45 protein-coding genes and 1 tRNA gene are annotated in these 46,904 nt (G+C 69.2%); 20 read left to right on the top strand and 26 right to left on the bottom strand.

Translation table 11 applies throughout. The features are described from left to right. Positions 1 to 372 precede the first annotated feature (372 nt). The gene (locus NM1_RS35395; RefSeq protein WP_068030507.1) at positions 373 to 1,605 is read left to right on the top strand and encodes a PucR family transcriptional regulator; all 1,233 of its coding nucleotides are present in this window, start codon (positions 373 to 375) and stop codon (positions 1,603 to 1,605) included. A 124-nt stretch (positions 1,606 to 1,729) separates the two neighbouring features. Further along, on the top strand, positions 1,730 to 2,932 hold the full coding sequence (locus NM1_RS35390) for a PucR family transcriptional regulator (RefSeq protein ID WP_068030505.1): 1,203 nt from the start codon (positions 1,730 to 1,732) through the stop codon (positions 2,930 to 2,932). Here NM1_RS35390 and NM1_RS35385 read toward each other — a convergent pair whose 3' ends face one another. Beyond that, positions 2,933 to 3,586, bottom strand: coding sequence for a TetR/AcrR family transcriptional regulator (locus tag NM1_RS35385; protein ID WP_068030527.1), 654 nt, complete (start codon positions 3,584 to 3,586; stop codon positions 2,933 to 2,935). 256 nt (positions 3,587 to 3,842) lie between these two features. On the opposite strand from NM1_RS35385, the gene NM1_RS35380 reads away from it, so the two are divergent. Further along, the gene (locus NM1_RS35380; protein WP_147288913.1) at positions 3,843 to 4,424 is read left to right on the top strand and encodes a hypothetical protein; all 582 of its coding nucleotides are present in this window, start codon (positions 3,843 to 3,845) and stop codon (positions 4,422 to 4,424) included. A 66-nt stretch (positions 4,425 to 4,490) separates the two neighbouring features. On the opposite strand, the gene NM1_RS35375 is transcribed toward NM1_RS35380, so the two are convergent. The 3 genes from NM1_RS35375 to NM1_RS35365 all read right to left on the bottom strand — a co-directional run bounded on the left by NM1_RS35375 (position 4,491) and on the right by NM1_RS35365 (position 8,796). Then, entirely contained in the window at positions 4,491 to 5,990 is a 1,500-nt protein-coding gene (locus NM1_RS35375) for an amino acid permease (RefSeq protein ID WP_068030525.1), read from the bottom strand. Between the two features lie 194 nt (positions 5,991 to 6,184). Beyond that, the gene (locus NM1_RS35370; RefSeq protein ID WP_084520348.1) at positions 6,185 to 7,456 is read right to left on the bottom strand and encodes a phosphotransferase enzyme family protein; all 1,272 of its coding nucleotides are present in this window, start codon (positions 7,454 to 7,456) and stop codon (positions 6,185 to 6,187) included. Then, the gene (locus NM1_RS35365; RefSeq protein WP_068030501.1) at positions 7,453 to 8,796 is read right to left on the bottom strand and encodes a purine-cytosine permease family protein; all 1,344 of its coding nucleotides are present in this window, start codon (positions 8,794 to 8,796) and stop codon (positions 7,453 to 7,455) included. The genes NM1_RS35370 and NM1_RS35365 overlap by 4 nt, the downstream gene beginning before the upstream one ends. A gap of 132 nt (positions 8,797 to 8,928) precedes the next feature. On the opposite strand from NM1_RS35365, the gene NM1_RS35360 reads away from it, so the two are divergent. Then, positions 8,929 to 10,221 carry a glycosyltransferase 87 family protein gene (locus NM1_RS35360; RefSeq protein ID WP_084520347.1) on the top strand — a complete coding sequence of 431 codons (1,293 nt, stop codon included), beginning with the start codon at positions 8,929 to 8,931 and terminating at the stop codon, positions 10,219 to 10,221. A gap of 27 nt (positions 10,222 to 10,248) precedes the next feature. Here NM1_RS35360 and NM1_RS41675 read toward each other — a convergent pair whose 3' ends face one another. Further along, entirely contained in the window at positions 10,249 to 10,719 is a 471-nt protein-coding gene (locus tag NM1_RS41675) for an HIT family protein (RefSeq protein WP_169814378.1), read from the bottom strand. Positions 10,720 to 10,860: 141 nt separating this feature from the next. After that, complete coding sequence (locus NM1_RS35355) at positions 10,861 to 12,057, bottom strand: MFS transporter (RefSeq protein ID WP_068030498.1); 1,197 nt, start codon at positions 12,055 to 12,057, stop codon at positions 10,861 to 10,863. A 101-nt stretch (positions 12,058 to 12,158) separates the two neighbouring features. Between NM1_RS35355 and NM1_RS35350 the strand changes: the two genes are divergently transcribed. Then, complete coding sequence (locus NM1_RS35350) at positions 12,159 to 12,908, top strand: AraC family transcriptional regulator (protein ID WP_068030496.1); 750 nt, start codon at positions 12,159 to 12,161, stop codon at positions 12,906 to 12,908. Between the two features lie 306 nt (positions 12,909 to 13,214). Here NM1_RS35350 and NM1_RS35345 read toward each other — a convergent pair whose 3' ends face one another. After that, positions 13,215 to 13,565 carry a hypothetical protein gene (locus tag NM1_RS35345; protein ID WP_068030494.1) on the bottom strand — a complete coding sequence of 117 codons (351 nt, stop codon included), beginning with the start codon at positions 13,563 to 13,565 and terminating at the stop codon, positions 13,215 to 13,217. A gap of 88 nt (positions 13,566 to 13,653) precedes the next feature. Between NM1_RS35345 and NM1_RS35340 the strand changes: the two genes are divergently transcribed. Continuing rightward, positions 13,654 to 14,160 (top strand): DUF3237 domain-containing protein, encoded by a 507-nt coding sequence (locus tag NM1_RS35340; RefSeq protein ID WP_246010874.1) that lies wholly within the window; start codon positions 13,654 to 13,656, stop codon positions 14,158 to 14,160. Here NM1_RS35340 and NM1_RS35335 read toward each other — a convergent pair. Continuing rightward, on the bottom strand, positions 14,136 to 14,783 hold the full coding sequence (locus NM1_RS35335; protein ID WP_307719350.1) for a TetR/AcrR family transcriptional regulator: 648 nt from the start codon (positions 14,781 to 14,783) through the stop codon (positions 14,136 to 14,138). The two genes, NM1_RS35340 and NM1_RS35335, sit on opposite strands and share 25 nt — an antisense overlap. Positions 14,784 to 14,895: 112 nt before the next feature. Then, positions 14,896 to 15,315, bottom strand: a complete 420-nt coding sequence (locus NM1_RS35330) for a VOC family protein (RefSeq protein ID WP_068030488.1) — start codon at positions 15,313 to 15,315, stop codon at positions 14,896 to 14,898. A gap of 93 nt (positions 15,316 to 15,408) precedes the next feature. Here NM1_RS35330 and NM1_RS35325 point away from each other — a divergent pair, with 93 nt between their 5' ends. Both NM1_RS35325 and NM1_RS35320 read left to right on the top strand, forming a co-directional pair. Beyond that, the gene (locus NM1_RS35325; RefSeq protein WP_068030485.1) at positions 15,409 to 16,347 is read left to right on the top strand and encodes a helix-turn-helix transcriptional regulator; all 939 of its coding nucleotides are present in this window, start codon (positions 15,409 to 15,411) and stop codon (positions 16,345 to 16,347) included. A gap of 73 nt (positions 16,348 to 16,420) precedes the next feature. Continuing rightward, a complete protein-coding gene (locus NM1_RS35320; RefSeq protein WP_068030482.1) occupies positions 16,421 to 16,768 on the top strand; it encodes an MmcQ/YjbR family DNA-binding protein in 348 nt (115 codons plus the stop codon). 19 nt (positions 16,769 to 16,787) lie between these two features. On the opposite strand, the gene NM1_RS35315 is transcribed toward NM1_RS35320, so the two are convergent. Next, positions 16,788 to 17,681, bottom strand: a complete 894-nt coding sequence (locus NM1_RS35315) for a Sco1979 family transcriptional regulator (protein WP_068030480.1) — start codon at positions 17,679 to 17,681, stop codon at positions 16,788 to 16,790. A 263-nt stretch (positions 17,682 to 17,944) separates the two neighbouring features. Between NM1_RS35315 and NM1_RS35310 the strand changes: the two genes are divergently transcribed. Genes NM1_RS35310 through NM1_RS35290 form a run of 5 tightly spaced genes read left to right on the top strand, consistent with a single transcriptional unit; the run spans position 17,945 to position 22,377 of the window. Then, complete coding sequence (locus NM1_RS35310) at positions 17,945 to 18,742, top strand: SAM-dependent methyltransferase (protein ID WP_068030478.1); 798 nt, start codon at positions 17,945 to 17,947, stop codon at positions 18,740 to 18,742. Positions 18,743 to 18,744: 2 nt separating this feature from the next. Next, positions 18,745 to 19,746 carry a GlxA family transcriptional regulator gene (locus NM1_RS35305; RefSeq protein WP_068030474.1) on the top strand — a complete coding sequence of 334 codons (1,002 nt, stop codon included), beginning with the start codon at positions 18,745 to 18,747 and terminating at the stop codon, positions 19,744 to 19,746. Beyond that, entirely contained in the window at positions 19,743 to 20,513 is a 771-nt protein-coding gene (locus NM1_RS35300; RefSeq protein ID WP_068030471.1) for a DJ-1/PfpI family protein, read from the top strand. The genes NM1_RS35305 and NM1_RS35300 overlap by 4 nt, the downstream gene beginning before the upstream one ends. A gap of 38 nt (positions 20,514 to 20,551) precedes the next feature. Beyond that, a complete protein-coding gene (locus NM1_RS35295; protein ID WP_147288912.1) occupies positions 20,552 to 20,845 on the top strand; it encodes a hypothetical protein in 294 nt (97 codons plus the stop codon). Positions 20,846 to 20,901: 56 nt separating this feature from the next. Then, positions 20,902 to 22,377, top strand: a complete 1,476-nt coding sequence (locus NM1_RS35290) for an MDR family MFS transporter (RefSeq protein WP_068030467.1) — start codon at positions 20,902 to 20,904, stop codon at positions 22,375 to 22,377. Between the two features lie 20 nt (positions 22,378 to 22,397). On the opposite strand, the gene NM1_RS35285 is transcribed toward NM1_RS35290, so the two are convergent. The 3 genes from NM1_RS35285 to NM1_RS35275 form a co-directional block, all read right to left on the bottom strand. Further along, positions 22,398 to 22,943, bottom strand: coding sequence for a DUF2165 domain-containing protein (locus tag NM1_RS35285; RefSeq protein ID WP_068030464.1), 546 nt, complete (start codon positions 22,941 to 22,943; stop codon positions 22,398 to 22,400). Positions 22,944 to 23,051: 108 nt separating this feature from the next. Next, positions 23,052 to 23,930: an alpha/beta hydrolase gene (locus NM1_RS35280; protein WP_147288911.1), complete on the bottom strand. Its 879-nt coding sequence runs from the start codon at positions 23,928 to 23,930 to the stop codon at positions 23,052 to 23,054. A gap of 122 nt (positions 23,931 to 24,052) precedes the next feature. Further along, on the bottom strand, positions 24,053 to 25,621 hold the full coding sequence (locus NM1_RS35275) for a lipase family protein (protein WP_169814377.1): 1,569 nt from the start codon (positions 25,619 to 25,621) through the stop codon (positions 24,053 to 24,055). Between the two features lie 310 nt (positions 25,622 to 25,931). Here NM1_RS35275 and NM1_RS35270 point away from each other — a divergent pair, with 310 nt between their 5' ends. After that, complete coding sequence (locus tag NM1_RS35270) at positions 25,932 to 26,690, top strand: bestrophin-like domain (RefSeq protein ID WP_068030456.1); 759 nt, start codon at positions 25,932 to 25,934, stop codon at positions 26,688 to 26,690. 7 nt (positions 26,691 to 26,697) lie between these two features. Here the strand turns inward: NM1_RS35270 and NM1_RS35265 are convergent, their stop codons facing one another. Continuing rightward, a complete protein-coding gene (locus NM1_RS35265) occupies positions 26,698 to 28,011 on the bottom strand; it encodes a tetratricopeptide repeat protein (protein WP_068030454.1) in 1,314 nt (437 codons plus the stop codon). 92 nt (positions 28,012 to 28,103) lie between these two features. Then, on the bottom strand, positions 28,104 to 29,735 hold the full coding sequence (locus tag NM1_RS35260; RefSeq protein WP_068030448.1) for a DUF4331 domain-containing protein: 1,632 nt from the start codon (positions 29,733 to 29,735) through the stop codon (positions 28,104 to 28,106). A gap of 262 nt (positions 29,736 to 29,997) precedes the next feature. On the opposite strand from NM1_RS35260, the gene NM1_RS44475 reads away from it, so the two are divergent. Next, positions 29,998 to 31,542 (top strand): HD domain-containing phosphohydrolase, encoded by a 1,545-nt coding sequence (locus tag NM1_RS44475; protein ID WP_068030446.1) that lies wholly within the window; start codon positions 29,998 to 30,000, stop codon positions 31,540 to 31,542. 7 nt (positions 31,543 to 31,549) lie between these two features. On the opposite strand, the gene NM1_RS35250 is transcribed toward NM1_RS44475, so the two are convergent. Further along, positions 31,550 to 32,071 (bottom strand): hypothetical protein, encoded by a 522-nt coding sequence (locus NM1_RS35250; protein ID WP_147288910.1) that lies wholly within the window; start codon positions 32,069 to 32,071, stop codon positions 31,550 to 31,552. Positions 32,072 to 32,307: 236 nt separating this feature from the next. Here NM1_RS35250 and NM1_RS35245 point away from each other — a divergent pair, with 236 nt between their 5' ends. Continuing rightward, positions 32,308 to 32,982, top strand: coding sequence for a TetR/AcrR family transcriptional regulator (locus tag NM1_RS35245; RefSeq protein ID WP_068030515.1), 675 nt, complete (start codon positions 32,308 to 32,310; stop codon positions 32,980 to 32,982). Between the two features lie 15 nt (positions 32,983 to 32,997). Here the strand turns inward: NM1_RS35245 and NM1_RS35240 are convergent, their stop codons facing one another. From NM1_RS35240 to NM1_RS35220, 5 genes are all read right to left on the bottom strand, one after another. After that, positions 32,998 to 34,737 carry an ABC transporter ATP-binding protein gene (locus NM1_RS35240; protein WP_068030439.1) on the bottom strand — a complete coding sequence of 580 codons (1,740 nt, stop codon included), beginning with the start codon at positions 34,735 to 34,737 and terminating at the stop codon, positions 32,998 to 33,000. Then, positions 34,734 to 36,569: an ABC transporter ATP-binding protein gene (locus tag NM1_RS35235; RefSeq protein ID WP_068030436.1), complete on the bottom strand. Its 1,836-nt coding sequence runs from the start codon at positions 36,567 to 36,569 to the stop codon at positions 34,734 to 34,736. Before NM1_RS35235 ends, NM1_RS35240 begins: the two co-directional genes overlap by 4 nt. Positions 36,570 to 36,692: 123 nt before the next feature. Then, positions 36,693 to 36,980 (bottom strand): hypothetical protein, encoded by a 288-nt coding sequence (locus tag NM1_RS35230; protein ID WP_068030433.1) that lies wholly within the window; start codon positions 36,978 to 36,980, stop codon positions 36,693 to 36,695. A 125-nt stretch (positions 36,981 to 37,105) separates the two neighbouring features. After that, positions 37,106 to 37,936, bottom strand: coding sequence for a hypothetical protein (locus NM1_RS35225; protein WP_211339355.1), 831 nt, complete (start codon positions 37,934 to 37,936; stop codon positions 37,106 to 37,108). A gap of 63 nt (positions 37,937 to 37,999) precedes the next feature. Then, positions 38,000 to 39,688 (bottom strand): protein kinase domain-containing protein, encoded by a 1,689-nt coding sequence (locus NM1_RS35220; protein WP_169814376.1) that lies wholly within the window; start codon positions 39,686 to 39,688, stop codon positions 38,000 to 38,002. Positions 39,689 to 39,871: 183 nt separating this feature from the next. Between NM1_RS35220 and NM1_RS35215 the strand changes: the two genes are divergently transcribed. From NM1_RS35215 to NM1_RS35200, 4 genes are all read left to right on the top strand, one after another. After that, entirely contained in the window at positions 39,872 to 40,015 is a 144-nt protein-coding gene (locus tag NM1_RS35215) for a lasso RiPP family leader peptide-containing protein (RefSeq protein ID WP_169814375.1), read from the top strand. Positions 40,016 to 40,083: 68 nt separating this feature from the next. Beyond that, entirely contained in the window at positions 40,084 to 41,928 is a 1,845-nt protein-coding gene (locus NM1_RS35210) for an asparagine synthase-related protein (protein ID WP_068030509.1), read from the top strand. A 13-nt stretch (positions 41,929 to 41,941) separates the two neighbouring features. Continuing rightward, positions 41,942 to 42,199, top strand: coding sequence for a lasso peptide biosynthesis PqqD family chaperone (locus tag NM1_RS35205; RefSeq protein WP_068030427.1), 258 nt, complete (start codon positions 41,942 to 41,944; stop codon positions 42,197 to 42,199). Further along, complete coding sequence (locus NM1_RS35200; RefSeq protein WP_068030424.1) at positions 42,196 to 42,615, top strand: lasso peptide biosynthesis B2 protein; 420 nt, start codon at positions 42,196 to 42,198, stop codon at positions 42,613 to 42,615. The genes NM1_RS35205 and NM1_RS35200 overlap by 4 nt, the downstream gene beginning before the upstream one ends. 271 nt (positions 42,616 to 42,886) lie before the next feature. Here the strand turns inward: NM1_RS35200 and NM1_RS35195 are convergent. From NM1_RS35195 to NM1_RS35175, 5 genes are all read right to left on the bottom strand, one after another. Next, positions 42,887 to 42,960: transfer RNA gene (locus NM1_RS35195), tRNA-Leu, on the bottom strand. A 55-nt stretch (positions 42,961 to 43,015) separates the two neighbouring features. Continuing rightward, on the bottom strand, positions 43,016 to 44,482 hold the full coding sequence (locus NM1_RS35190) for a peptide MFS transporter (protein WP_068030421.1): 1,467 nt from the start codon (positions 44,480 to 44,482) through the stop codon (positions 43,016 to 43,018). 422 nt (positions 44,483 to 44,904) lie between these two features. Further along, positions 44,905 to 45,852 carry a Ppx/GppA phosphatase family protein gene (locus NM1_RS35185; RefSeq protein ID WP_068030417.1) on the bottom strand — a complete coding sequence of 316 codons (948 nt, stop codon included), beginning with the start codon at positions 45,850 to 45,852 and terminating at the stop codon, positions 44,905 to 44,907. Further along, complete coding sequence (locus NM1_RS35180) at positions 45,845 to 46,390, bottom strand: DUF501 domain-containing protein (RefSeq protein ID WP_068030414.1); 546 nt, start codon at positions 46,388 to 46,390, stop codon at positions 45,845 to 45,847. The genes NM1_RS35185 and NM1_RS35180 overlap by 8 nt, the downstream gene beginning before the upstream one ends. Further along, positions 46,387 to 46,904: FtsB family cell division protein (locus tag NM1_RS35175; RefSeq protein WP_255286256.1), on the bottom strand; the 518-nt coding region annotated here is incomplete at its 5' end. The genes NM1_RS35175 and NM1_RS35180, both read right to left, overlap by 4 nt.

The following is a 46,904-nucleotide window of genomic DNA, read 5'->3' as shown; positions in this document are numbered from 1 at the left end:
GTCGGCCAGTTCGGCGGCCGGGGACGGCCGGGCGGGGACGGCGCCGGCACCTCCCGCGCCCACGGTGACGGCGACGGCGATCGCTCCGGCAAGTGCGGCGGCACCGAATGTCCTCCGCCGAATTCTCTGCGTCATTGCAAACCTTCCGTGGGCGCGAAACGGCCACACCGCCGAAAGGCTGTGTCCGCGACCATTTCCCGCACCCGATGTGATGTCGAACATATCGACACGGAAAACCTATGTCCGCACGCTCCGAACTGTCACTGCACTCGCATGTACAGATATCCGTCGCGAACTTGTCGCCCGGGACAAAATCTGGTTCGCGGAAACCGAGACCTTGCCGCCCGCACTGTCGCCCGCAACAATCGGGCCATGTCGGTCGCCGTTCACCCCGTTTCCGGGAAACCCGCCCTAGCCGCTCGCATGCTCGACCGGCTGCCGCGATTCGCCGAGCGCATTCTCGCCTCCGGGCTGGGCTCCACGTCGCCCACCGCAGACCTGCCCGAGGATCATTTCGTCGAGGTGCTGGGGACCATCTACGGCTGCGCCCATGCCTTCCTGCACGCGACCGACCAGGGGCGCGAGTTCACCTACGAGGAGGTCGCCGGATTCGTCGGTCCCGTGGTCGAGCACCATGCCGAAGACCGGTTGCCGCTGCGGCTCCTGGTAGAGGCGGTGCACGGCTCGGCCCGGCAGGTGCTGCGCGAGGCGGTGGAGCTGAGCGGCCCGGACGAACTCGACGAACTGGTCGACTTCGGCGATCGGCTGCTCCAGTTGCTCATGCACATCACCACGGTCACCGTCGAGTCCTACGGCACCGTCGAACAGTCGATCCACCACGCCGAGCGCGAGGCCCGGCGGGCGCTGTGCGCCGCGCTGCTGCGCGGGCAGCCCGCGGAGGAACTCGCCGCGCGCGCCGATCTCGCGCTCTCCGAACGCTATACGGTGCTGGCGATCGGGCCGCGGATCGAGGAGCAACCGGCCGCGGTGGCCAACCTGCTCACCCGGCGCCGCATCCGGCTGCTGCAGCACACCCTGGACCGGCTGGCGGGCGCCCCGACCCTGCACACCTTCGACGGATCGCACGCGATCGCCCTGCTGCCCAACGGATCCGAATCCGACATCACCGAAACATCGGGGCTGGCAAGCGAACTGGCCGAACAGTTCGGAGTCGACGTCTTCCTGGCCGAGATCCCGGCGGTGCCGCGCGATTCCATTCCCGATGCCGCACAGCAGGCCACCGAGCTGACCGAGCTCGCCCGGCTGCTGGGGCGGCCCAGCGGCGCCTACCGGCTCGACGACCTGCTGCTGGAATACCAGCTCACCCGCCCGGGATCGGCCCGCGACCGGCTGGCCGAGCGGATCGCCCCGCTGCTGCGCAGCCCGCATCTGCTGGAGACGCTCGACGCGCATCTGCGACACGGTTCGGATCGCAAGGCCGCCGCCGCCGAAATCCACGTGCACCCCAACACGTTCAGCTACCGGCTGCGCCGCATCGCCGAGCTGACCGGGACCGACCCGGGCGATCCGAACGGCTCCCGGCTGCTGGCCGCCGCGCTGACGGTGCACCGGCTGCACCCCGTTCCCGAGACGATCGGCGGGTAGCCGAAAGTGCGCGGGCCACGGGAACTTTCGAGGTCGGCAGTTGCGCCGACGGGGGTGCCGTCGCTAGGGTTGGCCGCCAAAAGGAACGGTGTAGTTCCTTGAATCCCCCAGCGCGGAGCCCTGTATGAGCGGACGCACACCTCACGATCTGCGAAATCTGTCCCGGCAACTCGTCGGCCACTTCGCAACCCACGTGGCGCCGTGCGCCACGCTGCCCGGTGACGCCCTGCACGGCGACATCACCACGGTCACCCGGGTCTGCCTGGAACTGACCATCGACCTGCTCGAAGGCCGCGAACCCGACGACAAGGTCGAGCGGCTGCAGCGGGCCGCCGCCGACTGGGCCCGCGAGGGCATCCCGATCGACACCGTGCACCACGCGGTGCACGAGGGTTTCCGGCTGGCGTTCGACCTGCTGCTGACCCGCGCCGATCCCAGCCAACGACCCGACGATCCCGCCCAACTGCTGCTGCGCATCCTCGACACCATCACCCCGGCCGTCGCCCTCGCCTACGTCCGCGAGCACCAGGCCGCGGTCACCGAACACCACACCGCGGTGCACACGCTGGTCTCGGCGCTGCTGGCGGGCCATCCCACCTCCACCATGGCCCGCGAGAGCGGTATCGAGATCGCGCCCGCCTACGCCGTTGTGGCCCTGCACATTCCGCGTCATCGCGACGAGGCGCATCCGAATGTGGACGCGAAAGTCGTTGCCCGGCGCAAGCTCCGGCGGCTACAGGCCGAGCTGGCCACCCGGTGCACCGGCCGGGCGCTGTCGCTGCTGTCCGTCGACGGGGGCACCGTCCTGATCCCCGAGGACCTGATACCCGAGGACACCGTCACCGACGGCCGGCTCGACGAGCTGGTGCTGGGCCTGTCCGCCGCCGGTCAGGTTCCCGTCACAGCCACGGTGATACCTGCTGCGACGGAACAGGTTCCCGATGCCGCGGACCGGGCGCACGAACTGCTGGACATGGTGTTGCGGCTGGGCAGCATGCCGGGGCTGTACCGGTTCGCCGATCTGGCGATGGAGTATCAGCTCACCCGGCCCGGGCCCGGTCTCGACCGGCTCGGCGCCCTGCTCGACCCGCTCGACACCTATCCCGATCTGCTGGACACACTGCGACGGCACCTGTCGACGGGGCTGTCCCGGCAGCGCACGGCACGGCAGTTGCAGGTGCACACCAATACCGTCGACTACCGGCTCAAGCGCATCGGCCAGCTCACCGGACTGGACCCGGCGCAGCCCAGCGGGCTGTGGTATCTGCGGGCCGCCCTGATCGCGCGCACCTACCGAGATGCCGGGCCCGGCTTGGCCGTTCGCTGATCAGCGGCGCGCACCGCACAGCGCCACCGCGGTCCGCGTGAACAGCGGCGCCAGCTCGGGCAGGGCCGCGGCGCCGCGCTCGTGCAGGCAGTCGCGGATCCGATCGTCGATGCCGCCGAGCAGCATGTCGACCAGCTGCGCATCGGGCTCGGCGACCAATTCCCCACGCCCGACCCCCAATCGGGCCACCTCCAGGATGTACTCGACGAACAGCCGGTGCACCCGCGCACGATGCGATACCAGCGGGCCGCCCGCCACCAGCGTCTCGATGTACAGGGCCCGGGTGGCCTCCGGCTGGGCGGCCAGCACGGCCAGATAGATCTCGAACAGCGTGCGCACCCGCTCGTGAAAGGTCACCGAGCCGGATGTCCCCACCGCGTCGCGCAACCGGCGCAATCCCATGTCGACGCCGAAATCGTAAGCGGCGGCGAAGCATTCGTCCTTACCCGCGAACATCGCGTAGAAGGTGCGCCGCGCCACCTGCGCCCGGGTCACGATATCGGCGACCGTGGTGGCGGTGTACCCGAGTTCGCCCACCGCCACCAGGGCCGCCCCGCACAGCCGTCGGTACTGCGAGGACTGCACCTCGGCCCGAGTCAACCGATGGCGGCCCCGTGGTAACGGGCCGGTCAGGCCCTCGGTCTGCGCACTCATGCACACAGAATATTGAGCCCGCGCCGGGTTCTCTCCGCGGCCGCCGAACCGAACGGACCGTTCGTTGCCGCGATCAGTTGCGCGCATCCGGCTTCCACAGTCCATCTCCAATCGGAAGGACTACCTCCGCTTCACTCGAAAGCCCTATGGGCAAAACGTTTGCCAGAAGGTAGCCTTGCTCACCGGCAGGGCGGTCGTCCGTCTTGTCCACCCCCTGCCTGCGGGGTGTCAGGGACGGCAGGGAAGCGAGCTACCGATGGCCACGATAGGGCAATTGCGGGCGGCGCTGGCGATTCTGCACGCCGAGGTCGACGAGGTCGCCCACCAGGTGTGGGGCCGGGAGATGGCCGGTACCGACACCGCCGGGGTGGAGCACGCCATGCTGGCCGGGCTGCTGTACCGGCTGGCCGGAGCGGACCTGCGAAGATCGCTGACCACCGCACCGGACATCGCCGTCCTGGAGGATCGGGCGCGGGCCGCCGGGCCCAGCGCCGTCACCATGGACAACGAAGATCTCTGCGCGCAAGCGCATTTCGAGGCCTACTGGCTGACCGATCGCATCGCCGAGCTGTACGGCGACATCGAGCGGGTGCCGCCGCCGCTGGCCGCCGCAGCCCACACCGCCGAGGCCACCCGCGCCCTACTGCGCATCCACCGGGACCTGGCGCGAGGCACCCGGCTCGACGCCGGATACGCCGGATGGGAAGCCGTGCTGGACCAGCTCGACCGCGCCCGCGCCCTGGCCAGGGCCGCGCACGCGGCCGCCGAGACGGCCCCGCAGCGCGGGGCCATCCCGCCGGTCGTGGATCCCGGCCAAAAGCATGCCGGGAACGAATGAACATGGCATGCCGGGAACGAATGAACGTGGCACGCCGGGAATGGATGAGCGCGATCGGCGGATCTGCTACTTCACGCCCGTGCGGAGCACCGATTTCCTTGCGCCGTAGGTGAAGTAGAGCACCAGGCCGATGGCCATCCAGATCAGGAATCGGAGCCAGGTCTCCACCGACAGGTTCAGCATCAGCCACAGGCAGGACAGGACACCGAGGATCGGGATCAGCGGCACCAGGGGCACCCGGAAGCCGCGCGGCAGCTCCGGCCGCGTGCGGCGCAGGATGAGCACGCCGATCGCCACCAGCACGAACGCGAACAGCGTGCCGATATTGACCATCTCCTCGAGCGCGCCGATGCCCACGAACCCGGACAGCAGCGCACACACCACGCCGACGATGACGGTGATCCGCACCGGCGTGCCGTGTCGCCCGGTGGTTGCCAGCGAGCGCGGCAGCAGGCCGTCGCGCGACATCGCGAACAGCACCCGGGTCTGGCCGAGGAACATCACCATCACCACGGTGGTCAGCCCGGCCAGGGCCCCGATGGAGATGATGTTCTTCGCCCAGTCCACCCCATGGATGGCGAACGCGGTGGCGAGCGTGGACTCCTCCCCGGCCAGGTCGGTGTAGGGCACCATGCCCGTCAGCACCAGCGACACCGCCACGTACAGCACGGTGACGATGAGCAGCGAGCCGAAGATGCCGCGCGGCACATTGCGCTGCGGATTCTTGGTCTCCTCGGCGGTGGTCGCGACCACGTCGAACCCGATGAACGCGAAGAACACCAGGCTGGCCGCGGCCAGCAGCCCGTACCAGCCGAAGGTGCTGTTGCCCGCGCCGGTCAGGAACGAGAACAGCGACTGGTGCACACCGCTACCGGCGTCGCTCGGCTCCGACGGCGGAACGAACGGCTTCAGATTGGAGGCCTTGAAATAGGTCAGGCCGACGATCACCACCAGCGCGATCACCGCCAGCTTGATTGCGACCGCGACCGCCGATACCCGCGACGACACCTTGGTGCCGATCACCAGCAGCACGGTCAGCACCGCGATGAGCAGCACCGCACCCCAGTCGAACTTGACCGGGCCGACGTGCACGATCGGCGTGATCCCGCCCGGTATCTGGCCGAGGTACTGCGACCAGCCCTTGGCGACCACGGACGCGGCCAGCGCGAATTCCAGGACGAGATCCCAGCCGATGATCCAGGCGGCGAATTCCCCGAAGGTGGCGTACGAAAAGGTGTACGCGCTGCCCGCCACGGGCACAGTCGATGCGAATTCCGCATAACACAGGGCGGTGAGCCCGCAGGCGATCGCGGCGAAGACGAACGCCAGCGACACCGACGGCCCGGCGACGTTTCCGGCCGTTCTCGCCGTCAGGGTGAAGATGCCGGCGCCGACCACCACGGCGACGCCAAAAATTGTCAGATCCCAAGCCGTGAGATCCCGGCGCAGTCGGGCGCCCGGTTCATCCGTATCGCGGATGGACTGCTCGACACTTTTGGTGCGAAACAACCCACTCCACCGGCTCGCCGACGCAGAGTTTGTTACCTGCTGTTCTGGCTCCGGTATAGCCAAGTCCTTCTCCTCTGTCCGCGGCTCCGCACGGGACACCGCGCTTTCAGACGTGCTGGCAAAATCTAACAGCACCGATGTGTGATCTGCGTCTCGGATCGGTCAGATGATGCCAACATGATGCGTTCATGATCGTCCGAGTGGGCAGGATGCACGGTCGTAGAGACAGTCGTACCCCGGTCGGCGCCGACTCACTCGAGCCGTTCGCTCGGCGCGGCGAGCCGGGACAGAAGGTCCAGGAATTCCCGGCCCGAGGCAGAGTATGCCCACCGGATGTGGCCGAGAAGGTAGTCGCGGTAGGCGATTTCGGCGTTCTCGTGGTTCGGTCGCGGGAGGACGGTCAGGAAGTAGTCGATCTCGGACAGCTCGTAGTCGACGTGCACGAGCGGGAACAGCGCGGGCAGGGCGCGGCGCTCGGCCGCCGTGAGCGGCCGCACCGCACAGTAGGCGCGCAGGAACGCGGCCAGCTGGTCGGCGTGGATGTGCGCGGGTCCGCCGTCACGCAGCGAGAGCCAGTCGACGGCGAACCGCTCGATCGCGGTGGCCAGGTCGAAGACGGCGACGGTGCGGTTGGCCAGCCCGAAGTCGATGACCGCGGTGATCTCGTCACCGGTCCAGAGCAGATTGGTGCCGTGCCAGTCGTTGTGCGTCCACAGCGGCGGCAGATCGGAGAGGTCGACGCGGAGCTGGGCGGTCCCAGCACGCGTCGCGCCATCCCCGCTACGCACCGAGTCTTCCTCGCCGCACGGGGACCCAATCCGGTCACGCGGGGATCCGACCCGGCCGCGCACTGATTCGACTGCGCCGCACAAAGTCTCGATGTCTGCGCGCCAACCCTGCGTCGCAAGGAATTCCCCTACCGCGGGCCACTCGACGGCACGTCGCTCGATCGTCGCCGCAAGATCGGTGCACAACCCGGCCTGCAGCGGCCGGGGTGGGCGCGGCGGCGCGTCGTACCCTTCGGCTGCGCGATGCAGGCGCGCCAGCATGCGGCCCGCGGCGGCCGCCTGCGTCACAGAGAGGTACGGCGACCAGGAGAAGGCGTTCCGATACAGGTCGGCACCGGCACCGAGCGCATGGATCTCATAGCTGAATCCATCGCGGGTGCAGGACCAAACGGCGGGAATCGGGACACCTCGGGATCTCAGGTGCTCCATGAACGCATGCTCCTCGGCCAGCGCCGCCGCATCGCGCAGCGCGATCGGCATCCGCTTCACCACCACGCGCTCGCCGTCGGCCAGCCGCACGCCGACAGTCGACGACAACGGCCGCGGGCTGCGCCATTCCAGGACCGCCCAACTCGCCCCCGGCAGTGCGTCAGCGTGCAACGGTCCGGGCCCATCGCCGGCCCCTGCGGCGACGGCATGCGCGACCACCTCGTCGACCTCGGCGAGGGTCAGCGGCGGCCAGTCGGGCTCGGCCGTCGGGTCCGACCCCATGCCGAACACGCGGCCGTCGGTCACGCGGCCCGCCCGGCCCGTCGTTCGAAGAACACCAGCACACCCGTGGCGGCGCCCGCGGCCAGGAACGAGAACAGCGAGGCCGACGACCACCAGCCGGGATGGAACCCGATCGCGTCCTGCACATCGGTCCACAGCCGCGCCCACCACGACACCGAGCCCGGATTGCACAGCTGGTAGACCGCGAAGCCCAGCAGCCACGGCAGCAGCAGCAGCGGCCGCGCGGGAATGCGCCGCGTCAGGTCGCCGCCGTATTGTCCACGCCCCCAGCAGAAGTCGACCACCAGCACCGCGCACAGCGGCACGAATACCGAACCGATCAGCAGCAGGAAGTTGGAGAAGCCGGTGAAGTCGTGCACCCCCAGCGCCAGCACCGTGGCCAGCGCGCCGACCCCGGCGGCCAGGATTCGGCGGTCCACGCGCGGCATCAGGTTCTGGATCGACATCGCCGTGGAGTACACGTTGGCGAAGGACTGATCGGATTCGCGCAGCACCAGCACCGCGAAGAACAGCCAGCCCGCCGCGACGCCGAGGAAGGTGTCGAAGATCCGGTCCGGGTCGCCGCCGACCTGGATGAGCGCCACCACGCCCAGCAGATAGCACCAGATCTGCGCGGCCGAGTAGCCGAGCATCGTGGCACCGGCCGCGGCCCGGACCGACCGCGCGTGCCGGGTGTAGTCGGCGGCCAGCGGAACGAAGGAGACCGCGACCGCCAGCGCGGTGTCCACACCGGGGAAGAACCCGCTCCACGACGTATCGGGCGCCGACGGCATCGGGTGGCGCAGCAGTTGGACCGTGAAGTACACCATCGAGATCGCCACCGCGACCGTCACGTATTTGCGCAGGATGTGCAGCACGTTCAGCGGCCAGATCGCCATCGCCGTGCACAGGATTCCGGCGGCGACGATCACCACGGCGTGGCTCACGCGATCGTGGGTCAGCACCCGGACACCGCCGGAGATCACCGTCAGCTCGTACACCGCCCAGCCGATGCACTGCACGATATTGGCCACCGTGGGCAGATACGACAGCCTGGTCCCGAACAGCCCGCGGAAGTTGGCCATCGCGGGCGCGCCGGTCCGCGCGCCGACCGCCCCGGCCGCCGCGACCATCGCCGTGCCGACGAGCGTGCCGAGGACCGTGGCCAGCAACGCGCCCGCGACCGGCAGCTGCGGATGCCCCGCGGGTTGCAGCACGTAGACCGCACCGGTGAAACCGATGAGGCTGACCCCGAGATTGGCCCAGAATGCGGACTGATCCCAGAAGGACAGGCTGCGGGGCGAGTCGGCGGTGAGGACGAGGGGCGCCTCGGCGGACCGCCGGGACTCACGAAGGGACGTCATAGCGGACCTCATGCTACGGACCGCACCGCAAACCTCCGGCAGAGCTTCGGGGACGGCGCTCCGAGCGGCCCGATCGGCGAAGTCGGACCCATCGGCGATGCGGAAGCGGGCGGGCCGGTAACCTGGGGCCGGATGGTTAGTGTCTCCACCCCCCTTCCACCGCAGCCCACGAGCCGCCGCCCTGTCGGCCGCGCCGCGTGGCTGATTCCGGCGCTGCTGATCGCGGCCGCCACCGCGTGGCTGCTGAAGACCACCTGGCCGCTGAAGCCGATCGGCGGGGAGTTCATCGACCTACAGGTGTACCGGTTAGGTGTGCAGGCGTGGTGGCACGGATCCGATATGTACGGGACGCTGCCCAAGACGACGCTCGGCGTCGGGTTGCCGTTCATCTACCCGCCGTTCGCGGCGCTGGCGCTGAGCCCGTTCGCGATGCTGCCCATGCACGCCTCGGCGATCACGTTCTTCCTCGTCTCCACCGCGGCCCTGGCGGTGACGATCTATCTGGTGGCGCGGCGGATCTGGGGTGGCAGCACCGAGCTGGTGCTGTGGGCTACCGCCTGTGCGGCGCCGGTGGGCATGCTGCTGGAGCCGGTGCATCAGACGCTGGGCTTCGGGCAGGTGAACCTGATCCTGATGGTGCTGGTGGCGGCCGACTGCCTGACCGCGCGGCCGAAGTGGAAGCGCGGCATGCTGATCGGCCTGGCCGCGGCCATCAAGCTGACACCGGCGGCGTTCGTCCTCTACTTCCTGGTGCGCAAGGACTACAAGGCCGCCGCCACCGCGGCGGTCACGGGGGCGGTGGCGTCCGCCGTCGCGTTCGCGGTCATGCCGGGTGAGTCGACGCGGTACTGGTTCGGGGGCATGGGCAACGTGTCCGGGCTGAGCGGGTCGGCGTTCCACACCAACCAGTCGATCCAGGGGGTGCTCTCGCGCCTGCAGGTGCACAAGCCGGAGTTCACCGTGCTGTGGCTGCTGCTCTCGCTGGCGTTGCTGGCGCTCGTCGTCACGGCGATGCGGCAGGCCGCCGACAGCCCGGGGCTGGCGCTGGCGTTCAATGCCGTGTTCACGCTGCTGGTCTCGCCGATCTCCTGGTCGCACCACTGGGTGTGGATCGCACCGGCGCTGCTGGCCGCGGTCGGCACCGCGACCGCACTCCCCCGACGCCAGGCGCGGATCTGGTACGCGGTCATCGCCGTTACCGCGATCGTCTTCGTCATCGGGCCGCAGAACTGGATGCCCGGCGAAGACAACCGCGAATTCACCTGGACCCCTTGGCAACACATCATCGGCAATACATATGTGTGGCTGAGCGTGCTGCTCGTGGCGGTCTATGTAGCGACGGCGAAGCACCGCCGCAGAGCTCCGGCGCCGACCGAAGACCAGGCGCCGAATCCGTCACCGGCAGTTCCCGATCCCATCCCGTAACCGGCGCAGCACGGCTCCTTTCCTCGCTCACATCGCTGCCCGCAGTGCGCGGGCTTGATCCCACAGCTCATCTTCTGGGATCGGAGCCTCGGAGTCATCCTGTGGCCGGAGCGGAAACGGGCGACCCGGCGCGGGATCTACGACGTATCTCGGAATGAGATGCGTGTGGAGGTGGGGCACGGAGTTACCGAGCGTCTCGTAGTTCATTTTGAGAGGCTTGTAGTAGTTCATGAGCGTTTCAGCTACGCGCATGACTGCACCCCAATACTCCGACGACTCCGAATAGTCGAGTTCAAATGGTTCGGTGATGTGACGGCCACGCCAGATAACCACGGTGTATCCACGTTGGATGTTCGCGCGCTGGAGAACCGCATCAACGTTCGACGAGCGAAATATTCGCACGCCATAAGTATCGACATCGGGACGATCTGAACCGCACATCTCGCATCCGATTCCCTGAGTGAGATCGGACCAGCGAATCGGCCAGCTGGAACTCATTAGCTCGCATCTCTTCCACGTCGTAGTCGACATCACACATGTGGATGACAGGGGCTGGAGACGTCTGCGAATTACAACCTCCCCACCCTGTGCCATTTGCAGCTCAGCGTAGCCGGGAGGACTGCCCACGCGAGCAGTCCGTTACGAATTCGGTTGGGGACCAGGGCTGTTCGTCGGGGCGGGGAGTAGAAAGCCGAGGACGGTGCCGACGATCGGGACGAAGCACAGGACGGTCAGGACGACCTGGGGGCCGTGGGCGTCGGCGAGGGTGCCGAACAGCGGCATGAACAGTCCGCCCGCGCTGACGGCGAGGCCGAGGGTGACCCCGGCGGCGGTTCCGGGGCGGCTGGGCAGGTAGTCCTGGCCGAGCTTCACCAGGACGGCGAATGGGATATTGACCGAGATACCGGCCAGCACCGCCAGGGCCAGACCGAGTTGCGGGCTGGGCACCAGCCGCAGCAGCACGAGCGCGGGAACGGCGGTGAGACCGCCGATCTGGATGGTGCGCAGCATCCCGGCGCGGTCGGCGATGCGGCCGCCGAGCAGGGTCCCCGCGACGCCGCCGACCAGGAAGGCCGCCAGCGCGACACCGCCCAGGGTCTGGGAGGCGCCCAGATGGTTGATCCAGTACAGCGCGATGAAGGTGTTCATCCCGAAGTAGACGACCGAGCGCACGATCTCGACGGCCGTGAGCGCCGCGAACGGGAGCCATCGATCGCGGCCGTCCGCGTGCACCGTTCCCAGCGGGGTGGCGGTGTGCCGCTGCTGGTAGCGCCACAGCACGTACCCCATCAGCACGGCCGGTGCGATGAACACCGCGGTTCCGCCGACGCCCAGGGCGACCAGCGCCGGTGTCGCCAGCGCGGGTGCGAGGAAGAACCCGATGCTGCCGCCCGCGGCGAACAGGCTCATCGCGGTGGCGCTGTTTCCGGCGTCGCGGCGGGCGTCGCGCCCGGCGGCGGGATGGAACGCGGCGACCCCGAGACCCGACAGCAGCAACAGGATCCACACCAGTGGATACGCGGGCGCCAGCCCGGCCAGCCCGGCGCCGATCCCGGCCAGGGCCAGCCCCGCCGGTGCCAGCCACAGCAACTTCCACCGGTCGGCGACGACGCCCAGAATCGGCTGCGGGAGCGAACTTCCCAGCGTGGCGGCGAGCGCGAGCCCCGACGCCGCCACATAGCTGTACCCGCGTTCCAGCACGAAGAACGGGATGCTCGCGGGCACCAGGCCCTGATAGAAATCGTCGACCGCGTGCGCGACGACCCAGTGCCGCATCCGCTTCCACGCGGGGACCGAGCCGGTCGCGGCGGATTCCGCGGTCCGGATGCTCACCATCGTTGCCTCCCTTGTCGCTGCTACGAGGAGTCAGCGTAGGAAGACCGGCCGCAGGCGGGCTTCCGATAAAATGCCAATTTGTGTCTGCAAACCGCCAGGAGATGGCCGCTCCTACCGCGGCCCGCCACCACCCCGGCGGGTCGCGGATCGAGCGGCACCGGCACCCGGAGCATCAACTGGTGTTCACGAGTTCCGGTGCGGTCGAGGTGCGCACCGACGCCGGGAGCTGGATCGCCCCGGGCGACCGGGCCATCTGGATACCCGCGGGATGCTGGCACGAGCACCATTTCTACGGCCCCACCCGCTTCCACTGCGTCGCCTTCGCGACCGGTCTCGACGAGCGCGCCAGGCCCTCGGTGCTCACCGTCTCACCGCTGGTGCGGGAGCTGATCATCGCCTGTTCCGCCGAGCCCGATGCGCCTGCCGCCGAGGCGGAACGGCTGCACCGGGTGCTGCTGGACCGGCTGCGGCGCAGTCCCGAGCAGCCGTTGCGGCTGCCTGCCGCGCGCGATCCGCGGCTGCGCCGGGCGTGCGCGCTGGTGGAACGCGATCTCACGGCGGGATGGACACTCGGCGCGCTGGGTCGCGAGGTCGGCGCGGCCGAGCGCACACTCACCCGGCTGTTCCGCGCCGAGTTCGCGATGACGTTTCCGCAGTGGCGCACCCAGCTGCGGCTGCATCGCGCCACACAGCTGCTCGCGGAAGAGGTTGCGGTGACAGCGGTTGCGCATCGCTGCGGCTGGTCCAGCCCGAGCGCCTTCATCGATGTGTATCGGCGCACCCTGGGCCATACGCCCGGTACCTATCGCTCGGCGCCGAATGCGGTGGTCAGCGCGGCGGATCGGCAATAATTCCGGCGCGGTCCCGATTTCGACACTGTCCGATTCGGTGATTCGGCGTGCACGAAGGCGGATCGATCTGAGACGGTAGAGCCATCGGAACCGACTAGACACGTAGGAGCTTTTTCGATGTCGATGGTTGTCTTCCTCGCGCTGCTGCCGTTCATGGGGCCGGACAGCGCGCAGTCGCTCGCGATCCAGCATTCCGGAGTTCTCGGCGGCTGGTGAATCTCCGGCGCGCTCGCGCCGGAAGCCGTTTCCCTACCGAAAGTGTTCGAGCACCGGCGGTCCTTCCGAGCCGCCGGTGCTCGACGCGCATCAGGACGGGTTGGGGGCGCCCACGCCGGTGGCGGCCTTGACCACGACCTTGTCCTGGGTGACCTCCTGCACGGTGAGGTTGATCCCGTCGGCGGGCTGGGTCTCGCCGACCGGCACGTCCACCTGTTGACCGGCCACCTTCAGGGTGACCGTGTTGCCGTTCACCGCAACGAGTTCCGCGTCCACCCCGAGAAAGCTGGCCTTGGCGTTCACGCCCCGATCGAAGGTGATCGTGCAGCCGCTGACGTTGCAGTCGGACTTGGCGCCCTGCCCCTCCGCGCTGCAGGCGGCCACCCCGAACGAGGTGACCAGGGCGAACAGGGTCAAGGCAAGTAGCCGTCGAACACGCACGCGGCCCAGTGTAGGCGGAAATGCAGTGTTCCGGGCGCGGTCGTTCCCACCCTTGACAAAACATACGGCCGACCGCATTCTTTTCGGTGTGGATACCGAACGCATGCAAGACCCGCGCGTAAAGGATGTCGGGAAGCTCGAGACCGAGCTGCTGCTCGATGTCGTGATAGATCTGAACGCCCCGCTGCACATCGGGGAGGGACCGTTCGGGCGGCGGGTGGTGTTCGGTGCGGCCGGGGGGACATTCGAAGGGCCGCAACTGCACGGCGAAGTCGTTGCGGGCGGCGGTGATTGGGCACTGTTCCGGCCCGACGGCACCATGTCGCTGGACGTCCGGCTGACCTTGCGCACCCACGACGACGCCCTGCTGCACCTGACCTACGGCGGGCGCTGGGTCACTCCGCCCGAGCTGCGCGCGGAGATCGCCGATCCCGGTAGGCGATACGAGATCGACCCTGCCCGTTACTATTTCCGGACCACCGTGCTGTTCGAGACCGGCGCGGCGCGCTACGCCTGGCTGAACGACATCGTGTGCGTGGGGTCGGGATATCTGATCGACGGCGGGATCGCCTACCGGCTCTTCCGGGTCCTCTGACCGCCGGACGGCCGGGCGTCGTCGCCGAGCAGGCCGTCGGCCACCCGGCGTGCCTTGTCGATACCGCTCGGATCGCCCAGTCGCAGTGCGATATTCGCGGCCTCGAGAACGGCGACGATCTGGAAGGCGACGAGATCGGGATCCAGATCGGCGACCTCCCCGGCCTCGACCGCGGCGCCGATCTCGCGCGCGATGAGGGCGGTCCAGTCCCGGTGCTGCCGCGCCAGGGCGTCGCGGACCGGTCCCGGCCGGCTGTCGAACTCGGGCAGGTTGGCGCCCCAGAAGCAGCCGCCCGGGAATACCGGCTCTGTCGCGTAGTCGAGCCATCGGCGGATCAGTTCCCGCAGCCGGGCCGCCCCCTCCGCGACGTCGCCCGACGGGCGGACGACCGCCTCGACGAATACCTCGCCCGCCGCCGCCACCGTGGCCAGCTGCAATTGTTCCTTCGTCCGGAACAGGGTCTGGATCCCGGCCTTACTCAGCCCGAGATCCTCGGCCAGCCGCCCGAAACTGAGCCCGTCCAGCCCCTCCGCCGAGGCGATATCCGCCGCCCGCCGCGTCACCAGCCGCCGCGACCGCGCCCCGCGCAACAGCCGCCGATCGGAGACCTCGGATTCGCTCACCACGCCACCTCCAGAACAATCAGTACGACCGATCGTATGCCAATGGCGAGTGTCCCGGCGGCCCTCCTATACTCCCGGCACGCCTCCTCCTATTTTCCCGGCGCGCCTCCTCCTACTTTCCCGGCACGCTCTCGGCCGGGTGGAGCTTGGCGTACATGTCCAGGTAGTGCTGGTTGTACATGATGCCGAGGACGTTTCCGAAGGGGTCGATCACCGACGCGCTGACGAAACCGGGGCCGTGCTCGCGAGGGGCCTCGTATTCCTTGGCGCCCAGGGACAGTAGGCGGTCGAATTCGGACTGCAGGTCGTCGACGTGCCAGTGCAGGACCTCGCCGCCGGGGGTCGAGGGGTTGCCCGGAGGCTGGTACTTCCGGTCGATGATGCCGAATTCGTGCTGGTAGTCGCCCACGCGGAATTCGGTGTACCCGGGGACGTGGTAGTAGGCCTGGATGCCGAACACCTCGGCGTACCAGCGCTCGGCCGCCTCGAGATCGTCGGCGTAGAACGCAACGTGGGCCATTCCTCGCAACATCGGGGTTCCTTCCGTTCGTTGTTCCCGTGTTGATATCCATCATCGGAGCAAAAGTGCTCATCGAGTGAGCACTTTTTCCGGCAGAATTCAACTGTGCGCGCAGACCGACTCGTGGCGACCCTGTTGCTGATGCAGAACCGTGGCCGGGTGACCGCCGCCGAGCTGGCCGCGGAGCTCGAGGTGTCGGTCGCGACGGCGCGGCGCGACCTGGAGGCGCTGTCCACGGCGGGCATCCCGGTGTACTCGCTGCCGGGCCGGGGCGGGGGCTGGGAGCTGGTCGGCGGCGCCCGCACCAACCTCAGCGGCCTGACCGCGCCCGAGGCGCAGGCGCTGTTCCTGCTGCTCGGTCCCGCCGCCACGGCCGCGCCCGGCGTACGGTCGGCATTGCGAAAGTTGTTGCGCGCATTGCCGGAAACGTTTCGCACCGAGGCGGAGGCGGCGGCCGACGCGGTGGTGATCGACCCGGTCGGCTGGGGCGGTCAGGGGACGGCGGCCCCGCCGCTGGTCGAGCGGTTGCAGCGGGCGGTGGTGCGCCGGGAACGGGTCGAGCTGGTGTACGAGCGAGCGGGCGAGCGTTCGCGACGGCGCGTCGATCCGTGGGGCCTGGTCGACAAGGACGCCCTCTGGTACCTGATCGCCGGGACCGATCGCGGGCAGCGCACCTTCCGGGTCGACCGCATCGTCGAGGCCACCGGCATCGGCGAAACCTTCGAGCGCCCAGCGGATTTCGAGCTGTCCGCGGCATGGGAACAGGTGGTGGACGAGGTCGAACAGCATCGGGCGACCACCTCGGCGACCGTCCTGATCTCGGAGCGGCTGGCCCCGATCCTGCAGCACCAGCAGGGACGGCACTGCGTGGTGGACGGACCGATCGGCGACGGCCGCGTCCAGGTGCGCATCACCGCACCGACACCGCTGATGGTCGCTCAGCAGCTGGCTGGCTGGGGCAGCGCCGTCGATGTGGTCGAACCGCCCTCGGTGCGTGACGAGTTGGGGCGCCTGGGTTCCGAGCTGGTCGAGCGCTATCGGTGAGCCGTCCCCCGTCATGGGCCGACACTTCCCATTCGTCCAAGCCGGGCGGCGCACCGGAGAGCACACTGTCCCCATGACCCTGACATGGCAAGAGGTGGTGACGATCGCGACCGAGCTACCGGCCGTGACGGAGTCGACCTGGTGGCGCAGTCCCGCGCTGAAGGTCGGGGGCAAGGGCTTCGCGCGCCTGCGGTCGGAGGCCGAGGGCGGGCTGGTGCTGCGTTGCGAGATGGAGGAGAAGCAGGCCCTGCTGGCCTCCGGCGATCCGGCCTTCTACACCACGCCGCACTATGACGGCTACCCGTACATCCTCATAGACCTGGACCGGGTGGCGCCGGAGCAGCTGCGCGAACTGATCGACGCCGCGTGGTGGCTGTCGGCCCCGGCGAAGCTGCGCAAACAACGCGAGGCCACCGCGTAGCAGCGGATCTCCTACGCCGTCACAGCGATTCGGCCGCGGCCACCAGCATCTTGCGGGAGCGGTCCGGCGGCTCCGCCTGCACGCTGAGGCGGTCCATCACCCGGCGGTAGAGCTCCAGATCCTGCAGGCGGTCCAGATAGAGCGCGCTGGTCAGCTGCTCGATGTAGACGATATCGGGCAGTTCGGGCTCGGCGAAGCGCAGCATCGTGAACGAACTTCCGGCCGCCGCATGCCCGCCCGCCGCGTAGGGCAGCACCTGGATCGTCACGTTCAGCCGGTCGGACATCTCGACCAGGTGCTCGAGTTGCCCACGCAGCACGTCGTTTCCGCCGATCGGGCGGTGCAGCACGGTCTCGTCCAGCACGGCCCACAGGGTCGGGCCGCCCTCGCGGTTCAGGATCTCCTGCCGACGCCGGCGTAGCTCCACCCGGCGGGCGGCCTCGGCCTCCTCGTGGCCCAGCGACACGATGGCCCGGGTGTAGTCCTCGGTCTGCAGCAGCCCCGGAACCAGTTGCGCCTCAAAGGTTCTGATCGAATGCGAGGCGTGTTCCAGACCGATGAAGGTCTCGAACCACTGCGGCAGCAGATCGCTGTAGCGGTGCCACCAGCCGGGCTGGTTGGCCTTGCGCACGAGCTCCAGGAACGCCTCGCGCTCCTCGGGATCGGTGACCTTGTACAGCGTCAGCAGATCCCGGATGTCGCGTTCCTTGAATCCGGTCCGGCCCAGTTCCAGACGGCTGATCTTCGCGTGCGAACCGCGAATGTGTTCACCGGCGGCCTCGCGGGTGATCTCGCACTGCTCGCGCAACTTGCGCAGCTGGCCGCCGACGGCGATGCGCAGCGCCGTCGGACCACGTTCCGCGACAAGCGAATCCACGCTGCCGATCCGGAACGGGACGGAATCTGCGATCATGAGTTCTGCTCCGATGCTCGACGATCACCTGCGGGGTGTTCCGCAAACCCACGGACTACACCGCGTCGAAGGACTATCATACTCGCGCGTTCGCTGCTGACCAGTATGTTCTCGGGTGCAGGAAATCTCGGGCTACAGGCGCGATCCGGCTGTCGGCTACTCCCCAATCTTGTACTGTCACTGGGCAGATCAGACAATCACCCGTTCGTGCCTCCGCAGGCCGGAGGCACCACCTCGGGACCTCGACGAGGAGCCGACCCACAATGCCGACAGGGCACAACACGGAGATCCGCACCGACATCCCTCACTCCGCCCGGATTTGGAACTACTGGATGGGCGGCAAGGACAACTACGATATCGACCGCGAGGTCGGCGACGCCAGTATGCAGATCGATCCCGATATCGGGACGATGGCCACCGAGAGCCGCCGATTCCTGATCCGCGCGGTCAGTCACCTGGCCGGCGAGGCCGGAATTCGACAGTTCCTCGATATCGGCACCGGCCTGCCGACCATGCAGAACACCCATCAGGTGGCGCAGGGTCTGGTCCCCGACGCTCGAATCGTCTACGTCGACAACGATCCGCTGGTGCTGACCCATGCGCGGGCCCTGCTGACCAGCACCACCCACGAGGGCGTCACCACCTACATCGAGGCCGATTTCCACGAGCCCGAGCAGATCATCGCCGACGCCGCCAACATCCTGAACTTCACCCAGCCGATCGGCGTGATGTTCATGGGGGTGCTCGGGCACGCCCGCACCTACGAGGATCTGCTCCGGATCGTCCGCACCGTCATGGACGCGGTCCCGTCCGGCAGCTACCTGGTGTACTGGGACGGCACCGTGGACAGCCCCACCTACACGAAGATGTGCGAGGAATACGCCAAATCCGGCGGCGTGCCGTACTACACCCGCACACAGGATCAGCTGCGCGCGGTCTTCGAGGGCTTCGAGATGCTCGAACCGGGCTTCGGGAAGATCACCCACTGGCGCCGGTCGGAGCTGGAGGTGGCCGGGCTGCGCGATATCGCCGCATACGGCGGGGTGGCACGCAAGCCCTGAGCATGGAGTCGGCCCGGCGTGTGCTCATCGTCGCCTACAACGACGCGCAGATCCTCGATATCGCCTGCCCCAGCGGAGCATTCGATATGGCGAACCGCATCGGAGCGCGACCGCCCTACCGGGTCGAGGTCGTCTCGGTCGGCGGGCACGCGGTCCGCACCTCGGCCGGGATCACCCTGGACAGCGGGCACCTCGAGGAGGTGCGCGGACCGATCGACACCGTCATGGTCGTCGGCGGCGCCGGAACCGAACAGGCGGCGGCGAATCCACACCTGCTCGACCAGATTCGCCGCCTCGCCCGGTCCAGTCGGCGCATCGCCTCGATCTGTACCGGCACCTATCTGCTGGCGGCCGCCGGGCTGCTGGAGCACCGCCGGGTCACCACGCACTGGGGCTACGGGGACCAACTCGCGGCCCGCTTCCCGACCGTCGCGGTCGACACCGCGCCGCTGTACATCCGTGACGGCAACATCTACACCTCCGCGGGTGTCACCAGCGCCCTGGACCTGACCCTGTCGCTGATAGCGGACGACCACGGATCGTCGCCCGCGCGGACGGTGGCTCGCATCCTGGTCACCTACCTGCACCGTCCCGCGGATCAGGCGCAGATCAGCATGTTTCTTTCCGCACCGGCACCGGAAGACCGACTCGTCCACGACCTGATGCGCTATGCCGCAAGCCATCTCGCGGAGGATCTGACGCCGGGTGCACTGGCTCGGCGCGCCGGGGTCAGCACCCGTCATCTGAGTCGTCTGTTCACCACCCACACCGGCCACACCCCGGCCCGCGCCGTCCGCCGGCTGCGGGCCGAGTCGGCGGCGCAGCTGATCCGGTCCACCGAATTGCCCATGGCGGCGATCGCGCGGCGCTGCGGCTTCGGTTCGGCGCAGACGTTGCGGGCCGCGCTGCTCGACCGATACGGCATGAACGGCGACACGATGCGCAAGATCACGGACATGGCACCCGATCGGCCGGGCGCGGGCGGCGACACTTCGGCAGCGTGACCATCTCCTCCTCCCCCACCACCACGCGTCGAAATGTCCTGGGCGGCACGGCCGCACTCGTTGCCTCCGGACTCGCCGGTGCCTCGGCGGCTCCCGCTCGGGCCCGCCCGGACGGCGCCGGGCCCCGCATCGGCATCGTGCTGTACGACGGATTCAGCCTGCTCGATCCGACCGGCCCGGCCGAGGTGCTGTCCCGGGTGCCCGGCGCGCGGGTGACGATGCTCGCCGAGCAGCCGGGGCCGGTGCGTACCGACACCGGCGATGTCGCGGTCGTCGCCGAGCAGGCTCTGGCCGAGGTCGACAGCCTCGACGTCCTGCTGATTCCCGGCGCGGGCAACCGCGGAACAGTGGCCTCGACCCAGAACCCCGCCCTGCTGCAATGGATCCGGGACATCGATCGGACGACCGCCTGGACCACCTCGGTCTGCACGGGCGCGGTGATCCTGGCCGCCGCGGGGCTGCTGAGCGGGCGGCAAGCCACCACCTACTGGGCGGCCGGGCCCTATCTCCAGTCCACCTACGGCGTGACCTACCTGCCGCAGCGCTATGTGCGGTCGGGGAAGTACGTCACCGCCGCCGGGGTGTCCGCCGGGATCGACATGGCCCTGTACCTGGCTGCCCTGCTCACCGACGACGACACCGCCCGCGCGATCCAGCTCGGGATCGAATACGACCCGCAGCCGCCGTTCGATGCGGGAAATGCGGGACGGGCGAGCGAAGAGCTGCGCGGGCGGGCCGAGACGTTGCTGCAGCAGTCCCAGCAGTGACCCCGGCACCTCTTGACCTGAACCATAGTTGATGTCCGATGCTGGTCGACAGCAGACGGAAACGCGACTACGGGAGCCCTGCGATGACCTTCGCCAGCGAGACCGGCCACCGGCCGGGCGGCCGATCCATCGGCCGTGACCAGCGTCACGCCGCGGCCTTCCGGCATTCGGTACCCGCCGCCGATCAGGTCGTTTCGATGATCATCGAGACGGGCGGGTGCGAAAAATCGAGTGACCCGGCCCGGCGTCACCGGGAATACTGGCGCGCAACCGATGAGTTGAGCGAATCGGCTCCGTCTGATCACGTGTGGCCCGGTCATCACCGTCGATGATCCGTCCCAGGCCCACACGTCGTCCCTTGCTCGAAGAATTACCCCGGAGGTACCCCATGCCCGCCGAAATATCCGATCGCTCGACCGGGCGGCGGACACCGACAGTCATCCGGCTGCTGGTCCTCGCAACCTTCGTGGTGATTCTCAACGAGACCATCATGATCAACGCGATCCCGCGCCTCATGTCCGACCTCGATGTCACCGAGCGGGCGGCGCAGTGGGTGTCCACCGCGTTCATGCTCACCATGGCGGCCGTCATCCCGGTCACGGGGTGGTTCCTGCAGCGGGTCACGACCCGCCGGGCCTACGCCATCGCGATGGGCGTCTTCCTCGCCGGTACCGCGCTGTCGGCGGTGGCCCCGTCGTTCGCGGTGCTGCTGATCGGCCGGGTCATCCAGGCCGGTGGCACCGCGGTGATGATGCCGCTGTTGATGACGACCCTGATGACCGTGGTCCCCGAGCACGATCGCGGCCGCGTCATGGGCAACGTCACCCTCGCCATCTCGGTGGCCCCGGCCATGGGCCCGGTCATCTCCGGCCTGGTGCTGCAGATCGGTTCGTGGCGTTGGCTGTTCGTGCTGGTGCTGCCGATCGCCGCCGGGGTCACCTGGTTCGGCCTGCGGCATCTGGAGAACGTCGGCGAGCCGGAGTCCGGCACGATCGACTGGTCCAGCGTGGCGTTCGCGGCCCTCGGTTTCGGCGGCCTGGTGTACGGGCTCAGCCGGTTCGAGACCGGCAACGTCGCCACTCCGGCCCTGATCGTCGCCGCCGGACTGGCCCTGATCGGCATCTTCGCCTTCCGTCAGATTCGGCTGCAGCGCAACGGGACCCCGCTGCTGGACCTGCGCACCCTGCTGTCCGGCACCTACACCAAGGCGCTGGTCCTGATGGCGGTCGCCTTCCTGGCGATGCTCGGTTCGATGCTGCTGCTGCCGCTGTACCTGCAGAACCTGCGCGGCCTGAGCCCGCTGCAGACCGGACTGCTGGTCATGCCCGGCGGACTGGCCATGGGCCTGCTCGGCCCGACCATCGGGCGCCTGTTCGACCGGTTCGGCGGGCGGGTGCTGGTGATTCCCGGTTCGATCGGCATCGCGGCCGCGCTGGCCGGATTCACCCAGATCTCGCTGACCATGCCGTACTGGCAGCTGCTCGGCCTGCACATCCTGCTGATGGTGTCGCTGGCCGCGGCCTTCACCCCGGTGTTCACCCTGGGTCTGGGCGCACTGCCGATGCACCTGTACTCGCACGGCAGCTCGATGCTGGGCACGCTGCAGCAGGTCGCGGCGGCCTTCGGCAGCGCCCTGGTGGTGACCGTGATGTCCGCCCGCGGCGAGGCGCTGATCGCGGACGGCGTCGAACCCATCACCGCACACCTGGACGGCATGAAGCTGGCCTTCGCCGTCTCGGCGGCCCTGGCGCTGATCGTGATCGTGATGGCGGTGCTGCTGCCGAACCGGTCCAGCGCGCCGGACGAGTCGGGCGAGTCCGACGACGAGATCGGGAGCACCGAACCCGAGCTGGTCACCAGCTGACGGTTCCCGGGACCGGTCCGCTAGGACCGCTCCCGGGCCTCGGGCCGTCCGGGCAGATGGACCAGGATGAGACCGACGGCGGCGATCAGGACGTTCTGCAGCGCCGCCGACGAGGCATTCACTTCTTTGTTCGCCCACATCCGGAACCACTCCCCGCCGATGGTCAGAAAGCCTCCGGCGAACAGCAACACCGCCAGCACCCAGCCGAGGCTCGACAGTTTCGCGGCCGTCTCGGCGGTCGCGGCCCGGCGGCCGATCAGCGCCCGCCAGCCCGCCACGGCCCCCGCCAGCAGCACGAACGCGGTCAGGAACTCCCAGATCACGACGCCGATGTAGGCGATCCACACCACCGTGGGGCTGGTGATCGCGTGCCAGTCGACGGCCGGATGGTGGATCGTGCTGCGCATCGACAGCACCGCCGTGACACCGCGCCGGTTGGTGTCGGTGTCGAGGCAGTTGGTGACCGCGACGATCAGGTAGTACACCCCGGTGATCGTCGCCAGCACGGCCACCGCCGTATCCCGGCTCCCGGCCACATCCAGAAATCGCTTACCGCTGAGACTCATTCACGCCACCTAGGTCGACCGGCACAGCCCTGCAGGACGGGCGAATGGTACGGCGGCGCACTCCGGCGCGCATCCGGTCGGCTCCCCAGGAGTGACTCGGGGTCGTCGCTACCGGGCGGCGCGGACCGCCCATTCGACGGCCTCCGAGGCGGCCGACGACAGGATGCCCATGTGATCTCCCGCGTATCTGGTGGTCGCGACCTCCGCCCCGCGGGCCGACAATTGGTCGGCGCAGCGGCGGATACTGGCCTCCGGCGTCAGCGGATCAGAATCGACCGACGCGAGAAATATCGGGGTGCCGTCGTTCTCCGGCAGGGCGTCGCACTGTTCGAGAAATTCCGCGACCCGCGGCTCTCCGGTCAAGTCGTACAGGCCGAGATCTCGAACGGTGAACGGCTCCAGCAGGCGGCGCATCTCCGGTACGGACAACGGTGGTATCTCGTCGAGCAATGCCATTCCCGTATCGGTCAGGCGGGCCCCGGGGTCGAATCCGTCATCCGCCGCCCGTAATCCGGCGAGCAGCACCAGCGCGAGAGCGTCGGCCGGGAAATCGGGATCCCGGGTGACCATGGTGAAATACGACGGGTAATCGGGCGGGGCCAGCGATACGATCCCTCTGAGATCGACTTCGGAGTACGGGTGCGAGATTCCCGGCAGGCGCAGTACCGCGGCGGCGCCCTGGCAGAACCCCCCGGCGATGACGCCATTCCCGATCCGCTCGTCGAATTCCCGGGCCGCCGGGCAGATGGCGAGGATGTCGGCGGCTATCCCGTCCGGGTCGGGAAACGGGCTGAGACCGTGACCGTCCAAGCCCTCGAAATCGGCCACCGCCACCGCGAACCCGTTCGCGATCCAACGCGACAGGTGTTTCAATTCCACCCCGGGCAGACCGCGCCTCGAGGGCGCGTTCTGCTGATCCAGACCGACGAAACAATGTGCCCACGTGCACAGCGGCACCGTTTCACGGAGCGAGTCCGAGCGCGGCATGAATACCGATCCGCTGGTGATTCTTCCGCCGCTGCAGAAACGGATTCGATAACCGCTGTCGGCACCGATCGGCCATAGTCGCGGATCGATCGGCACGACTTCCGTCAGAGAAGTCAGTGCGGTCATGCCGAGCGGCCGAAAAGCCAATATCCGGGTGACCGGTCGTCCGTCCCCGTCAGGAATTCGACGACACCGGCGGCCAATTCGTCGTCACCGAGGTACCCGCTGCCGTCGGCATCGGTGCGATCGAAAATGGTGTCGGATTCGTCCGCGGGAATTCCCAGCCCCCGGGTCACCGACCGGAACTCCGCCCGGGAGACCCGGCGGTCGCCGTCGTCATCGATCAGCTGCACGACCGCCCGCACCAGCGTCTGCGCACTGTCGGCGATCTGCGCGGGAACCTGCCCGGTGCGGCCCGCCACGAACTCCTCCAGGTCGATATCTCCGTCGCCGTCGCGGTCGTAATGCTCGATGAGCTGCCGTGCCAGCTGCTCGTAGCCCGCACGCACCCGCGCCGCCACCGGATCTCCCAGCGGGCGGCCGAAGCTCGAGACCAGCCGCAGCGCATGTGCCCGGAAATCATCGAGCCCGATCCGGCCGTCCCCCGTGGCGTCGAGCACCCGGAAACGCGGGTCGCGGCCGTCGAGCTGGCCACTCGCGCGGGGCACGTCCTCCCCCGCATCGCCGTTCGCGTCGGCGGCGATCAGATCGGCGGCCCACCGCGTGGCCCGGTGCGCCGCCGGTTCCAGCAGGGCCACGTGGTCCAGCGATTCGAGATCGAGGAACGTGACGCTCGTACCGGATTTCGATACCGCGTCCGAAAAGCCCCGGCCCTGCTTCGGGGTGAAGACGGGATCGGCCCCGCCGGAGCACAGGAATATCGGCCTGTCGTACCTGGACTCCGGCGGGCTGGTCGATTCCAGCGCCTCGACGAAGGGTTTCCAGGTGGATATTCCGGTGATACCGGCCGCATCGTTGGTGGTCGCCGAGCACAGCGCATCGAGATCTTTCATCGAGGTACGCGTCGCGGCATCCACCAGTTCGCACCCGGCCGGGGTCAGCCGCTCCTCGGGCTTGAACTCCGGCCTTCTGATGCGCAGTCCGGCCATGATCATCGGAATAAGGGTGTGCACCGATCCGTCCCCCGCCGAGGTGAATTCGCGCACGAAATCCAGAAAACGAATCGGGGGTGCCAGAGAAACCGTTCCCAACAGGTTCAGATCCGGCGCGTAGGCGGTGCACAGCGCCGCGGCGAAAAGCGAGCCGTGGCCGCCCTGGGAGAATCCGGCGATCACCGTGCGTTCGTCGACGTTCAGATCCATGCCGTGCACGGCTCGGACGATATCGATGACATCGTCGGCGATGGCCTCGCCGTCGAGATACGGATGCGGCTCGTCGGTGCCCAGCCCCTCGTAGTCGGTGGCGGCGACCACGAACCCGGCGGCGAGCCAGTACGCCAGATGCCGACGCTCCTCCGGAATCAGGCCCACCTTCGACGGCGCGTCGTGCTCGTTGAGGCCTACCGTGCAATGTGCCCAAGTGAGGACGGGCGCGGTGCCGGTGGTCGGTGCCGGGACGAATACGGAGCCGCTCACCGCGCGTTTTCCGCCGCTGAAATTGGGGGCCACGTACTCGATCCGATAACCCCGCTCGGTGCCTTCCGGCCAGAGCGGCCTCGGGAGGGGTTCCACGTTGATCAGAGTGCCGGTATCGCTATCTGAACAATCGACCACCGATGTCACGTCCACCTCCGATGTGCGGGAAATCCTGAGCAACTGGAGCGAGACGAGCGAATATGCAGCATATTGATGCTAGACAATCGCTGTCAATACTCAGCCAACGCCACAACATCGATTTCATGCTTCTGACCGGGGAATATTAAAAGGGCTGCCGCCTCGACGGCCTTAGACCGGGCGTGTTCGCCCCACGCCAATACGCTCACACAGGTACGCTGCTCGACCGCAGCAACACACCAGTTCCTCCGAGGCGGGGAGGTCGTCGATGGCGTGGGCGTGGGTCGCACTACTGGTTCCGGCAATCACGGTGGTGCTGGGCGTGGTGGTCATGTGGAGAGCACGGCGCCGGGGCAGCAACCCCGGCGGATACAACGAGGCGGCCGGGACGGTGTTCCAGGCGGTCGGCGCCCTGTACGCGGTGCTGCTGGCGTTCATCGTGGTCAACGAGTGGAATTCGCTGCAGGAGGCGAGCACCAACACCTTCGAGGAGGCCAACCACCTCGGCGCGCTGTACTGGGACGCCCGCGCGCTGCCTCCGGAGGTGGGCCGCGATCTGGAGGCGACCACCCAGCAGTACGCGCACGTGGTGGTCGCGAAGGAGTGGCCGCTGCTCGGCGACGGCGGCTACAGCCCCGAGGCCACCGCGCTGGTGTACCGCATGCGCGACGAGATCAACGCACTGCCGACCGACAGCCCGCGCACGCAACTGGTCTTCGAGCATTCGCTGTCGACCGTCAACGACCTCGCCGCCGCGCGCCGCGAGCGGCTCAGCCAGAGCGGCCACAACGTGCCGACGGTGCTGTGGATCGCCATGGCGGTAGGCGCGGTGGTGACCGTCGGATTCACCTTCTTCTTCGGCCTGCCCAAGTTCTGGACGCAGCTGCTGCTCGTGGGCGCGCTGGCCGTGCTCGTGGTGCTGTCGCTCGGGCTGATCATGATGCTCGACCAGCCGTTCGTGGGGTCCATCGCGGTGCAGCCCGAGGCGTTCGAGATCTTCCTGCGCGGGCTGCCCGCCCAGCGCTGAGGATCGATCAGGGTGCGGCGCCGAGGGTTTCGAGCGCCCGGCGAGCCCGGGGCGCGTGCAGCGGCGAGAAGTGCGGATTGGTCCGCAGCGCCTCGTCCAGCGCCGCGGCGGCCTGCGCGGTGCGGCCGAGCGCGGCGAGAATCATGCCGCGGTGGTAGGTGACGGTGGCGTTGCGCCAGCCCAGGGCGGCCGCGCGCTCCGCGTAGCCGAGCGCCTCCTCGTGACGACCCGCCCGGTGCAGGGACCAGGCGAGCACATCGGCGGTGACGACGCTCTGCCGCCGGCCGAATTCCGTCCGCGCCAGCCGAACCGCCTCCGCCGGGTCGCCGTGATCCGCGGCGAACAGCGCGGCGGCCACATAGTCCGTGGCGCCCTGTGCCTCCAGTTCGCGGAACCGATCGGCGATCTCGCGGTAGGTGTCGTCCGCCTCGTCGCGGCGCCCCGCGGACTCGAGCAGTTCGCCGAACTCGATCAGGTATTCCGGCAGCGGCGCCCGGCCGGTCAGCTCCCGGTACTGCGTGATCGCCTGCTCCGTCGCACCTCGGGCGGCGAGCACCTTGGCGCCGCCCTGCCGCAGGGCGGCATCGTCCGGCACGGCCGAAAGACCAGAGCGGTAATGGTTTTCGGCCTCGTCCAGATTCCCGGCGTGGAAGGCGAGCTCGCCGAGGTGATAGCGGCAGAAGGCGATCTGGTCGGCGGTGGTCGCCGCGGCGAGCGCCCTCTGCATCGCCTGGCGGGCTTCGTCGGTGCGGCCGCGCAGCTCGAGGTCGTAGGCCGCACGGGTGAACGACGGCACGCCCGGCCGCAGGTCGAGCATCCGCTGGACCGCCGCGGTCGCGGCATCGGCCGCCCCGAGCTGGGTGAGGGCGTCCGCCAGCACGCCGTACGCCTCGGCGCTGTCGGGTCGCAGCGCGAGGACCCGTTCGCCGTAGGAGCGAGCGGCCGCGAAGTCGTGCAGCGCGTTGGCGAGCACGCCGAGCCCGAACAGCGCGTCGGCATTCTCGTTGGGCCGCAACTCCATCGATCGATCCAGCGCCCGCCGCGCCTCGCCGTAGTTCCGGGGGTCCCCGGTGACGCGGGCCAGCTCGACATAGGCGGCGCCGAGCTCGGCCCAGCCGGTCGCGTTGCCGGGCAACCGATCCAGCTGTTGCCGCTGCAGCGCGATCTGCGCGGCGAACGGTGCGGCGGAACTCACGGCCGCCGCCTCCGTGGGCGCCGATCGGTCGGGTACCGCTGCGATGACTCCCACGGCGGCTGCCATCAGTGCGATGAAGATCGCGAGTATGGGCTTCGCATATGCGCGGGAAGGCTTTTCGGCCATGTCGAGACCTCGGACAGGGTGGTCGGAACGACGATTCGGATGCTCTCCGGGGGTGGCGGGGCCGATCGGGGCGGCCCCGCCACGTCCGCGGGTCAGTAGCGCGGCGGCCGGAGGTCGGTCAGCCGATTCGCCCTGCGGCGCATCAGCAGCCAGCCGCCGATCCCGACCAGCGCGGCGGCGCCGGTACCGCCCGCGGCCACGGGCATCCACGGCATGCCCTCCCCGCCCTGGGCCGTCCCGGCGCCTGCCGGTGCGGTGGCGCCGTTCGACGCCCCGGTCTCCGTCGTGCTCTTCGCCGGTAGCGCAACGTAGGGGAAGGTGCCGGAGAAGGTCACGTCGTTGGCGTCGACCTTGTCGCCGGCGGCGAGCGCGTCGACCAGCTTGCCGGTCTGCGCCGCACCGACCACGGCCTGCAGTTCGATGTCGACCACGTCGTCGGCCAGTCGCCGGCCGTTCGGGAAGCCCTGCAGGTCACCGCCGAGGACACCGAGCCGGTTCGGCGTCGCCGTCACCGGTACCGACATGTTCAGCCGCAGCATCTCCGAGGGCCGGAAGTTCGCGACGTGCGCATCGGCATTGAGGACCTGCGAGTTCAGATCGGCCTGGATGGGCGGCGCGCTGCCGTCCAGTGTCGGCGCCTTCTTCGCGATCCCGGTGAGGAAGATCTCCACCAGGTCGTTGCGTGGCGTGGCGGGTGCGGGCACCTTGTAGATCTGCTGGATCAGTTGTGCCAGTTCGGGATTCGTCACTCGCTGCACCACCTGGGGAACCCCGGCGTCACCGACCGGCTCGAGCCCGTTGAACGCGTCCTTCAGCCCGGACGGGACGACCAGCTCGTTGACGAGCGGATTGCCCAGCCGTGAGACCTGCACGGAGGGGCCGGTCGCCTTGGCGGCGCCGGGGCTGAGCTGCAGGGTGCGCCGCTCGGTATCGCTCCACACCCCGATCACCGGATTGCGCGCCGGGTCGTTCTTCAGCGCGAGATCGCGCATCGGCACCTGCAGGACAACGGTATTGACGTTCGTCCCGGCGAGCGTGTCGGTCCCGACCTCGGACAGGTCGCCGCCGTAGAGCAGATCGAACACCCGCAGGTCGAGGAAGAACGGATCCTCCGAGGCGCCGACGTAGACCGACCCGCCGCCGGGCAGGCTGTGTGTCGCCTGTTTGCGCAGCGCGTCGTAGTCGGGCATCAAGGCCGGGCCGGTATCCGACGGCGCGACCTGGCCGCGCTCGATCGGGCGCCAGTCGTTCGCGCCGTGGCTGACCGACAGCGTGTAATTCTGCCGGAACAGCAGGTTCTCGTCGTTCAGGCTGGTGACCGGGCCGTTGTTGTAGAGGAAGGTGTTGGTGCCGCGCCGGTCGTCGGTCGTGAAGTCGAAGCGGTAACTGATATCCGGCTTCCCGTTGCCGTCGTTGTCGATATTGATGTCGTGGGCGGCGTCGGTGGCCCACGGGTAGAAGTTCGGGCCGCCGTTGGGCTCCTGTAGCCCGAACCAGTTGGCGACGATCGTCACCGTATCGGGCTTGTCGGGGCTGACGAACGCGTAGACGTCGGTGTTGTCCGCCCCCGGATCGGCGGCGATCAAGGGGGCTTCGCGATGGCTGGAGGCGTCCGCGATGGGCAGCGCCAGGCCGCCCACGGTCGCACTGAGCGCGACGACACCGGCGGCCGCCACCGCACGGGCGGCGCGACGCCGCGCGCCGCGCCGGGATGATCGAGACATGAGTATTCCTTCGAGATACGAACATTGGTGCGCCCGAGCGCGTTTCGCCCGAGGCCGAGCTAGGGGTCGTTACGTGCAGTAGGCATTTCCCGGGCGGATCCGGGGTCGGCGCAAGGGCGAACCTCCGCGGGTCGGACCAGGACGATGCAGCAATGGTGCAGGGGCGGCACGTGTTGCCACATCGGTCGATCGACCTATCTCGCGCGGGGCATTCGTCCGGTTCCGGGCACCGCGCGGCGCCGTGGCGAACTACCGTGGGGGAGTGACGATCCCGCCCGCCTCCATCCGGGTTACCGAGGTGCTCGCAGCACTGTCGCTCACGACCGATCTGGCGACCGGAGCGCCGTTCGAGAAGGGCCTGGCGACCTGCCTGGTCGCCACCGACCTGGCGGAACGAGCGGGCCTGGACGAGGCCGATCGACGGACCGTTTTCCACGCCGCCCTGCTGGGCGCGATCGGATGCACCAGCCGCGCGTCCGAGAATGCCGCGGCCTTCGCCGACGATGTGGCCTTCCAGCAGGCATATCACGTGGCGGACCGGGGAGATCCGCAGTTCTTCGAGAACCAGATGAAGGAGTTCGGTTCGTGGGCGCCCGATCGGCAGCCGCAGCTGCGGGACCGTTTCGAGACGTTGGCACCGGACCAGCGGTCGGCGGCGGTCCGGTCGGTATGCGAGGTGAGTCGCGCCCTGGGCCCCCGCCTCGGGCTGCCGGAGGCCGCGGTGGTCGCGCTGACGGAGGTGAAGGAACGCTGGGACGGCCTCGGCGCACCGGAACGCCTTCGGGGCGAGACGATTTCGCTGGCCGGGCGAATTGTGCACATCGCCGAGCAGGCCGTGCTGGCCTCCGCCGAGCGCGGCCGCGAGGAGGCGCTGGCCGAGCTGCGGCGGCGCGCGGGCGGACATCTCGATCCGGACCTGGTGGCCCTGTTCTCCGCGGACGCCGACGCGGTGTGGGACTGCATCGACGTGCCGGATGTGCTGGACACCGTGGTGCGCCGGGAACCCGGTGTGCCGCTGCACGTCCGGACCGGTGAGCGGCTGGGGCTGTGCCTCGCCCTGGCCATCGTGGTGGACCTGAAGGGCCGCTGGCTGCTCGGGCATTCGGGGCACGTCGCCGAGCTCGCGGGCGCCGCGGCGGGCCTGAGCGGAATGTCCGCCGACGAGTGCGAGACCATGCGGGCGGCGGCCCTGCTGCACGATATCGGCCGCGCCGGGGTGTCCAGCGCCATCTGGGACCGGCCCGGCCCGCTCGGCCCCGGCGACCGGGAACGCGTTCGGCTGCATACCTATTGGACCGAGCGGGTGCTGCGGCGCTGCCCCGGGCTCGCCGACCTGGCCGATACCGCGGCCGGACACCACGAACGCCTCGACGGCAGCGGCTACCACCGCGGGATCCGCGGGCGCGACAGCGCCAAACCGGCGCGAATCCTGGCCGCCGCAGACGTTTTCGCGGCACTCACCGAGCCGCGCCCGCACCGCCCCGCCTTCGCCGCCGACGACGCCGCCCGGGAACTGATGGTCGCCGCCAAGGCCGGGGAGCTGGACCGCGAGGCGTGCGCCGCGGTCGTGGAGGCGGCCGGATTACCCACTCCCCGTGCGGATCTGCCGTGCGGTCTCACCGAGCGCGAGGTCGAGGTGCTGCGGCTCGCCGCGCGCGGGCTGTCCAACCGGCAGATCGCCGCGGAACTGGTGGTGTCCGAACGCACCGTCGGCCACCACCTCGCGCATATCTACGACAAGACCGGGCACCGAACCCGCGCGGGCGCCGCGGTTTTCGCGATGGAACACGGGCTGCTGCCGGGATAGGGCGGGCTCAGCGCGACGACGTGAGCATGCGGACCGGATCGTGCACGGTGACCAGCACGATGACGTCGCCGTAGGGGGCCGCGCCGCGCGCGAAATGATGAGCGAAGCGCGCCAAGGACGTTCGCCACTTGTATTTGGCGTCGATTTCCGACTGCACGTACGGCAGCAGCGTGCCGCCGGTCACCAGTTGGGCGCGGCCCTGCCGCTGCTGGGTTCCGAGCGCGGGGTTGCCGCGCCAGTCTCCGGGTTGCACGAGCACCCGGTCGTCGTGCGCCAGCTGCCCGGCCTCGGGGGAATGGGAGGAGACGCGGAACGCGAGCTGGTTGCCGCCGATCGGGACCACCAGGCGCGGAACCGTCTGCAACTGCTGCGGGCCGACGACGCGTGTGACCAGCACCGTCTTCGCCTGCTGCCACAGGGCCGCGGCCTCCGAGTCGCCGGGGCGCCCCCATTCCGGCGGCGGGGGCGGGCCCGGCTGGGCGACCTGCATGGGGGTGGTGGGTAAGTCGATCAGGGTTCGTGGTGGCATCACATTCGGTCCTTTCCGCTGACGAAATCGGGGGCCGAAGTTGCGCGTTACGAACTGTGTTGCGCATTACGGAGGGCCGCCCGCCGACACTGCTCGAACGTCTTCGGCCGACCATCTTCGATACTCCAGCGATCTCGGTGACCCGGCAACAACGCTGGTCGGAATGGCGCATATGCGCATCGATGCCGAATGGGACCGGCGGCGGCCGATCCGCGCCGTTCGGGGAGGATGGGCAGATGCCCGCAGAAGGAGCCCGTGCGAAGAGCGGCGGCCGCCCGCCGCGGTTGTCCCTGGAGACGATCGTCGCCGCGGCCGATCGCATCCTGCAGGCCGAGGGCCCGGACAAGCTGTCGATGCGGCGACTGGCAACCGAACTCGGCAGCGCGCCGATGACGCTGTACTACCACGTGCGAGACAAGGACGAGCTGCTGTTGCTCGTGCTGGAGGCGCACGCCCGCGACATCCCGCGCCCGGACCTGCCCGACTACCCCCGGGAACGACTGGTCGCGACGGCCGTCCTGCTCTACGAACTGCTCTCCGAACGCGCCTGGATCGTCGAGGTCCTGACGGCCGACGACCTGTTCGCCCCGGCCGCACTCTGGTTCGTGGAGACGATGGTCGGCGCCGCCGTCGACTGCGGCTGCACCCCCGAGGAGGCCGTCGACGTCTACCGCACGATCTGGTACTACATCGTCGGCAACCTCATGATCCGCGTGAACAGCGGACGCCGCCGGGCCCGGTCCGACGATCCGGTCTATCGGGACCGAGCCTTCGCCGATGCCGCGACCGGCACCTACCCGCACCTGGCGGAGGTCGCCGACCGCTGGGACGAACTCACCACGCGGCAAACCCATCGGCTGGGCCTGACCGCAATCGTCGACGGCTTGCTGCTGAGACACCCCGCCCCGTAGCCCCGCCCATCTCCGTCACAGGCGGGCCGGCGCGAGATTCCAGAAGTCGGCGTAGCGGCCGCCCTGGCGCAGCAGATCGTCGTGGGTGCCGTCCTCGACGATCCGGCCGCCGTCGAGGAAGACGATGCGGTCGGCGCGCTGCACGGTGCGCAGCCGGTGCGCGACCATCACCACGGTGCGGCCCGCCATCAGGCGCTCGATACCGTCGTGGACGGCGGCCTCGTTCACCGGGTCCAGGGCCGAGGTCACCTCGTCCAGCAGCACGATGGGCGCATCCTTCAACAGCGCGCGGGCGATCGAAACACGTTGGCGCTCACCGCCGGACAGCAGCGCGCCACCCTCGCCGACATGCGCCGACCAGCCGCCGGGCAGCCGCTCGATCACCTCGTCCAGCCGGGCCGCGGTCGCCGCCGCGCGCACCTGGGCGGCATCGGCGCCGGGGCGGCCGAGGCGCACGTTCTCCTCGATGGTGCCGTCGAAGAGATAGACGTTCTGAAACACGATGGCGATCTGCTCCATCAGCGCCTCGGTGCCGATCGCGCGCACATCCACGCCACCCACGCGCACCGCGCCCGCGTCCACGTCGTAGAACCGCGCGAGCAGCTGCAGCACCGTGCTCTTCCCCGCACCGGACGGCCCGACCACGGCCAGCCGCTGCCCCGCCGGGACGGACAGCGACACGTCATCGATGACCGTGCGGTCGCCGTGCCGGAAGGCGACGGACTCGAACTCCAGGTCGTGGCGGATCGGCCGGACCGGTTCGCGGGGCTCGGGCAGCGACTCGGTGCGCAACACCGCATCGAGCCGGGCCAGCTCGGTCCGGGCGGCGCGCAGCTTGCCGCCGATATCCGTCAGCGACAGCAGCGGATCCGCGCAGCGAGCGGCGAGCACCAGGATCGCCAAAACCTCTGCCGCGCCGACAGGAGCGGAGCCTGCGGAGCGACCAGGCAACCCAGCCCCGCCGAGCGCGAGATAGGCGCCCAGGGCCAGCAGCGCGGTGAACACCGCCTGCACCGTGAGCGTCAGTCCGACGATGCCGGGCAGCGCCGACAGCGTCGAGCGACGACCCGCGCGCTCGAGTTCGGACAGCGAATCGTCGAGGAACCGGAAGCGTTCGGCGGTCCGGCCACCGGCCCGCAGCACCGGCTGGGCCTGCAGGTACTCGATGACCCGCCCGGTCGCCTCGTCGCCGCGTTCGTGACGCTCGGCATCGGTGGCGGCCACCGAACGTCCCGTCCACACCTGGACCGCCGCCACCACCGGGACGGCGACCAGCGCGGCCAGCCCCAGCTGCCAATGGAATACGAGCATCACGGCGACGATCGTCAGCGGCGTCACGGACGCGGAGATGAGCGGTGACAGCAGGTGCGCGATCACGCTCATCGCCTGCAGGACACCCTGACTGGCCAGCACCGACACCTCGCCGACGCGCCCGGCGGAGTACCAGCCGAGGGGCAGGCGGGCCAGATGATCGCCGAGCCGCCGGTACACGCCGCGCAACAGTGTTGTGCCGACGCGGAATCCGGACAGATCGCTGCGATAGCGCAGCACCGCGTAGACCGCGACCGCGGCTCCGAACGCGGCCAGCCAGGGCCGCGCATCGCCGGGCGTGCTCCCGAACAGTGCCCGCAGCACCGGAACCAGCAGCGCGTAGGACAAGCCCTCGGCCACGGCGGTCACCGTCATCAGGGCCACGGTGCGGCGCACCGGCCGGGCATACTCGTGCCCCAGCACCTGCAGTAGCAATCGAATCATCGGGGGTCGTCTCCCATTGCGCCGGTGTGGATTTCGATCTCGTCGGCGATCGCCGACCGGTGTGACCGCCAGAACTCCGCGAACCTGCCGCCGCGCTCCAGCAGTTCGGCGGGCCTGCCGCGTTCGACGATCTCTCCGTCCTCGAGCACCACCACGGTGTCGGCGTCGGCGACGGTCTCCAGCCGATGGGCGATGACCAGCCGCGTGCGGTCGCCCGCGAGCGTCGAGAGCGCTTGGCGCACCGCGTGTTCGGTCTGCGGATCGGCGAAGGAGGTGGCCTCGTCGAGCACCAGCACGGGCGTATCGGCGAGCAATGCCCGGGCGAGCGAGATCCGTTGCGCCTCACCGCCCGACAGCTCGGCGTCCACACCGATCACCGAATCGTAGCCGTGCGGCAGCTGCAGGATTCGGTCGTGGATATTCGCCAGCCGGGCGACGCGGACCACGTCGTCCAGGTCGGCGTGCGGCACGGCCAGCGCGATATTGTCCGCGACCGATGCGCGCAGCAGGCGAACGTCCTGGAAGACGAAGGAGATCTGCCGGTAGAGCTCCCGGCTGCCCAGCTCGCGCAGATCGACCCCGCCCAGGAGAACGGCGCCGTGGGCCGGGTCGAAGAACCGCGGCAGCAGCTGGACCAGCGTGGATTTTCCGCTGCCCGACGGTCCCACGATCGCGGTCACCGTCCCGGGCTCCAGCACCAGATCGATACCGCGCAGCACCTCGTGCTCGTCGTAGCCGAATCGAACGTCACGCAGCTCCACCCGGTGTCCCTGCGGCGCCACCGGGTGCTTCGGCTCCGGAAGTGCCTGCACCGCAAGCACATCCCGGATGCGTCCCACCGCGCGGCGGGCGGCCTGCAGATCGTCGAAACCGTGGCCGAGCGCCGCCACCGGGGCCGTCAGCCCCAGCCCCAGCAGCAGGAAGGGCAGCAGGTCCGCCGGGGCCAGTGCGCCGTTCGTGATCAGTGCCGTCCCGCCGATCAGCACGACCACCAGTACGAACGGCGGCGACAGCACCAGCTGCATGGCCGCGGCGATCGGGGAGAGGCCGACCGCCCAGCGGAGGAAGGAATCGGCGAAATCGTCTGTGGCCGTGCGGAATTTCCGGTGCACGCGCGCACTGCCACCGAACGCCTTGACCACCGCGATGCCCTGGACGAACTCGATGGCCGCGTTCGCGATCCGGCCCATCCCCTCGTCGAAGTCCACCTGTTCGCGCTGCCGCTTCGGGGTCATCATCAGTGGCACCAGCGCGATCGCCAGCACCACCGGAACCATCGTGATCAGCGTGAGCCGCCAGTCCACGGTGCACAGGTAGATCAGCGACACCAGCGGCACCACGAATGCGGACACCAGCTCGCCGGGCGCGTGCGCGATGAGCGGGTGCACGGTACTCACGTCCTGCCCGACCACCTTCGCCAGCTCACCGGTGCGGCGCCGCGAGTACCAGCCGATCGGCACCTGCCCCAGCCGCGCCGCCAACTGTCGGCGAAACGAGAGCTCCACCCGGCCGTCGAGCAGATGCCCGACACCGGATGACGCGCCGGTGCACACCAGCCGCACGAACAGGCCGACGGCACCGGCGGTCACCACGAACCACACGTGACCGTGATCGATCGGGCCGGGGGACAACAGCACCCGACCCAACTCCACGACCGCCAGCAGTGGCGCCAGACCCGCGACGGCGCCGACGATCTGCAGGACGACGACGGCAGCGAAACCCTGGGCGAAGGGGCGCACGAGCCCCGCCACACTCGGCCCCGACGCGAATTCGGCATCCGGCCGAGGCGGGGCGGACCGCTCCCCTACCTCGGCAACGTCGATGGTGGTCATCGCTCTCCCGTCATTTTCGTACGCGTACGAACAGCGTACCTCCCGATCGACCACCGTCAACGGGCTCCGGGTTCGGGAGCGGTCACGCCTCGCCCGACTGGTCGGCCGGGAGATCGAAAGGCGCTACACCGGTACGCATTCCAGTTGAGACGGGTCGTAGTACCGTGCTCGCGCGCGTTCACAGTCCTCGAGGCTCGGGTAAGGCCCGGGATCGAACTGTGGTCGCTGCGCCGAACCGGAAGCCACCGGCCCGGCGATCGCACCGACCCCCGCGGGCGATGTCAGCACCACCGCATCGGTCACGACGGGCATGCCCGCGGTGGAGACGCCCGCGAGCGCCGCCGAGCACAGCGCGAGTCCGGCCAGGGCTGTGCCCCCGGCAGCGAGCAGGGTGGAGCGGAAGAACGTCATGATCGGGCCTCTCGTTGTCCGAATGTCACGGACCGATGTTCACTCCCCCACGCCCGGACCGGTCCGGCGCGACCGCCGCTAGCGTGGCCACCCCGGGGGCCCGAGTGACCGAAATCCGTTCGGGTTCAGGGCTCGTCGAGCAGGAGCAGGTCGCGGGGCACGAGGGTGGTCGACTGGGTGAGCTCGTGCAGCAGGTTGTGGTTGAGCATGTTGCCGATGGGCTCGCCGACCTGTTCCCGGGTCAGCCCCTCGACCGGCTCCCGGCCGCAACCGCGGGCATATCGCTTGTCCGACAGGCGCGCTCGGACCCGACCGACCAGGTCGGCGACGTGCCGTTCGGTCCAGCCCGCCTCCGGTTGCAGCGCGACGAGCAGGGCTGCCGTCTCCTTCCAGGTCCACGGCTGCGGCCAGCGCTCCTGGTACAGATACCGCTGGCCCAGCGCGACCAGCACCAGCTTCTCCTCCGGTTCCAGCGGCCACGGCCTGGGCGCGTCGGTCACATGCTCGTGCCGGGGCGCGGGGAGGGCGCCGTCGACGCCGGTCACGTAGACCTCCAGCAGATGCTCCCGATTGTGGGATCCGCGAATGAACATCGGGGTGTAGCCGGTGCACAGGGGGAACGGCTCCTCGCCCTCGAACACCATCCGGGCGTCGGGCAGCCGGATCGGCACGCTGCCGGTGTTGCTGAGCTGCCAGCAGCGCTCACGGAACGCCAGGCTGCCGTGCACCCGGCTGATCCGCAGGTCGTCCTGGCCGACCCCGACATCGACCTGCTCGACGTTGCGGCCGAACTCGATGACATTCCCCTCGTCCGGGGTCCCGCACACGCCGCCCGCCGTCGACAGCACCGAGATCGTGCCCGGTTCCGCGTCACCGACCCCTCTGGCCAGCCCGTGTTGCGATACGGACAGTGCATACACGCCGCGACGTCCGGGCGTACCCGCTCTCTGCTGCACGACATCCTCCCTACGGTTGGGATCCGAGCCTCACACGGCCCGCACCGGACCGGTCCGCGCACGTCATCGGGTCAGGCTGGCCGCGACGGTGGTCGCCACGTCGGTCACGGTCTCGCAGCGCGGCGCCGGTGGCCGCACCCCCGAGAACTTGACCACCACGATCTCCGCCCGGTCGCCGCCGGAGGTCGCCCGGAAGCTCCGATATTGGATCTGCACGATGCAGTCGTCGTTCTCCTCCGCACGGCGGAAGCTGGGCAGCCCGGCGAGGGTCAGCGGCTGCCCCGCCGCGGCGGTCTTCGGTGAATCGCGGTCGTAGCGGACCGTGACATGGCCGTTGATGGTGCTGTCCCAGCGGCAGGACCACTGGCCGAATCCGGCGGACGGGTGCGTCGCGTCGACGCCCGCCACCTTGGCGAGGGTCGCCGCGTCGACCAGGGCGCAGGCCTCGTGACGGGCCAGCGACTCCGCCGGGAACGGGCTGGGACGGCGGGGAATCGGGCCGTGCCACAGCACATTTCGCGCGTACTCGACGGCGGCGTCGGCCAGCGCGCAGGGATCGGGCCCGTCGGGCAGCCGCCGCTCGCCGGTGATCTCCACGTTTCCACCGCTCGAAAGCATCAGCGTCCGAACGCATCTGGCGCCACTGGCCGGTTCGGAGACGATGGTGACATTGCCCGCGTGGGTGAGCATGACGTGCGAGGTCTGCGCGGGCGCCTGCATGGTCAGCGTCAGGCGGACCCGGCCGATGTCCGGATGGAAATCTTCCCCCCACGCCCGCACCCGCAGATCGCAGGTGTCGAAATTGCCTTCGTCGGTGGTCAGGTCGATCCGCCCGAACTCGGCCAGTGACGCCGGATCGACCAGTGCGCACGGGTCGGCCGTCTGCGGGTCGCCGAACAGGTCGGTCGCCGCGGTGACCGGCATGGCCACCCCGGCCGCGACTATCAGTGCCACAGCGGCCAATTCCGCGGCGCCGAGAGCCACCCGGCGCAGCACCGCGCGATCCCACCCGCGCGGGGGCTGTTCGAGGCGCGCGAAGCGTGCCGCGGCGGTCGCCGCCGTCGGACGGTGATTCGGGCCGGTCGGAGTCAACTGGGTCAGCAGCGCGTCGAGCGGCCCGGGGCGCCGCCGCCGGGCCGTCACGGCGAGTAGCGAGGCGCCGAGCGCGAACACATCAGACTTGGGGCTCGCGGGCCCGCCGCGCTCGACCTCGGGCGCCAGATACTGCCACTTCCCCCGGGCCGCATCGGCTTTCGGCATTTCGCCCGTCCCGGCGCTGCGCAGGTCCAGGGAGCTGCCGAAGTCGGTCAGCAGGGCGTCGCCGTCGGCCGTGACGATGATGTTCTCCGGCGACACATCGCAGTGCAGGATGCCGCGATCATGACAGTGCGCCAATGCGCCCGCGATCTGCTCGCCGACCGCGGCGGCGTGCGGCGGGTCGAGTTTCCGCTCCCGGCGCGCGATCTCGGCGAGCGAGCGGCCGGGAACATACTCCATGACCAGCCAGCAGACACCGTCGTGCTCGAAGATATTGTGCACGCCAACGATATTCGGATGCCGCAGCGCCGCCGCATTGCGCGCGGCGGTGCGCAATCGCGCCGCGCCCTCGGCATCGTCGGAGCGGGGACATTTGAGTACCACATCCCGATCCAGGTCTTCGTCCGTGGCCCGCCAGACGATCCCCTCGCCGCCCCGGGTGAACACCTCCCGCAGTGTGTATCGGCCCGCAATCCTGTCACCGACGCCCGCCATGCGTCCGTCCTCGTTGTCCGACCTCGAACCCGGCCAGGGCAGTTTAGCCGCTTCCGCGTTGCTCCGGACCTTGTATCCGATCATCGCCGGACCCCTCCGGCGAGCCCGCTTCTAGCTTTGGGCAGGCATCGAACCGGCACGGAAATGTTCGATGCAGGTATCGGCAGAATCGAGGTGCAGACAATGGATTCCGTTCGGAAATTCGACGAGGACAGCGTGTACGAACCGCCAATTCTGGTGGAGGTCGGGAAGTTCACCGAACTGACCCGCGGGTCGAGCTATGTGATCATCGAGGGCTACCCGAGCGCGTGGGGATCGAACTACTAGTCGGTGTTCTTTGGTGGCCCATGGCCGATGCGGTCGTGGGCCACCGCCCCCATTCCTGGAGATTGATCATGCGCGTCGATACACAATCCTGGTTCGTCGCCATGCCGGACAGTCCTACCGGCGACGACATGCTTTCGCGCCTGCGGCCCCGGGCCGACCACGTGATCGCACACCCTTCCGGTCGGCCGTGGTTGCTGGGAAGGTGGCGCGCGGATCAACTGACGCTGGCCACAGCCGGGAACACGATGCTGGCCGTCATCGGCCGGTCCGCCGTATCGCCCGCGGAACTCGAGTCCCGCGCTCGGAGGGTGCGCGCAATCGCCGACCTGGCAGCAACGGCCCGGTCCCTGCCCGGCAGCTACCACCTGTCGGCCTCCATCGACGGCACCTGCTACCTGCGTGGCACGGCCTCCGGCTCGCGCCGGTGCTACTACGCCACGGTCGACGGAGTGACGGTCGGCGCGGACCGTGCGCGCACCTTGGCCTGGCTGATCGACGCCGAGGTGGATATCCGCCAGTTGGCGGCCCATCTCGCCTATCCCGTACTGCCCTATCCGCTGAGTGGACGTGCGATGTTTCGCGGAGTGCACGCCGTCGCGGCCGACGCGGCGGTGGTGCTCGAGCGCGACGGCGGCCACCGAACGTCGCGGTGGTGGCGTCCCCCGCCGGTGCACTCGACCCTCGATCAGGGCGCCGCGGCGCTGCGGGCCGCGCTGCACGATGCGGTGGCGCTGCGGGCCCGTCCGGGTGAGGTCGTGGGCGCGGACCTGTCCGGCGGCATGGATTCGACGTCGGTGTGTTTTCTGGCCGCGCGGGCGGGGGCCCGCCTGGCCACCGCCACACTGGACTGGTCGGCGCCGGGCAACGAAGACCGCGCCTACGCCCGACATGCCGCCGACCATCTCCCCGGGATCGAACGGCTGGCATTTCCCTCCGCGGGACTGCCCGGGCTGCTCGACGGACTGCGCAACCGCCACGATCCCGCGGATGAGCCCATGGGCGTCGTCCGGGATCGGGCGCAGCAGCGAGCGATCGCCGAACTCATGGTCGCGCAGGGGGCATCATGTCGACTGACGGGCCACGGCGGCGACTATCTGGTCCTGCCGCACGTCCTGTACGTGTATGGATTGCTGCGCCGCCGACCCCTCACGGCCCTGCGGCACCTCGAAGGATTGCGGGCGCGCGGCCGCTGGAGCCTGGTCGCGAGCATTCGCCTGCTGAGCGACCGGAGCACCTACTCCGACTGGCTGGCCGCGGCAGGCACCCAGCTGCGCGACGCCGGAACGTCACCCGCGCTCCCCTCGACGCCGGGCGAATGGGGCGAGCGGTTCCGCCTGCCGCCGTGGGCCGACGACGACGCCACGACCATGGTCGGCGAACTCGTACGCTCCGCCGCGACCGAGGCAACGCCCCTGGCGAACGATCGCGGGAAACATGCTTGGATACACCAGATTCAGGAAGCGGGCCGGGGCGCCAGGATCCTCGCCCACGTCGCGGGACCGACCGGCCTCGAGACCGACAGCCCGTTCTGCGACGACGCGGTGGTCGACGCCTGCCTGAGCGTGCGGCCGGAATACGCGCGTGACCCGTGGTCGTACAAACCCCTGCTCGCCGAGGCCATGGCGGGGATCATTCCCCCGCGAATCGCCAACCGCCGCACCAAGGATCACTGCACCGAGGAGTGGTTCACCGGCCTGCGGACGCATCGGCGCGACCTCATGGACTGGGCCGAGGATTCGCGCCTCGTCGCCGCCGGAATCGTCGACGGATCCGAACTGCGCCGCGCGGTGGCAAGCCCGCACATCCTCACCGGCGGTTTCACCCAATTGGACAACACCCTGGGCGCCGAGGAGTGGCTACGAGATCTGGCCGCACACCCGGTCCCCGCGTATCTGACCCGCGCCGACCACTGAGGAGAACCCCGCAATGCACCGACTCCGCGACGATGTCAGCGTGTGCCCCACCGAAGACGGCACGATCCTGCTGGACGAACGACACGGCCGATACTGGCAACTCAACACCACCGGCGCCGAGATCCTCGACGCCTTCCTGGCAGGCGCGACGGCCGACGAGATGGTTCGCACACTGGTCGACACCCGGCCGGTCGATCGTCGGCGGGCGGCGGCCGATGTCGCGGACCTCCTGACCCAGCTGACCCGCGCCGATCTCGTGAGGTCCGTATGAGCCACGAACAGTCGCTGGCCGACCCCGCCGCGCCGCCGCTACACCGCCGCCTCGGGCCGTACCTCGCCGTCGCCGCGGCGAGAATGCTGCTGCGCCTCCCACCGCGGCGCCTCCGCACCGCGCTGACCGTCCTGCGCCGAGGCGCACCACCGGCCGACTACGACCGCGCCCTCCGTGCCCGACAGACCGTAATCGCGGTCAGCACAAGGTGTTCCGGCCAGTACTGCCTGCAACGGTCCGTCGCCACGGCGCTGCTGTGCCGCCTCCACGGCAGCTGGCCGACCTGGAAGACGGGGGTGCGCACCTCGCCCACGGCGGCACACGCCTGGGTCGAAGCCGAGGGACGGCCCGTCGGCGAACCGCACGATACGGCCGCCTATCGAGCCATCCTCACGGTGACTCCCGCCCCTCGGTGACCCGGAATCCAGCGTTGCTCGATGATCGCTGTCCCGGCACGGCGTCCTCACCCGTGGCGGCGGAGGAGGGTTCGCGGCCGGTACACGCCACTGTCGTGATTGTGCCAACGGGGCACGGCAGGGCCGGGGAGGGCGGCGAAAGGGACACACTCGGCAGGTGCGGCCGACGGTCGGGCGAGTATCGGGGCGCTCACCGGAATCGGGTCGCGACGCGGGGGCGGAGACTTGGGCGGGCGACCTCGAAAACAGCGTTATACCTGCGATTCCACAGTGCCCCCGGTCGGGATCGAACCGACACTGGACGGATTTTAAGTCCGCTGCCTCTGCCAGTTGGGCTACGGGGGCGTCCGGTCAGCCTACCGAATTTGTACGGGCGTCTCGGAATTCTCCGGAGATTTGCTCAGTGGACGCCCTCCATATGTCGGCTGACCCAGGGGGCGAGGAATCGGACGACCACACCGACCACGATGGTGATCAGACCGAGGGTGCCGAAGTAGGCGACCTCGTGGTCGGGGTCGTAGTACTTCGACAGCACACCGGACATCGAGGTGCCGATCGCGATGGCGAAGAAGTTCAGCGCCATCATCTGCGCGCGGAACGCCTCCGGCGCAAGCTGAGTCGTCACCGCCAGGCCGATCGGCGACAGCAGCAGTTCGGAGGCCGCGAACAGGCTCATGATGACGAACACCAGCAGCACCGGCACCTGTTTGCCGTCGATCCCGGCCAGCGGCACGAACAGCAGGAAGGCCGCGCCCATGCCGATGACGCCGTAGGAGAACTTGCGCGGGGTGCTGGGCGCGCGGGTGCCCAGCCGCGCCCACAGCAGCGCGAACAGCGGCGACAGCACGATGATCCACACGGGATCGATCGAGCTGACCCAGCTCGGCGGCGCGTCCCAGCCGAAGATCGACCAGTTCATCCGCTCGTCGGAGTACACCGTGAGCACCGTGAAGATCTGCTGGAACAGCGAGAAGAACACGGCGGTGGCGACATACAGCGGAATGTAGGCGCGGACCCGGGTGCGTTCGGTCGGGTTCACCTTCGGACTGGTCAGCATGATCACGAAGTAGGCGATCGAGGCCACGGCGACCACGCCCGTGATCACCCAGGGCAGGTTGTCCAGCGTGACCAGCCCGGTCACCATCGCCAGCACGGCCACCACGATCACCGCCGCGACGAAACCTACCGACTTGCCGATCTCACTGTGCGGCAACGGGTTCGGCACCACTCGTCCGTGCTCGCCGAGATTGCGCCGGAACACTGCGTACTGGGTCAGGCCCAGCGCCATGCCGATCGCGGCGGCCCCGAATCCGTAGTGGAAGCCCAGGTGGTCGTTCAGCAGGCCGGTGACCATCGGGCCGATGAAACCGCCCAGATTGATGCCGAGGTAGAACAGCGTGAAGCCGGTGTCCAGGCGCGGGTCGTCCTTCTCGTAGAGGGTGCCCAGCAGCGAGGAGGCATTGGCCTTGAGCGCGCCGCTGCCGAGCGCGACCAGCACCAGACCCACCCCGACGCCGCCGAGGCCCGGCAGCAGCGCCAGCGCGATATGCCCCGCCATCACCACCACGCCGCCGTAGAACACGGTGCGCTCCATGCCCAGGACACGGTCGGCGATCCAGCCGCCGAGCACGGTCGCCAGGTAGACGAACCCGCCGTAGGCGCCGACGATCCCCGTCGCCGTGGACGTCTTCATCCCGAGTCCGCCGTCGGTCACCGAGTAGTACAGGTAGTAGCCGAGGATGGCGACCATCCCGTAGTAGGAGAACCGCTCCCACAGCTCGACCCCGAAGAGGTTCGCCAAACCCATCGGCTGCCCGAACAGGGTCCGCTCGGCGGGTCGGCCGGACCGCTGCACTACTCCCGTCATGCGCTCGACCTTTCCATGTCACGCAATTTTCCAGCAACCAGGGTGGCGGTCGCATCGTTTCGGTGCACCGGGTCCGGTCCACCGCCGCAGGGCAGAGTAACTGGACGCTTGTCCCCATGAGGTAGATTCCGATCAGAATGTTCAGGCAATGCGCAGAATGCACGCAATCTGCGCAATTCGACGCCCGGCAACTTGGCACAGTGCTGGTCCTTGCCGTCCCGGCAACGGAATCACGCCGAAATGTCGGACCGCAGGTCCGGCGGAGCGGCGGCTTGCACCTATACAGATACGGATACCGCCCCGGCAGCCCGCGAACAAGGAGCTGTTCCCACGGCCGGAGCGTTCGCTGTCGTTCGACACCCCCGACATCATCAGACGGCCTGCACCGGAGCGTGATTTCACCACGCCCGCAACGCAATACGTCAGGCGATGGACATGGCGATGCCGTCGAGGATGTCGTGCTCGCTGACGATCAGCTCACCGATGCCGGCGCGGCGGGCCAGCTCGTCGGCTAAGACCTCGCTGATGACCGCGCCGCCGCCGATCACATCCACCCGGCCCGGGTGCATCGGCCCGAGCGCGGCGCGTTCGTCGTGGTCCATCTTGACCAGCCGATGACATACGGCCCGAAGCTCTTCCAGGCTCAGCCGGGTGAGATGCACACGCTCCGAATCGTATTCGGGCAAATTGAGCGCAACCGCGGCGATCGTGGTCATGGTGCCCGCGACGCCGACCCAGGTGTGCGCCCGCTCGACCGGTACCACCCCGAATGCCTGCGCCAGCCGCTGGGCGGCGAAAAACCGTGCGGAGACGACCTCTTCGGGCGTGGGCGGATTGCCGTGCAGGCAACGCTCGGTGATCCGGACGCAGCCGATATCGGCGGAGTAGGCCGCCTCGACACCGTGGCTGTTGCCCAGCACCACCTCCGTCGAGCCGCCGCCCAGATCGACGACGACGAACGGCCCCTCGGCACTGGACAATTCGCCGACCGCACCGGAGAACGACAGCCGGGCCTCCTCGTCGCCGGTGATCACCTCGGCCTGGGCGCCCGGCACCACGCGGCCCAATTCCGCTGCGGCCGCGGTGAAGAAGTCGTCGCGGTTGCGGGCGTCGCGGGTGGCGGAGGTGGCGACCATGCGCACCCGGGTCACGCCCGCGTCCAGCATCCGGTCCACGTAGTCGTGCAGCGCGATCCGGGTGCGTTCGATCGCCTCCGAGTTCAATTCGCCTGTGGCGTCGACACCTTGGCCCAGACGCACGATCCGCATCTCCCGGTGCACATCGGACAGTTGCTTGTCCGCACCGACATCCGCGATCAGCAGCCGGATCGAATTCGTGCCGCAATCGACGGCGGCCACCCGGTCACTCATCGCTGTCCTTCCCCACCGGATCATGGTGGTACTGCTCGTATTTCGGCCAGTCTGCCGGAACGGCGGTGCCGCGCAGACCGTTATCGGCGGCCAGGGCCACCGCCTCGTCGCCGAGCTGATTCACGCCGGGCCCCTTCGCCAGGGCGTGTGCCATCAGCACGTGCAAGCATTTCACCCGCTCCGGCATGCCGCCACCGCTGAAATCCGTGTCCAGCGACTCGATTTCGTTGCGCTCGGCCAGATAGCTCTCGTGCGCGGCCCGGTATCCGGCGGCGAGTTCGGCGTCGGTGCGCAGCCGCTCGGACATCCCCCGCATCAGCCCGGCGGCCTCCTGCCTGCTGGCCTCGGCGGTGAGCCGCGGATCGGTCAGGTAGTACAGGGTCGGGAACGGCGTGCCGTCGGGCAGCCGCGGCGCGGTCTTCACCACCGCCGGCTGGCCGTCCGGGGTGCGGTAGGCGACGGCGAGCACGCCGCGCGGCGGACGGCCCAACTGCCGGGCGACGATCTCCAGATCGGCGTCAGAGGCGGGCTCGGTCACCGGGGCGCTCCTTCGGGGTTCTGGGGCGGCGGGGCCGCACCATCGGAATTCGGCACGGCCGGATCGGATTCCGGCGCGGCCGCGGCGGGCTGCGGGTTGGACATGCTGCGGAACAGCTCGGTGTACCAGGGGTCCGGGCGGCGCTCGCGGGTCGGCTGCGCGGGCACGGCGGGCTGCTCGATACCGGGAACCTGGACGATGTAGGCGGTCTCGCCGGGCATGACCAGCCGCAGCCGGTCGCGCGCCTCGGACCGGATGTAGGCGGGATCCTGCTGCTGCGCCCGCCGATCGCGCAGCCGGGCCAGATCGCCCTCCAGCTCCGTGCGCTCCTGCGCGAGCTGCGCGGACTCGCTGCGCTGGCTGAAATACGTCCGCATCGGCACGGCCAGGGTCAGCGCCAGCGCGCACAGCACGGCGGCCAGGATCACCGCGCGGCCGGTGGACAGCCCCAGGATCTTGCGTTCGTGCTTGTCCCGAACGGCCGCACGGGATCCCGTCTTGCTCACGCGGCGCT

This window comes from Nocardia mexicana NBRC 108244, from assembly GCF_001613165.1.
In the GTDB taxonomy this organism is placed as follows: Bacteria; Actinomycetota; Actinomycetes; order Mycobacteriales; family Mycobacteriaceae; genus Nocardia; species Nocardia mexicana.
This window is presented reverse-complemented; position numbering and strand designations above follow the sequence as displayed.

Bases quoted from the DNA above. Each gene is read 5' to 3' on its own strand.
- NM1_RS35395 (WP_068030507.1), top strand. From the start codon at position 373: ATGTCGGTCGCCGTTCACCCCGTTTCCGGGAAACCCGCCCTAGCCGCT.
- NM1_RS35390 (WP_068030505.1), top strand. From the start codon at position 1,730: ATGAGCGGACGCACACCTCACGATCTGCGAAATCTGTCCCGGCAACTC.
- NM1_RS35385 (WP_068030527.1), bottom strand. From the start codon at position 3,586: ATGAGTGCGCAGACCGAGGGCCTGACCGGCCCGTTACCACGGGGCCGC.
- NM1_RS35380 (WP_147288913.1), top strand. From the start codon at position 3,843: ATGGCCACGATAGGGCAATTGCGGGCGGCGCTGGCGATTCTGCACGCC.
- NM1_RS35365 (WP_068030501.1), bottom strand. From the start codon at position 8,796: ATGACGTCCCTTCGTGAGTCCCGGCGGTCCGCCGAGGCGCCCCTCGTC.
- NM1_RS35360 (WP_084520347.1), top strand. From the start codon at position 8,929: ATGGTTAGTGTCTCCACCCCCCTTCCACCGCAGCCCACGAGCCGCCGC.
- NM1_RS41675 (WP_169814378.1), bottom strand. From the start codon at position 10,719: ATGAGTTCCAGCTGGCCGATTCGCTGGTCCGATCTCACTCAGGGAATC.
- NM1_RS35355 (WP_068030498.1), bottom strand. From the start codon at position 12,057: ATGGTGAGCATCCGGACCGCGGAATCCGCCGCGACCGGCTCGGTCCCC.
- NM1_RS35350 (WP_068030496.1), top strand. From the start codon at position 12,159: ATGGCCGCTCCTACCGCGGCCCGCCACCACCCCGGCGGGTCGCGGATC.
- NM1_RS35330 (WP_068030488.1), bottom strand. From the start codon at position 15,315: ATGTTGCGAGGAATGGCCCACGTTGCGTTCTACGCCGACGATCTCGAG.
- NM1_RS35320 (WP_068030482.1), top strand. From the start codon at position 16,421: ATGACCCTGACATGGCAAGAGGTGGTGACGATCGCGACCGAGCTACCG.
- NM1_RS35315 (WP_068030480.1), bottom strand. From the start codon at position 17,681: ATGATCGCAGATTCCGTCCCGTTCCGGATCGGCAGCGTGGATTCGCTT.
- NM1_RS35310 (WP_068030478.1), top strand. From the start codon at position 17,945: ATGCCGACAGGGCACAACACGGAGATCCGCACCGACATCCCTCACTCC.
- NM1_RS35305 (WP_068030474.1), top strand. From the start codon at position 18,745: ATGGAGTCGGCCCGGCGTGTGCTCATCGTCGCCTACAACGACGCGCAG.
- NM1_RS35295 (WP_147288912.1), top strand. From the start codon at position 20,552: ATGCTGGTCGACAGCAGACGGAAACGCGACTACGGGAGCCCTGCGATG.
- NM1_RS35290 (WP_068030467.1), top strand. From the start codon at position 20,902: ATGCCCGCCGAAATATCCGATCGCTCGACCGGGCGGCGGACACCGACA.
- NM1_RS35285 (WP_068030464.1), bottom strand. From the start codon at position 22,943: ATGAGTCTCAGCGGTAAGCGATTTCTGGATGTGGCCGGGAGCCGGGAT.
- NM1_RS35280 (WP_147288911.1), bottom strand. From the start codon at position 23,930: ATGCCGCGCTCGGACTCGCTCCGTGAAACGGTGCCGCTGTGCACGTGG.
- NM1_RS35270 (WP_068030456.1), top strand. From the start codon at position 25,932: ATGGCGTGGGCGTGGGTCGCACTACTGGTTCCGGCAATCACGGTGGTG.
- NM1_RS35265 (WP_068030454.1), bottom strand. From the start codon at position 28,011: ATGGCCGAAAAGCCTTCCCGCGCATATGCGAAGCCCATACTCGCGATC.
- NM1_RS35260 (WP_068030448.1), bottom strand. From the start codon at position 29,735: ATGTCTCGATCATCCCGGCGCGGCGCGCGGCGTCGCGCCGCCCGTGCG.
- NM1_RS35250 (WP_147288910.1), bottom strand. From the start codon at position 32,071: ATGCCACCACGAACCCTGATCGACTTACCCACCACCCCCATGCAGGTC.
- NM1_RS35245 (WP_068030515.1), top strand. From the start codon at position 32,308: ATGCCCGCAGAAGGAGCCCGTGCGAAGAGCGGCGGCCGCCCGCCGCGG.
- NM1_RS35240 (WP_068030439.1), bottom strand. From the start codon at position 34,737: ATGATTCGATTGCTACTGCAGGTGCTGGGGCACGAGTATGCCCGGCCG.
- NM1_RS35235 (WP_068030436.1), bottom strand. From the start codon at position 36,569: ATGACCACCATCGACGTTGCCGAGGTAGGGGAGCGGTCCGCCCCGCCT.
- NM1_RS35230 (WP_068030433.1), bottom strand. From the start codon at position 36,980: ATGACGTTCTTCCGCTCCACCCTGCTCGCTGCCGGGGGCACAGCCCTG.
- NM1_RS35220 (WP_169814376.1), bottom strand. From the start codon at position 39,688: ATGGCGGGCGTCGGTGACAGGATTGCGGGCCGATACACACTGCGGGAG.
- NM1_RS35215 (WP_169814375.1), top strand. From the start codon at position 39,872: ATGGATTCCGTTCGGAAATTCGACGAGGACAGCGTGTACGAACCGCCA.
- NM1_RS35210 (WP_068030509.1), top strand. From the start codon at position 40,084: ATGCGCGTCGATACACAATCCTGGTTCGTCGCCATGCCGGACAGTCCT.
- NM1_RS35205 (WP_068030427.1), top strand. From the start codon at position 41,942: ATGCACCGACTCCGCGACGATGTCAGCGTGTGCCCCACCGAAGACGGC.
- NM1_RS35200 (WP_068030424.1), top strand. From the start codon at position 42,196: ATGAGCCACGAACAGTCGCTGGCCGACCCCGCCGCGCCGCCGCTACAC.
- NM1_RS35190 (WP_068030421.1), bottom strand. From the start codon at position 44,482: ATGACGGGAGTAGTGCAGCGGTCCGGCCGACCCGCCGAGCGGACCCTG.
- NM1_RS35185 (WP_068030417.1), bottom strand. From the start codon at position 45,852: ATGAGTGACCGGGTGGCCGCCGTCGATTGCGGCACGAATTCGATCCGG.